The organism is Collinsella sp. UBA1693, from assembly GCF_002320115.1.
GTDB classification, from domain to species: domain Bacteria; phylum Actinomycetota; class Coriobacteriia; order Coriobacteriales; family Coriobacteriaceae; genus Collinsella; species Collinsella tanakaei.
Genome location: NZ_DCJT01000006.1, coordinates 1 through 57,671, shown reverse-complemented (window position 1 = coordinate 57,671; position 57,671 = coordinate 1). Strand labels below are relative to the sequence as shown.

Annotated in this window: 49 protein-coding genes, 1 tRNA gene and 1 pseudogene; 15 read left to right on the top strand and 36 right to left on the bottom strand. The window is 61.2% G+C overall.

Annotation, left to right across the window (positions count from 1 at the left end):
* Positions 1 to 119 precede the first annotated feature (119 nt).
* Positions 120 to 1,259, bottom strand: coding sequence for a pyridoxal phosphate-dependent aminotransferase (locus tag B3H65_RS03205; protein ID WP_286684106.1), 1,140 nt, complete (start codon positions 1,257 to 1,259; stop codon positions 120 to 122).
* A 152-nt stretch (positions 1,260 to 1,411) separates the two neighbouring features.
* Here B3H65_RS03205 and B3H65_RS03200 point away from each other — a divergent pair, with 152 nt between their 5' ends.
* The 3 genes from B3H65_RS03200 (at position 1,412) to B3H65_RS03190 (ending at position 4,092) form a co-directional block, all read left to right on the top strand.
* On the top strand, positions 1,412 to 2,641 hold the full coding sequence (locus tag B3H65_RS03200) for a hypothetical protein (protein ID WP_286684105.1): 1,230 nt from the start codon (positions 1,412 to 1,414) through the stop codon (positions 2,639 to 2,641).
* 54 nt (positions 2,642 to 2,695) lie between these two features.
* Positions 2,696 to 3,640, top strand: a complete 945-nt coding sequence (locus B3H65_RS03195) for an N-acetylglucosamine kinase (RefSeq protein ID WP_286684104.1) — start codon at positions 2,696 to 2,698, stop codon at positions 3,638 to 3,640.
* Positions 3,641 to 3,765: 125 nt separating this feature from the next.
* Positions 3,766 to 4,092 carry a heavy metal-binding domain-containing protein gene (locus tag B3H65_RS03190; RefSeq protein ID WP_009141944.1) on the top strand — a complete coding sequence of 109 codons (327 nt, stop codon included), beginning with the start codon at positions 3,766 to 3,768 and terminating at the stop codon, positions 4,090 to 4,092.
* A gap of 71 nt (positions 4,093 to 4,163) precedes the next feature.
* Here B3H65_RS03190 and B3H65_RS03185 read toward each other — a convergent pair whose 3' ends face one another.
* Positions 4,164 to 5,408 (bottom strand): MFS transporter, encoded by a 1,245-nt coding sequence (locus B3H65_RS03185; RefSeq protein ID WP_270480686.1) that lies wholly within the window; start codon positions 5,406 to 5,408, stop codon positions 4,164 to 4,166.
* A gap of 264 nt (positions 5,409 to 5,672) precedes the next feature.
* Here B3H65_RS03185 and B3H65_RS03180 point away from each other — a divergent pair, with 264 nt between their 5' ends.
* The 3 genes from B3H65_RS03180 (at position 5,673) to B3H65_RS03170 (ending at position 9,106) form a co-directional block, all read left to right on the top strand.
* Complete coding sequence (locus tag B3H65_RS03180) at positions 5,673 to 6,002, top strand: rhodanese-like domain-containing protein (RefSeq protein WP_009141946.1); 330 nt, start codon at positions 5,673 to 5,675, stop codon at positions 6,000 to 6,002.
* 2 nt (positions 6,003 to 6,004) lie between these two features.
* Entirely contained in the window at positions 6,005 to 7,696 is a 1,692-nt protein-coding gene (locus tag B3H65_RS03175; RefSeq protein WP_286684103.1) for an FAD-dependent oxidoreductase, read from the top strand.
* Between the two features lie 624 nt (positions 7,697 to 8,320).
* On the top strand, positions 8,321 to 9,106 hold the full coding sequence (locus B3H65_RS03170) for a Crp/Fnr family transcriptional regulator (RefSeq protein ID WP_286684102.1): 786 nt from the start codon (positions 8,321 to 8,323) through the stop codon (positions 9,104 to 9,106).
* Here the strand turns inward: B3H65_RS03170 and B3H65_RS03165 are convergent.
* Positions 9,096 to 10,364 (bottom strand): Mbeg1-like protein, encoded by a 1,269-nt coding sequence (locus B3H65_RS03165; protein WP_286684101.1) that lies wholly within the window; start codon positions 10,362 to 10,364, stop codon positions 9,096 to 9,098. The two genes, B3H65_RS03170 and B3H65_RS03165, sit on opposite strands and share 11 nt — an antisense overlap.
* Before the next feature lie 314 nt (positions 10,365 to 10,678).
* Between B3H65_RS03165 and B3H65_RS03160 the strand changes: the two genes are divergently transcribed.
* The 3 genes from B3H65_RS03160 (at position 10,679) to B3H65_RS03150 (ending at position 13,100) form a co-directional block, all read left to right on the top strand.
* Positions 10,679 to 11,515: an alpha/beta hydrolase gene (locus B3H65_RS03160; RefSeq protein ID WP_117678774.1), complete on the top strand. Its 837-nt coding sequence runs from the start codon at positions 10,679 to 10,681 to the stop codon at positions 11,513 to 11,515.
* Between the two features lie 57 nt (positions 11,516 to 11,572).
* A complete protein-coding gene (locus B3H65_RS03155) occupies positions 11,573 to 12,439 on the top strand; it encodes an alpha/beta hydrolase (protein WP_117678775.1) in 867 nt (288 codons plus the stop codon).
* 175 nt (positions 12,440 to 12,614) lie between these two features.
* Complete coding sequence (locus tag B3H65_RS03150; protein WP_286684100.1) at positions 12,615 to 13,100, top strand: SixA phosphatase family protein; 486 nt, start codon at positions 12,615 to 12,617, stop codon at positions 13,098 to 13,100.
* A gap of 84 nt (positions 13,101 to 13,184) precedes the next feature.
* Here the strand turns inward: B3H65_RS03150 and nox are convergent, their stop codons facing one another.
* A complete protein-coding gene (gene nox, locus B3H65_RS03145) occupies positions 13,185 to 14,516 on the bottom strand; it encodes a H2O-forming NADH oxidase (RefSeq protein WP_117678777.1) in 1,332 nt (443 codons plus the stop codon).
* Between the two features lie 355 nt (positions 14,517 to 14,871).
* Between nox and B3H65_RS03140 the strand changes: the two genes are divergently transcribed.
* The gene (locus B3H65_RS03140) at positions 14,872 to 15,390 is read left to right on the top strand and encodes a nitroreductase (RefSeq protein ID WP_286684099.1); all 519 of its coding nucleotides are present in this window, start codon (positions 14,872 to 14,874) and stop codon (positions 15,388 to 15,390) included.
* 120 nt (positions 15,391 to 15,510) lie between these two features.
* Here B3H65_RS03140 and B3H65_RS03135 read toward each other — a convergent pair whose 3' ends face one another.
* From B3H65_RS03135 to B3H65_RS03125, 3 genes are all read right to left on the bottom strand, one after another.
* Positions 15,511 to 16,011: a PH domain-containing protein gene (locus tag B3H65_RS03135; protein ID WP_286684098.1), complete on the bottom strand. Its 501-nt coding sequence runs from the start codon at positions 16,009 to 16,011 to the stop codon at positions 15,511 to 15,513.
* A 7-nt stretch (positions 16,012 to 16,018) separates the two neighbouring features.
* Positions 16,019 to 16,903 (bottom strand): methionyl aminopeptidase, encoded by an 885-nt coding sequence (locus tag B3H65_RS03130; protein WP_286684097.1) that lies wholly within the window; start codon positions 16,901 to 16,903, stop codon positions 16,019 to 16,021.
* Between the two features lie 176 nt (positions 16,904 to 17,079).
* Positions 17,080 to 18,108: a 3-deoxy-7-phosphoheptulonate synthase gene (locus tag B3H65_RS03125; protein ID WP_286684096.1), complete on the bottom strand. Its 1,029-nt coding sequence runs from the start codon at positions 18,106 to 18,108 to the stop codon at positions 17,080 to 17,082.
* Positions 18,109 to 18,400: 292 nt separating this feature from the next.
* Here B3H65_RS03125 and B3H65_RS03120 point away from each other — a divergent pair, with 292 nt between their 5' ends.
* Complete coding sequence (locus tag B3H65_RS03120) at positions 18,401 to 18,931, top strand: cysteine hydrolase family protein (protein WP_286684095.1); 531 nt, start codon at positions 18,401 to 18,403, stop codon at positions 18,929 to 18,931.
* A 262-nt stretch (positions 18,932 to 19,193) separates the two neighbouring features.
* On the opposite strand, the gene B3H65_RS03115 is transcribed toward B3H65_RS03120, so the two are convergent.
* Positions 19,194 to 20,099 (bottom strand): alpha/beta hydrolase, encoded by a 906-nt coding sequence (locus B3H65_RS03115; RefSeq protein ID WP_286684094.1) that lies wholly within the window; start codon positions 20,097 to 20,099, stop codon positions 19,194 to 19,196.
* A 406-nt stretch (positions 20,100 to 20,505) separates the two neighbouring features.
* Here B3H65_RS03115 and B3H65_RS03110 point away from each other — a divergent pair, with 406 nt between their 5' ends.
* Positions 20,506 to 21,288, top strand: a complete 783-nt coding sequence (locus tag B3H65_RS03110) for an acyl-[acyl-carrier-protein] thioesterase (protein WP_181973239.1) — start codon at positions 20,506 to 20,508, stop codon at positions 21,286 to 21,288.
* Positions 21,289 to 21,377: 89 nt separating this feature from the next.
* Here the strand turns inward: B3H65_RS03110 and B3H65_RS03105 are convergent, their stop codons facing one another.
* Complete coding sequence (locus B3H65_RS03105) at positions 21,378 to 22,196, bottom strand: tyrosine-protein phosphatase (protein WP_117678784.1); 819 nt, start codon at positions 22,194 to 22,196, stop codon at positions 21,378 to 21,380.
* A gap of 326 nt (positions 22,197 to 22,522) precedes the next feature.
* Entirely contained in the window at positions 22,523 to 23,926 is a 1,404-nt protein-coding gene (gene asnS / locus B3H65_RS03100; protein WP_117678785.1) for an asparagine--tRNA ligase, read from the bottom strand.
* A gap of 263 nt (positions 23,927 to 24,189) precedes the next feature.
* Between asnS and B3H65_RS03095 the strand changes: the two genes are divergently transcribed.
* Positions 24,190 to 24,468, top strand: coding sequence for an autorepressor SdpR family transcription factor (locus B3H65_RS03095; RefSeq protein ID WP_286684093.1), 279 nt, complete (start codon positions 24,190 to 24,192; stop codon positions 24,466 to 24,468).
* On the top strand, positions 24,458 to 25,183 hold the full coding sequence (locus tag B3H65_RS03090) for an SdpI family protein (RefSeq protein WP_286684092.1): 726 nt from the start codon (positions 24,458 to 24,460) through the stop codon (positions 25,181 to 25,183). The genes B3H65_RS03095 and B3H65_RS03090 overlap by 11 nt, the downstream gene beginning before the upstream one ends.
* Before the next feature lie 53 nt (positions 25,184 to 25,236).
* Here the strand turns inward: B3H65_RS03090 and B3H65_RS03085 are convergent, their stop codons facing one another.
* From B3H65_RS03085 to B3H65_RS03065, 5 genes are all read right to left on the bottom strand, one after another.
* On the bottom strand, positions 25,237 to 25,740 hold the full coding sequence (locus B3H65_RS03085; protein ID WP_286684091.1) for a hypothetical protein: 504 nt from the start codon (positions 25,738 to 25,740) through the stop codon (positions 25,237 to 25,239).
* 196 nt (positions 25,741 to 25,936) lie between these two features.
* A complete protein-coding gene (locus tag B3H65_RS03080) occupies positions 25,937 to 26,731 on the bottom strand; it encodes an ABC transporter ATP-binding protein (RefSeq protein WP_286684090.1) in 795 nt (264 codons plus the stop codon).
* Positions 26,724 to 27,644, bottom strand: coding sequence for an ABC transporter permease (locus B3H65_RS03075; protein WP_117678790.1), 921 nt, complete (start codon positions 27,642 to 27,644; stop codon positions 26,724 to 26,726). The genes B3H65_RS03080 and B3H65_RS03075 overlap by 8 nt, the downstream gene beginning before the upstream one ends.
* A gap of 136 nt (positions 27,645 to 27,780) precedes the next feature.
* Entirely contained in the window at positions 27,781 to 28,770 is a 990-nt protein-coding gene (locus tag B3H65_RS03070; protein ID WP_286684089.1) for an ABC transporter substrate-binding protein, read from the bottom strand.
* A gap of 181 nt (positions 28,771 to 28,951) precedes the next feature.
* On the bottom strand, positions 28,952 to 29,440 hold the full coding sequence (locus B3H65_RS03065; RefSeq protein WP_286684088.1) for a YbaN family protein: 489 nt from the start codon (positions 29,438 to 29,440) through the stop codon (positions 28,952 to 28,954).
* Positions 29,441 to 29,715: 275 nt separating this feature from the next.
* On the opposite strand from B3H65_RS03065, the gene B3H65_RS03060 reads away from it, so the two are divergent.
* Positions 29,716 to 30,501 (top strand): mechanosensitive ion channel family protein, encoded by a 786-nt coding sequence (locus B3H65_RS03060; protein ID WP_286684087.1) that lies wholly within the window; start codon positions 29,716 to 29,718, stop codon positions 30,499 to 30,501.
* Between the two features lie 74 nt (positions 30,502 to 30,575).
* On the opposite strand, the gene B3H65_RS03055 is transcribed toward B3H65_RS03060, so the two are convergent.
* From B3H65_RS03055 to tuf, 21 genes and pseudogenes are all read right to left on the bottom strand, one after another.
* Complete coding sequence (locus B3H65_RS03055; RefSeq protein ID WP_286684086.1) at positions 30,576 to 31,169, bottom strand: nitroreductase family protein; 594 nt, start codon at positions 31,167 to 31,169, stop codon at positions 30,576 to 30,578.
* 127 nt (positions 31,170 to 31,296) lie between these two features.
* Positions 31,297 to 32,406, bottom strand: coding sequence for a 3-isopropylmalate dehydrogenase (gene leuB / locus B3H65_RS03050; RefSeq protein WP_286684085.1), 1,110 nt, complete (start codon positions 32,404 to 32,406; stop codon positions 31,297 to 31,299).
* A 63-nt stretch (positions 32,407 to 32,469) separates the two neighbouring features.
* Entirely contained in the window at positions 32,470 to 32,988 is a 519-nt protein-coding gene (locus B3H65_RS03045) for a 3-isopropylmalate dehydratase small subunit (RefSeq protein WP_281694843.1), read from the bottom strand.
* 12 nt (positions 32,989 to 33,000) lie between these two features.
* Entirely contained in the window at positions 33,001 to 34,284 is a 1,284-nt protein-coding gene (leuC, locus tag B3H65_RS03040; protein WP_286684084.1) for a 3-isopropylmalate dehydratase large subunit, read from the bottom strand.
* Between the two features lie 22 nt (positions 34,285 to 34,306).
* Entirely contained in the window at positions 34,307 to 35,869 is a 1,563-nt protein-coding gene (locus B3H65_RS03035) for a 2-isopropylmalate synthase (protein ID WP_286684083.1), read from the bottom strand.
* A 478-nt stretch (positions 35,870 to 36,347) separates the two neighbouring features.
* Complete coding sequence (locus B3H65_RS03030; protein WP_286684082.1) at positions 36,348 to 38,468, bottom strand: HelD family protein; 2,121 nt, start codon at positions 38,466 to 38,468, stop codon at positions 36,348 to 36,350.
* A 151-nt stretch (positions 38,469 to 38,619) separates the two neighbouring features.
* Complete coding sequence (locus B3H65_RS03025; RefSeq protein WP_286684081.1) at positions 38,620 to 40,413, bottom strand: ABC-ATPase domain-containing protein; 1,794 nt, start codon at positions 40,411 to 40,413, stop codon at positions 38,620 to 38,622.
* A gap of 147 nt (positions 40,414 to 40,560) precedes the next feature.
* Positions 40,561 to 41,628 carry an LPXTG cell wall anchor domain-containing protein gene (locus B3H65_RS03020; protein WP_286684080.1) on the bottom strand — a complete coding sequence of 356 codons (1,068 nt, stop codon included), beginning with the start codon at positions 41,626 to 41,628 and terminating at the stop codon, positions 40,561 to 40,563.
* Positions 41,606 to 42,541, bottom strand: a complete 936-nt coding sequence (locus B3H65_RS03015; protein ID WP_286684079.1) for a class C sortase — start codon at positions 42,539 to 42,541, stop codon at positions 41,606 to 41,608. Before B3H65_RS03015 ends, B3H65_RS03020 begins: the two co-directional genes overlap by 23 nt.
* A 14-nt stretch (positions 42,542 to 42,555) precedes the next feature.
* Entirely contained in the window at positions 42,556 to 44,295 is a 1,740-nt protein-coding gene (locus tag B3H65_RS03010; RefSeq protein WP_286684078.1) for an isopeptide-forming domain-containing fimbrial protein, read from the bottom strand.
* Positions 44,296 to 44,353: 58 nt separating this feature from the next.
* Positions 44,354 to 52,042, bottom strand: a complete 7,689-nt coding sequence (locus B3H65_RS03005) for a Cna B-type domain-containing protein (protein WP_286684077.1) — start codon at positions 52,040 to 52,042, stop codon at positions 44,354 to 44,356.
* 122 nt (positions 52,043 to 52,164) lie between these two features.
* A complete protein-coding gene (locus B3H65_RS03000; RefSeq protein ID WP_009141984.1) occupies positions 52,165 to 52,503 on the bottom strand; it encodes a hypothetical protein in 339 nt (112 codons plus the stop codon).
* A 266-nt stretch (positions 52,504 to 52,769) separates the two neighbouring features.
* On the bottom strand, positions 52,770 to 53,993 hold the full coding sequence (locus B3H65_RS02995; RefSeq protein ID WP_286684076.1) for a permease prefix domain 1-containing protein: 1,224 nt from the start codon (positions 53,991 to 53,993) through the stop codon (positions 52,770 to 52,772).
* A complete protein-coding gene (locus tag B3H65_RS02990; protein WP_286684075.1) occupies positions 53,990 to 54,340 on the bottom strand; it encodes a PadR family transcriptional regulator in 351 nt (116 codons plus the stop codon). The genes B3H65_RS02995 and B3H65_RS02990 overlap by 4 nt, the downstream gene beginning before the upstream one ends.
* Positions 54,341 to 54,742: 402 nt before the next feature.
* Positions 54,743 to 55,453 (bottom strand): 50S ribosomal protein L1, encoded by a 711-nt coding sequence (gene rplA, locus B3H65_RS02985; protein WP_009141987.1) that lies wholly within the window; start codon positions 55,451 to 55,453, stop codon positions 54,743 to 54,745.
* A 92-nt stretch (positions 55,454 to 55,545) separates the two neighbouring features.
* Positions 55,546 to 55,974 (bottom strand): 50S ribosomal protein L11, encoded by a 429-nt coding sequence (rplK, locus tag B3H65_RS02980; RefSeq protein ID WP_009141988.1) that lies wholly within the window; start codon positions 55,972 to 55,974, stop codon positions 55,546 to 55,548.
* Between the two features lie 124 nt (positions 55,975 to 56,098).
* Entirely contained in the window at positions 56,099 to 56,635 is a 537-nt protein-coding gene (gene nusG / locus B3H65_RS02975; RefSeq protein ID WP_117678800.1) for a transcription termination/antitermination protein NusG, read from the bottom strand.
* Between the two features lie 3 nt (positions 56,636 to 56,638).
* Positions 56,639 to 56,989: a preprotein translocase subunit SecE gene (secE, locus tag B3H65_RS02970; protein ID WP_286684074.1), complete on the bottom strand. Its 351-nt coding sequence runs from the start codon at positions 56,987 to 56,989 to the stop codon at positions 56,639 to 56,641.
* Between the two features lie 78 nt (positions 56,990 to 57,067).
* Positions 57,068 to 57,143 (bottom strand) — tRNA-Trp (locus tag B3H65_RS02965).
* A gap of 12 nt (positions 57,144 to 57,155) precedes the next feature.
* A complete protein-coding gene (gene rpmG, locus B3H65_RS02960) occupies positions 57,156 to 57,305 on the bottom strand; it encodes a 50S ribosomal protein L33 (RefSeq protein ID WP_079989048.1) in 150 nt (49 codons plus the stop codon).
* Positions 57,306 to 57,518: 213 nt separating this feature from the next.
* Positions 57,519 to 57,671 (bottom strand): annotated as a pseudogene (gene tuf / locus B3H65_RS02955) (elongation factor Tu); the annotation flags it as partial.

The following is a 57,671-nucleotide window of genomic DNA, read 5'->3' as shown; positions in this document are numbered from 1 at the left end:
TTGGCACCTGCTGTCTCTGGCAGCGGAATCGTGCGTGAACTTCTGTAGTATGCCGAGCCGCCATGCCAGAGTCAAGTCTTGAGATGCAAGGAAGCGCGGCTCAACACGTCCTCCACATTTTATAGACCGGCGACAAACGACCCCAGGCGCCGCAGGCCCTCGTCCAGATCATCGTCCGCAATGCAATAGGAAAGCCTCACGTAGCCCGGAGCGTTAAAGCATGTTCCCGGCACCAGCGCCACGCCCGCTTCGCGAATGGCCCGCTCGCAGAATTCATTGGACGATAAGCCGGTTTGCTCGACGCGTGGAAATGCGTAGAACGCGCCGGCGGGCTCGACCACCGGCAGCCCCATGTACGCCAGCTGCGCCAGCACGCGATCGCGCCGGGCGCGGTACGTATCAAGCTGATGCGAGGGATCGAGCTCGAGGGCGCGGGCGGCCGCGGGCATGCAGAACGATACCGCGGAAGACACCGTGAACTGGTGGGCCTTGGCGATCTGGTCGATCACGGGATGGGCGGCGGCGACCCAGCCCATGCGCCATCCGGTCATCGCCCAGGGCTTGGAGAAACTCTCGACCACCACCACCTGCTCGCGAAGATCCTTGTCCACACGGGCGGCAAGGCGCTCGTAGCCGGGCTCATAGACCAAACGGTTGTATACGTCGTCGCACACCACGTAGATGCCGTGGGTGCGGGCAACGTTTGCGACCGCGTCGAGCGAAGCGGGCGCGAGCACGCAGCCGGTGGGGTTGTTGGGCGAAGTGATGACCAACGCCTTGGTGCGCGGTGTCACGCATGCGGAAAGCGCCTCCTCGTCCAGCTGAAACGCAAAGGGCGCGGTATCGAGATACACCGGCGTGGCATGATTCATGACCACCAGGGATTGGTAGAGGCCAAACGCCGGCGTGGGGATGACGACCTCATCACCCGGATTGAGAAGCGCGGCGAATGCGGCGGCAAGGGCCTCGGTCGCGCCCACGGTCGCTATCACCTCATCCGGCGCATAGGACACGCCCTGCCGGGCCATGTATACGCTCAGGGCGCGGCGCAGCTCGTCCGTTCCGTTGTTGGGAGGGTAATGGGTCTGCCCCAAATCCAGCGCAGACTTGGCGCCCTCGCGCACGGATGTGGGCGAATCGAACTCGGGCTCGCCCAGGGCAAGGGCGATACAGCCCGGCGTCTGGGCAGCCAGGGCGCTAAAGCGGCGAATCCCGCTGGGCTCAAGCGTTGCCAGGGCTTCGTTGGTCGATTTGCGCATAACGGCCCCCTTCCATCGCGACTTTTGCATAAGGATACTTCAGCCATGCCGCGATTTCTATATTATGGAGGTATTGAAACATTCTCAGCCGCCTACAAACCCGCAGCGCAGGGCCGCGGGAGCCCGGGCGCCAGAAGGGACGCATCCACCCCATGAGATTGCTGATCTGCGACCGGCCGCGCGCCGAGTTTGAGAGCCCGGGCGTTGCCGCCTTGTTTGACGCGGCGTTTTGTCTTGAGGATGTGGACGATGCCCCCTGCCCCGGCGTCGCAGGAGACCTCGGGGAGACCGCGGTCCGACTTGCCGCCTCCCTTGACGGCGCCGACGAGCTTTGGATTGCCTCGCGCTCTTTTTGCGGCCAGGTGTCCGCCCCCGTCATGCGCGCACTGGAGCTGGCGCGCGACGGTAGGCATGGCGGCGGCCGTGTCGACAAGAGGGCGCTGCCGGAGCGCAGCCTTCACACTTGGCTATACGGCGTGGACCAAAACGCTTACGAGGAACAGGGCCTGGCCCGAATGCTTGCGGCGCACCTTGCCCCGGAGCTTGGGGCCAACCTTGCCGAGTGCCGCGTTGTCGATACGTTTGACCTGCGATTATTCAAACGGCTTGGCTCGCTTCCGCACGGAGGCGCGACGAGCGCGGCGCACACCCCCCTACCCCCCGCGCCTTCTGCCCCCGCCGGGACCGCACGATCGATCGCGCTGCTTGACGCCGGCGCTCCCAACGACACCGTGCGCGCCCTTTTGGACGATTTCGAAGATGCGCTCTTGGCATACGACCGACTCTCAAGCAGGGCGTTGGACGCTGCAAATATAACCGAGCCCCCGCGCTTCGAGCGCCTTTGCTGCCACGGCGCGAAGGGTGCGGCAAACGAAGTGCCCGACGCCGGCCCCGTTCTCGATGCTCTCGCCACCTGCGACACGTTGGTAATTGGCTGCCCCGTCCAACTTGGCGCCCTACCGTCCCGCCTTGTTCGCACGCTCCAAGATTGGATGGCGGCCACGCGCCTTCGCGACGGAATGCGCATCTACGCCATCTGCACCACGAACGAATGCGACCCCGGCCAGGCCCACCTCTCACTTGAGGTGCTCCGCCTGTTTTGCCGTGAAAACAACCTTGTTTGGGGCGGCGGGCTCTGCGTCGCCGGCGCCGCTGCCGTGGCGGCATTCGCCCACACCGAGCGCATGGGCCGGAAGCGCCGCGGATGCTCCGAAGCCATCGACCGCCTCATAGGCGCCGTGCGCGCGGGACTCAGCATCGCGGACGCCGCCCGCCGTTTTGGCTCCACGGACCCCCTTGCGCCCTCCAACATCATCAACGCGCCCTGCGCGCTTCCCGCCTGGGCATACAAGCTGATGTGCGCCCGCTTTAACCGCGCCTAGGCAACGCGGCGCACGCAGTATCCGCATCGCCCCCAACAAGCAAAGGAGACGCTCATGACCTGGCTAGGCATCGACGGAGGCGGAACCAAAACCGCTTGCACCCTGTACGACGAATCGCTGCAGCCCCTTGCCCGCACGACGTTTTCCACCTGCCACTACGCCCAAGCGGGCACTGATGGCATGGCTTGCGTCTTCCGCGATTGCCTGGCATGGGCGCGGCGGCACGGCTTGAACCGGGACGGAGGCGTGGGCCTTGGCATCTGCGGCTACGGCGAGGGAGCCGAGTCCGACCGCGCCATCGAGGCCGCCGTGAAGGCCGCGGTGGGAACTCGTCCCTATGCCCTGGTCAACGACGTCGACGCCGCGTGGGCGGCGGGCCTGGACCTTGCGGACGGCATCGCCGTTATCGCGGGCACCGGCTCGATCGCGCTTGGCGTGCGAAACGGCGCCAGCATGCGTTGCGGCGGGTGGGACTATCTATTGGGGGACGAGGGCAGCGGCGGCTGGATTGGCAAGGAGGCCCTGCGCGCCTTCACCCGCCAAAGCGACGGGCGCGACCAGCGCGGGCCTCTCTACCGCGCCCTTAAACGGGAGCTCGGCTTGATGGATGACTTCGACATCATCCGCTTTGCCCAGGACCACCTACATGACCGTACGCGCATTGCGTCCCTTAGCGTCTTGGTGGCCCAAGCGGCACGCGAGGAAGACGCATCCGCGCGCCGCATCTACCAGCAAGCGGCAGAGGAAATCGCCCAGATGGTCGAGACGATTATGCGAGAGCTCTTTGATAAGGACGGCTTCGAGGAGCGCGGCAGCGTAAGCTTGGACGCCCTTGTTCCGGTTACCTATATTGGAGGCGTCTTCAACGCGGGCGACGTATTGCTCGACCCCCTTCTCCACGCCTTGCCAGCGCGTTGCCGGCTAGTCGCTCCCCTGCATGAGCCCAGCCTGGGGCCGGTGCTTATCCTGCGCGAACGCCTGGCGCGCCACGGTTGTTAAAGCCGCGCCGAAAACGCCGCGAGCCTTTAGCCTTTCTTTAGCATCGCGGATGCATGAAGCGGAACCCTTGCAGGGTATAAGCTGCGCAACGCGATACCGCGCGGCCCACAAGGATTGGAGCTTCCATGCTGATCACCACCACGCCCAGCGTCGACGGATACACCGCCGCTCGCTACCACGGCATCGTTTTTGGCGAAGTCATTTCCGGCGTCGACTTTATTCGCGACTTCACCGCGGGCATACGCAACATTGTGGGCGGCCGCAGCAAGGGTTATGAGGACGAATTGGTCGAGGCCCGCGAGGACGCCCTGCGCGAGATGGCCGAGCGCGCCGAAGCGCTGGGCGCCAACGCCGTAGTGAGCGTCGACGTGGATTACGAGGTACTGGGCCAGGGCAATATGCTTATGGTCACGGCTTCCGGCACCGCCGTGGAGCTTGTCGCCAAGGCGTAGCGCGAGACGCAACGCGAGTCCAAGCGGGGCTTGGGGAGCGCGCGGGCAACGGGCGATCGAAGCGCCGGCGCTTACGCGGCATCTTCAAGCTCCCGCTCCTCCTCCACCGAATCCGCGATACGGCGGCGCAAAAACACCATGCAGATAAGCGGGAACAACGCGACCAGCGAGCTCGCCAGCACCAACGTCTGCTGAACGCCCAGCACGCGCGCTAGCCAGGGAGCCATGAACAAAGGCACCACGCCTGCCACGCTGTAACCAAAGCCCATAACCGCGCTCACGCGGCCCAAGGCGGAAAGCGGAGCATGCATCTGCACCAACGTGCTCTGCAGAGGGCCGATCACGCCAAACGAGAATCCCAACAGCATCTGGCCCGCCATGGCAACAACCACAAACGGCGTTCCCACATATACCAGGCACCCCAAGCCCATGGAAAACAGCGCCAAAAGCAAGAACCTCATATTGGTGAAACGCGCCGGCAGGCGCATAAGGATGACCGATCCCGCAATGGCGCCTATGCCCGCCGCGCTTGACAACCAGCCCATCCACTCGACCCCCACGTGCAGCACGTCGCGATAGAACAGAGACTCCAAGGGGTCGAAGGCGCCGTAACCAAAGTATGTGAGGAACCCCACGGCAAGGAGCATGCGCAGCGTAGGCTTTGCCGCCACGGCCAAAAAGCCCGCGGAAAGCGAGTTGTCGCTATACTCCGCCCCCTCCTCTTCCGCAGGCTGGCGCAGGGGGTGGAAGCCGGCGGCGGGGACAAGGCCCGCAAGCGCCATGACCGCGCCAAACACAAAGACCATGCGGGTAGAGGATACCGAGGTGATCGCGCTTCCCACCAAGGGGCCGACCACCACCGTGAGGTTGGTGACGGCCGAGAGCATGGGGTTGATGCATGACAGCTCGTCCGCATCATCCGTGATGTAGGCAGCGTAGGAGCGTGCGACGATGTCTTCGATTCCCCACGCGAGGCCAAAGACCGCCGAGCAGATAAGAATGCCCTCGACCGTATCCGCTAGCACCTGGAATAGCGCCGCGGAAACGCAGGTAGCGACAACGCTGATGAGGAAGTGCCGACGCGGCCCCAGCGAGTCGAGCATGGCGCCGCCGACAAAGTTGCCAATCACGGTCGCCAGGTTGATGAGGCCCACGGAAAACGTAGTGGACAGCGCCGTGCCGCCAAGCGAATACGTAAGCGTTCCCAAGATTCCTATGAAGTAGCACGCGAGCATTCCCACGTGACCGCAAAACCTCATAATCACCAGGCGGCGGGCCATGGGTGACAGCGAGCGCAGCTTTTCGACAAGCGACATGCAGCGCACCCCCAAGACATATCGATTGTTTGCATAACAGCAGTATGCCCCACCCCGGCGAGAACAGCCACCTTACACGGTGAAATCATCGTCCTACATATGCGGCGCCGCGCGGGGTCGCTTGCAAGCAGTCGGAGCATCTCGAAGGCAAGATGCCGCGCGATGCGGCCGCATGCGTGACCTAGTCACTGAACGCCTCCGCGGGCACATGGTAGTGTTCACCCTGATAGAAGACAAACGGCATTCAAACCGAAGGGAACCGCCATGGGACTGTTCAGCTCGATGTTTGGCAAGGGAATCGACGCATACATGGAAGACGCTCGCGCCACCCCCGGCGCCGTGGTGCTTGACGTGCGCTCGCCCGAAGAATTTGTTGACGGGCACATCGATGGCGCCCGCAACGTGCCGGTCTCGCATATCCAAAACGCGCCGCGTCAGGTGCCCGCGCTCGACACGCCCCTATTTGTGTACTGCCTCTCCGGAGCGCGCAGCGCGCAGGCGTGCCGTTTCCTCACCCAGATGGGGTATACCACAGTCACCAACATGGGCGGCATCAACCGCTGGAGCGGCCCGGTCAAGCAGGGAAGGATCTAAGCATGAAGGTTGTCATCATTGGAGGCGTCGCCGGCGGCGCCACGGCTGCGGCGCGCCTGCGCCGTTTGGACGAGAACGCGCAGATCGTTATGCTTGAGCGCTCGGGCTACGTGAGCTACGCCAACTGCGGCCTGCCCTACTACGTGGGCGGCGTTATCACCGACCAACGCAAGCTCACCCTGCAAACCCCGGAAAGCTTTCACGACCGCTTTCGCATCGACGTCCGCGTGCGCCAGGAGGCCGTGGAGATCGACCGTGAATCAAAGGCGATCAAAGTCCGCAATCTTGAAACGGGCGAAGTGTATCGCGAGAGCTACGACAAGCTGATCTTGTCACCCGGCGCCCATGCCGTCATCCCCAACCTGCCCGGCATCGATAACGAACGCATCTTCACCCTGCGCACCGTCGAGGACACGTTTAAGGTTCACGGTTTTGTTGAAACCGCGCGCCCCGCATCCGCGGTGGTAGTAGGCGGCGGCTTCATTGGATTGGAGATGGCCGAGAACCTGCGAGACCGCGGCCTGGACGTCACGGTGGTCCAGCGCGGCGGGCACGTCATGCCCACGCTTGATGCCGACATGGCCGCGATCGCCCATAACCACCTGCGCTCACATAGCGTGAAACTGCTGCTAAGCTCCGACGTTACCGGCTTTGAAGAGCGTGCCGACGGCGCCGTGCAGACCAACCTCGCGCAAAGCGGCCCCCTTGCCGCCGATATGGTCGTGCTCGCCGTGGGCGTGGCGCCCGAAAGTGCCCTTGCCCGCGAGTCGGGACTTGATTTGGGCGTGCGCGGATCCATCAAGGTAGACGAGCATATGCGAACCAGCGATAGCGACATTTACGCCGTAGGCGACGCCGTGCAGGTGAAGAACTACGTCACCGGGCAAGACGCCCTGATCGCGCTCGCGGGCCCCGCCAACAAACAAGGCCGAATCGCGGCGGACAACATCTGCGGCATAGCCAGCACCTTTACGGGCAGTCAGGGATCTTCCGTCCTCAAGCTCTTCGACCTCACCATCGCCACCACCGGACTTACCGAAATCGCTGCGAAAGCGGCGGGACTTGATGCGGACTACGTCATCCTCTCCCCCGCAAGCCACGCCACCTACTACCCCGGCGCCGGCAGCATGACCATGAAAGTGCTGTTCGAGCGAAGCGACGGCAGGATTCTGGGCGCGCAGATCATAGGCACCGACGGCGCGGACAAGCGCATCGACGTTATCGCCACGGCGATACGCGCAAAGATGACGGCAGCCGACCTCACCGAGCTCGACCTGGCCTACGCTCCGCCCTACTCGTCCGCAAAGGATCCCGTCAACATGGCGGGCTACATGATCGAGAACATTTTGGAGGGCCGCGTCGAGCAGCTCACCTGGGAGCAGGCCCTTGACCCCGCAGAGAACGAGGTACTGTTGGACGCCCGCACCCCCGGAGAAGTCGCCCGCGGATCCATCGACGGCGCACTGCACATTCCGCTCGACGAGCTGCGCGAGCACCTGGACGAGCTACCGCGCGACAAGCGCCTGCGCGTCTTCTGCCAAAGCGGCCTTCGCAGCTACGTGGCGTGCCGCATCCTGATGCAGCACGGTTTCTCGTGTGCGAACGTCGCGGGCGGATACGGCTATTACCAGCAAACCGTCCTTGACCAGGAGATTCGCCGTCGCGGCATCGCAGACTGCGGCCTCGCCGTATAGCACGGCGCGCCGCAGCGTGCCCTCCCCACCCGAGCTTACGCTCGAAACGCGGCGCACTCACCCAGGCTTCGACTCACGAGGGGTCGCCATGTATGGCGACCCCGTTTTTGCATGCGAAAATCGACCTGGCGAAAGACCGGGACAAATAGCGCGTTAGTGCGGAGGTTTGGTCAAATAGTACGTTAGTGCGGATTGAAGGCATCCCGTCGGGCTTTCTTTATTCATCAGTTGATGTCGACCGTGCCTTCTAGCTCGGTCGATACAAATGCCCTATTCATAAGGTACCACACCTATCACCCTCTTTCACCGCACTAACGCATTATTTGACACTCTAGGGACCACACTAAGCGACTATTTGACCTAAGTCCCACACTAAGCCGTTATTTGCCACTCGCCCCGTTCCGCACTAACGCATTATTTGGCCCCGGGCTTTGGAGCCAGGAGGTTCGGCTGCGCGTCTCCGTCCCATCTGCCTGCCGGTCCATCCAACGCCCCATCTGTCGGCCTGCCTGCCAGCCCATCTGGCAGACCATCCACCCCAGTTGCTGCAAAAACCCTTGCGCAGCTCGCCCCAACCTGTCACGCTTGGCAAACAGACACAACCCCAACGCAATCGAGGCACCCATGTCATCCATCGACAACGCCGCCGAGAAGAACCTCAAAACCAGCCCCGCCCCCGCCAAAGGCAACGTCAACAGCACCGGAAACAGCAGGAGCAGCGCCTCCGCCGCGCCCCGCGACGCCGTCGCTCGCGCGCTCGCCGCCGCGCTTCCTTTCTGGGGCGACCTTACCGAAGGACAGAAAACGCAGCTCGCCGCCGCCACGCGCCCTCTTATGGCGCGCGCGGGCGAACGCGTGCAGGGCGGTGGTTCGGGATGTGCGGGCGTGGTCGTAGCGCTCGCCGGTAGCCTGCGCGCGTACATGCCTTCGGAAACCGGAAAAGAGATCACGCTCTTCCGCGTCGAGGCTGGAGAGACCTGCGTGCTCGCCGCTTCCTGCATCCTGCCCATGATCACGTTCGACATCGCCCTCGACGCCGCTGAGGATATCGAGGCCCTCATCATCGATCCGCGCTACTTCTCCCAGCTTTCGCAGGAGAACGTTGCAGTCGAAGCGTATCTCTATCGACAGACCGCGCAACGCTTCAGCGACTGCATGTGGGTGATGCAGCAAGTACTATTCGCCAGCTTCGATACTCGCCTCGCCACGTTTTTGCTGGACGAGGTCTCGCGAACGGGCTCTCCGCACCTCGTCGTCACGCACGATGAAATCGCTCGCCACCTGGGCAGCGCCCGCGAGGTGGTATCTCGCATGCTCAAGTACTTCGAGCGCGAGGACCTGGTCGCCCTCAGCCGTGGGGCCGTAGAAGTCCTCGACCGCAAACGCCTACTTGCGCGTGCTAGCGATTAAACAGGCCCGCGAACCCTTGCGCGATGCCCGCCACCGCGCCGCGGGCGATGCGCTCCGCCGCGATCTGGGCGAGCTTTGCCAACGCCGGCCCCAAGACCTCGCGCGTGTGCTCGTCCGATTTGCGAATCGCCTCGTGAATGCACTGCGCCGCCTGGGGTCCGCCGCCAAAGATCTGACCGGCGTTCTGAGCCCCGGAAACCGCCATGGCACTAAACAGCGCGTCCACCACCCCGGGCAGCTCCTCGTCCGAAAACGATGCCAGCCACGCCCCCAAGACCTCATGCGTCCCCTTGGCCCCAGCGCTCACGCCTTCCTCGTAGACAAAGTCACCGCCATCGATCTCCCAGCTAAACACGCTGTGTTGATCCATCCCATAGGCGCTGCTGCGCACCGCCCGCGCAGGCGCGACCTCATTCATAATCATACCCACAACGGAATCGACGGGCACCGTGCGGTGAATACGCCCCTCGAGCGCACGAAGCGCGGCGAGCGCCGGCTCGTCAGAGAGAAAGCCCGCTTTAAACCCGGGGCCGTCATGATCAAACACGCATGCGATGCGGGCGCGCACGGCGTCAGAGCAGCGCACCGCGGCATAGGTCGCCAGGTTGCCGCCCTTGGAATGACCACCTACATACAGGCGCTGGGGTAGATGGCGAGCAACCAGTTCAAGGTAGGCAGCCGCCATGCGCTGGGCGGGAACGGGCGGGGTCACCGCCATATCGAAGTTTTCGCGCCAACCCGTAAACGACGTGTCCGTTCCGCGAAAGGCCACGTACGCCCAAGCGCCCGGCATCACATAGCACGTTGCCGAGAACTGTACGCGCCTCTCTTGGTCCAGCAGCGCCACGTAATCGCGCATCTCCAACTCGCGAAAGCGCGGGCTCGCCGCAAACGACGCGATCTGCCGCTTGATATTGTCATGGTCCAACCCGGTAAACATGGAGTCGTAAAGCTCCGCCGCCAGTAGGTCGGACGCATGGGCACCGCGTACAGTCCGCGAATACAAGCGGTCCGCCACGGCATCTGCCGCACCGGAAAGCCTGCCCATAAAGGTGGTCTCCTCACCGGGCATGCACGCGCCCGCCGCATCGATCCCGCCCACGCGGCGCAGGCGGGCAACGTCCGCGCGGCGCAGGGCCGGCACCACCGCGGAAGCGTCGATCATGCTCATCTGCGAAATCGCCGCCGAGTCGACTGGGGTCAACCCCAACTGGTCAAATGTCCTCAATTCGCCTTCCAGATACTGGAACAGGTCCACGCGCGCGCCTCCCGCCAACGGATACAGATTCTGCGCTTATACCCTTCCGCATGCGCTCCGGCACCAGGCGCCGCCCATAAACAAGACGTTTACAAGCCCGTCTCCCCTCCTGGCGACGCCACGCGACGGCACCAGCGGCGCCGTGCACCAGCAGCTGTTATTGCCAGATGTCTATTTGTAGTCATACGTACGGTATCTTTCACCTGCTGGTTCTCTGTCTTTTAATCCACCTTACGCGAGTACAATGTCCCATAGCTTGACTTTGGAACACCGCTCTGTACTAAGGTTGCATAAAGCCGATCCAAGGGGGAACCATGGCTCAAATCAGCATCGACTACTTCTCGTCCTCATTGATGAGGACCACCACTATCGACATACTGCTGCCCTTCGACAGCATGGATGACGCCCTGGGCACGGACTGGGAGATGCGCTCGGACGAGAAAGGCTGGGACCGCCGCCCTTACCCGCCCGAGCGCCCTCCGTTCAAGACGCTCTACCTGCTGCACGGCATCACCGGCAACCACGCGGACTGGATCTCTGAAAGCCGTATCCGCAGCTGGGCCGCCGCGCGCAACCTGGCGGTAGTCATGCCATCCGGCTACAACGCGTTCTACCTTGACCAACCCGAGTCGCACAACTTCTACGGTCGCTTTGTGGGCCAGGAGCTAATCAACGTCACCCGTCGCATCCTTCCGCTTTCCACCCAACGCGAAGATACCTTTATCGGCGGCATCTCCATGGGTGCCTACGGAGCGCTGCGCGCGGGCTTTAAATACTGCGAAACGTTTGGGTCGGTCATCTCGCTGTCCTCCGCCATGATCGCGGACAACATCGAGGACGTCATCAACAACGACGTCTTCTTCCTCAGCCGCTCCTTTTTGGAGTCGACTTTTGGCGACTTATCCCAGCTTGTTGGCAGCGACAAAGACCCCGCGCGCCTAGCCGCGGACCTGGTTTATTGCGACCGCCCGCGCCCGCGCGTCTTCATGGCGTGCGGCAACGCCGACCCGCTCGCCCATCCCAACCGCGTGCTCGCCGATCGACTGCGCGGCGTGGGTCTTGAGGTCGAATACCGCGAGCTAGACGGAGGCCATGACTGGGACCTGTGGAACGCCGCCCTACCCCAAGCCCTGGACTGGCTGGGCCTATAGATTTAGGACGAGGAACTCTGGACGAGGAATTAGCACGCATTAGAGAGGAAGGCGCTCATGGCCCTGCTTCGCATCGACTTCTATTCCCGCTACCTCAAGCGCAACGTCATGCTTACCGCCGTCATTCCCGCAGACAAGATGGACGGCGAAAAACTGGCCAAACGCCGCCGCGGCCCATATCGCACGGTTTACCTGCTGCACGGCCTGTTTGGCCGCGACGTAGATTGGATTGATCGCACGCACGTAGTCGAGACGGCGGAAGCGCGCGACGTAGCGGTAATCATGCCCTCCGGCGAAGACGGACTGTATCTGGACAAACCCGAAATTGACGAGTGGCACGGCAAGTTCATTAGCGAGGAGCTGGTCGACTTTACCCGTCGCCTGCTACCGCTCTCCGCCAAGCGCGAGGACACCGCGCTTGCAGGCATCTCCATTGGCGCGTACACCGCGGTGATCAACGGCCTGCTGCGCCCAGACCGCTTTGGCAGCATCATCTCTCTTTCCGGCGCTTTCATGCGCGATCGCGTGCTAGAGGCGGTGGAATCGCACTCGCCCCGCAAGAAGCGCTACTACGAGCGATTCTTTGGCGACCTTGACACCGTGATCGGATCTGAAAAAGACTACGTGGCGCTTATCGACCGCTTCCGCGACAATCCGGACCTTCCTCGTCCACGTTTTTACGGAGCATGCGGCGAGCACGACAACCTGTGCCAGAACAACCGCGACGTGGCGCAGCTGCTGCGTGACGCCGGTTTTGACGTAACCTACCACGAGCCGGACATTGGAGCGCACGAGTGGCCCTTCTGGAACGCCTGGATCGACTGCGCCCTGGATTGGTACGCGCCCGGCGAGATGCGCCCTTCAACGGCGGAAATCGACTATTCAGCGCTTACCAGCTTGCGTCCACCCCAGGACCAACAGTAAACTTTACTAGCATAAAGCGGGGTCCGCGATGCCGTTTGGCCGCGGACCCCGCTTGTCATATGCATCGACACCGCGCGCCGGCAGCAAGGCCGCCCGGCACATAGGGCCCCTCCAAACCAAGTCGCCCGATTACCGCCGGCCCCTCGCCAACGCCCCCGCGCCCACAGGAGGAATCATGGTCAAAAATCTCATTTTGATCCGCCATGGCAAAGCGGAGCCCGGATCCCTCGATCAGCTGGACGAGGAGCGCAGGCTTACTCCCCAGGACCTCGACGCGCTTCGCGCGCCCACCGGCTTTGCCCACGGCGTTTCGCTTATGGATGATAGCGAGCGCGAGCATGCGCAGGTGTGGGTAAGCCCCGCCGTTCGCACGCACCAAACCGCGCAGGCGCTGCTCGACGTCATTGGAGAGCGCCCGCTTGTAGACAAGGGCTGCCTATGGGAGCAAGACTCCGTCGCGTTTCTAGACGAGCTTGAGCAAAGCGGTGCCCAAACGGTAATAGTCGTGGGACACATTCCTTTTATGAACGATATGGTCGAGCTATTAAGCGGCGCCTGCATAGGCTTTAAGCCCGGCGCTATGGCGAAACTGAGCCTACGCGGTCCCTTGCAGCCCAGATGCGCGGACCTTTCCTGGTTTGTCCAGGGACCCAAAGCATAAAGCCGCGGGCGCATCGACCGCGGCTTTTACGAATACGCATCAAAAAAGGGGCGGCCACGTAATAGCGGGCCGCCCAACTTACTGCTACTCTGCGCCCAACGCGCACATGGTGATGTAGTTGTACGGCTGGTTGAAGTGGGGCAAGAAGAAGATATCGAGCAGCTTGAGCTTGTCGATGGTCACGCCCTCCTCGATAGCCAGCGAGAACATATGGATACCCATGGAGATATCCTCCATCGAGGCCATCTGGGCGCCCACCACGCGACGGCTGCCGCGCTCGTAGACAATGCGGATCTTGACGCTGGCGTTCTCGCGCATAAAGCCGGGGCGCTGAAGGTCCTCGAAATCGGCATGGCACACATCCAGCCCCGCGCGGGTAGCGGCGGCAACGGACAGGCCGGTGGAGACCATGTTGTAGCCAAAGATCGAGATGCCGTTAGAACCCTGAACGCCAATGGAATCCAGGCGAGTGCCGCCAATATTGTGCCCCGCGACAATACCGGAGCGAACAGCGTTGGTGGCCAGAGCGATATAGGTCTCGGCAGCTAAGGCGTTGGACCACACGGTAGCGCAGTCGCCGATGGCGTAGACGTCCGGATCGCTGGTGCGCTGGCGACGGTCGACATGGTAGGCGCCGTTGGCAAAGAGTTCCAGATGGTCGCGGCCAAGCTCGTTGTTGGGAACGAAACCGATGGCGTTGATGACCAGGTCCGCCGGGTAGGTGCCCTTCTCCGCCTCGATCGCGCTCACGTGGCCGTTCTCGCCGTGATAGGCAACGACGCGCTCGCCAAAGTGGCACTCGATGCCGTGGCTCGCAAGGTTCTCGTCCATAACCGCCGTGAAGGAGGGGTCATAATAGCTGGCCAAGGAAGTGGGCGCGATATCGAACAGGCGTACCTCCTTACCGCGGCGCTTGGCAGCCTCGGCGATCTCCACGCCAATGTAGCCCGCGCCAATCACCGCGACGGAGCGCACGGATTCATCGCTCATCCAGCGATCGACTTCCTGACCCTGCTGGAAGAGCTTGAGGAAGCTGATGCCCTCAAGGTCGCAACCGGGCAGCTTGGGCGAGATGGGCAGCGAACCGGTGGCCAAGACGAGCTTGTCATAGCTCTCGTCAAAGCAGGTGCCGTCCGCCTTCTGGCAATGCACCACATGGTTGGCGAAATCGATGGAGGTAACGCTGGTCTCAAGGTAGATGCGAGCGCCCTTGGCCTCGAAGGCCTCCTTATTGGTGTAGAACAGGTTCTCGTACGAATCGATTTGACGGCCGACCCACAGGGCGGTGCCGCAACCCAGGTAGCTAAGGTTGGTATTGCGGTCGATCATGACCACCTGCTGGTCCTTGTAGTTGTCCAACAGCGTATTGGCGGCCGCGATACCAGCGTGGTTGGCGCCGACGATGACGGTCTTCATAGAAGCGCTCCTCCTCATAATGCAAACATCAAAGCAAGGCAACGGATGCGGCGGCGTTTGGCGCGCGCGAAGTTTACCTTGGGCAACGAACCAGCCTAGCGTATTTTGTCACCGTATTAATTGCATTTTTTAAAGTGGTTTTATTTTGCCAATAAACGGTCGATGAGACGCGCGCGTTATGGCGAATACGTGGATGACACCGCTTATCCCTACCCAAAGACCGCTTAAGTAAGGCGTTTGTTTCCGTTTGAAGTTGCGCCTCCACGCGATGGGCCAATAGGGAATACTGTGCCGTGCGCCGCTGCGCCCTTGACGCGAACCGCGGCCGATTCACGCATATGAACAGGAGAATCCAATGGAAGTCATGGAAGCAATCCTTACCCGCCACAGCACTCGCTCATTCACCGATAAGCCGGTACCCAAAGAGACCCTGGAGGAGATCGCCTCCGCCGGCACCTACGCCGCAAGCGGCCGCAACCGACAGCCCGTGCTGATTGTAGCGGTGACCAACCCCGAGCTTATCGCCGAGCTATCGCGCATTAACGCCGAGATCATGGGCACCGAGGGCGACCCCTTCTACGGTGCGCCGGCAGTGCTGGTGGTGCTGGCCGATAAGTCGGTACCCACGTATCTTTACGACGGCAGCCTGGTGATGGGCAATATGATGCTTGCCGCCACCGATTTGAATCTGGGAAACTGCTGGATCCACCGCGCGAAGGAGACCTTTGAGCGCGAGGATGGGCGCGCGATTCTGGACAAGCTGGGCATCAAAGGCGACTACGAGGGCATTGGCAACCTGGTAGTGGGCTATCCCGCCTCCCCCAACGACGAATGCAAGCCACGCAAGGACGGACGCGTGATTTTTGCGGAGTAGTAACCGCGCCAGGCATTCGTCCGCATGCAAGGCGCCCCTTAGGCCGATGACCCGAGGGGCGCCATTTGCTGGCTCTATGACAGGCAAAGCTTGCACGGGAATTTGAAAACGTTGGCGCAGCTATCCCTTGTGCTGACGCAGTTGCTTGTTGACGAGATCGATAAAGCCTTGGTTGTCCTTTAAAGCGACGACCATGACGCCACCGGTTCGCGTGAAGATGCGTACGCAATCCGACGAACTCGCAGCGACATGCGTCCCCATTGCAAGCAGGGAACGACAGCGCTCGATGTGGGCGATGTCTGCGAGCTCGATGCGTGTGCGCCAGACGCCGTACACCACGTCGACGTGCCCGTGCGGAACCGGATTCTCCGCCGCACTTGCGGCGACCGGGCCTGCGGCGAGCGCGTCGTCATCAAAGTGCACCTCGACGTGGTTGCGCTTGATGGGTACGCCCATGAGCAGCACGACGACCGCCATCGCGATGAACAGCAGGCTGGCGACCATCGATTGGTCGTCGCCCGCAGACGGGACCGTCCAGATGTACAACCCCAGCAAGCCTACCATTACAGCGGCGAACAGCGCGATGTACCACGGCGCCGTCTTGCCCTTGAACATCCTCATGGCGCACCTACCAGCTTAGAAGCTCGTACCCATCGTTGGTGATGACCAGCTGGACCTCCCACTGCGCGGAGTCGGAGCGGTCGGCGGTGCGCACGGTCCATTCATTGGGATCGCTCATGTCGATGTCCGGCTCGCCGGCGTTGACCATCGGCTCGATGGTGAAGCAGAAGCCCGGCGCCAACACCACGCCCTGGCCGGCCTCGCCCACAAAACCCACGAACGGGTCTTCATGGAACTCGATGCCTATACCGTGGCCGCCAAACTCGCGGACCACGTTGAAGCCCGCCTCCTCGGCATGCGCCTGCACCGCATGGGCTATGTCGCCCAAGTGGCCCCATGGCTTGATAGCGGCAAGGCCAGCTTCCACGCACTCGCGCGTCACATCGACCAAGCGCTGACGCTCCGGCGACACCTCGCCCACGCAGAACATACGCGAGGAATCCGAGTAATAGCCATCCAAAATGGTGGAGCAGTCCACGTTGACGATGTCGCCCTCTACCAGGACCTCATCATCAGACGGGATACCGTGGCACACCACGCAGTTGACCGACGTGCAGACGCTCTTGGGAAAGCCCTCGTAATTGAGGGGCGCGGGAATGGCGCCGTGCTCGACCGTGTACTCGTGCACCCAGCGGTCGATGTCGCCGGTGGTGCAGCCCGGGGCGATGCGCTCGGCGACGTAATCGAGCGCGCCCACGTTCACCGCGGCGCTTCGGCGAATACCCTCGAGATCAGCGGGGGTCTTCAGCAGGTCGCGGGAAAGAACCTCCTCGCCGCGCTCCCACAGCTCGTTGAGGCGCTCATCGATCGCCAGATGGCATTTCTTATACTTCTTACCGCTGCCGCACCAGCACTCGTCGTTGCGACCGAATACGGGACCGTTGTCATACATGGCTAACTCCTTTTCGACTGTAGCCATTATCCCGCTAATCGCGAGGCTCTGCATGGAGATTTAGGCAAAGCGCACGAGGAACGTAGCGCGCCGCCTGCGGAACCTGCAAAAGGGACGTTTTCTCGCAGCAGTCCCCGGACAGTCCTCAGGCAGTCCCCGAGTTGGCCGAAAACAGACTAGGAGCGCTCGGCGAGATCGAGAATCAGGCGCTCGGTCTTCTCCCAACCCAGGCATGCGTCCGTGATGGACTTGCCGTAGACGCCGCCATCCACGGGCTGGTTGCCATCTTCCAGGTAGCTCTCGACCATGAAGCCGCGGACCAACCGGTCGATGGATTCGTTGCGACGGCAGGAGTCCAGCACCTCTTTGCAGATGCGCAGCTGCTCAAGCGGGCGCTTGCCGGAGTTGTCATGGTTGCAGTCGATCACCACGGCGGGGTTCGCGTAGGTATCCGGCGTGTAGCGCTCGGCCAGGCGCTCCAGGTGCTCGTAGTGGTAATTGGGATAGGTGCGACCGTCCAGGCCGATATAACCGCGCAGCACGGCGTGGGCCAGCGGGTTGCCCTCGGTCTCGACTTCCCAGTTGCGGTAGATGAAGCCCTGCTTTGCCTGGGCGGCGTAGATGGAATTGAGCATGACGCTGGTGGAGCCGGCGGTGGGGTTCTTCATACCCACGGGCACGGGCACGCCGGAAGCGACCAGACGATGCTCCTGGTTCTCGACAGAGCGCGCGCCAACCGCAACGTAGGACAGTAGATCGACCAGGTACTGGTAGTTGGTGGGATACAGCATCTCGTCGGCCGTGAAGAACCCGGTCTCTTCAATCACGCGCAGGTGCATGCGGCGAATAGCCTTGACGCCCTCGAGCAGGTCGTCTCCGGCCTCCGGATCGGGGTTATGTAGCAAGCCCTTGTAGCCGGTGCCCTTGGTGCGGGGCTTGTTGGTGTAGACGCGCGGGATGATGAGCAGGCGGTCACGCACCTGCTCCTGAAGCTTAGCGAGACGGTCCATGTATTCCAAAACGGAGTCCTCGCGATCGGCCGAGCAGGGCCCGATGATCAGGGCGCGGCGGGAGTCCTCGCCGCGGAAGATCGCCGCCACCTGGGCGTCGAACTCGCGCTTGGCCTCGACCAGGTCGGCTCGAAGCGGCATCTCCTCGCGGATATCTTTAGGAATGGGAAGCAAGCGCTTGAAATGCATGGACATGGTGACTCCTTGGCAGCGTCGAGAGTCGCCCGCGGCAAGCGACGCGCGAAGCGCCGTCGATGTATTCGCCGCGAGCTGATGTGCAACATAGTGGTGGGTATTATCCTCCTTTCGCCTCGCACGACAGTGCGCATGTACCATCTGTCCGAAAGATTTAACGTTGCCCCCTATTCCGAACGTGTTGGAGCCGCTGGACCACCCCAACGCAACGGGACCGCAACCAGCTGCAGCGGGGCTGTACAATAATCTCGTCCATACGCCCCATGAGGGCGAATTCGACCAGGGAGATGCCATGGCAAACGATTTTCTCATCGTCGTCGATATGCAGAACGACTTTGTATCCGGCTCGCTGGGAACGCCCGAAGCCCAAGCGATTGTGGGGGCGGTCGCGCAGCGCGCTGAAGAATTCGAGGGAACCGTGGTCTTTACCAAGGACACGCACGACAAGGACTACCTTCAGACGCAGGAGGGCGCGAAGCTCCCCGTTACCCATTGCGTTCGCGACACACCCGGTTGGGAGCTAGTCGACGAGCTCGAGCGAATCCGGCTTACGCGCGATGCCTTGGTCTTTGACAAGCCGTCTTTTGGCTCGCTTGACCTGGCGGCATGGCTGGTCGAGCAAAACGATGTGGAGCCCATCGACTCAATCGAGCTGGTTGGCCTGTGCACGGATATCTGCGTAGTAAGCAACGCGCTACTTATCAAGGCAAACCTGCCCGAAGTGCCCATGCGCGTGGAAGCCGATCTTTGCGCAGGCGTGACGCCGCAGTCGCACCAAGCCGCCCTAGATACCATGAGCAGCTGCCAGGTTGAGGTAAGGTAGCGAGGTTTTAGCCAGGCACCTGAGCGGCGCCTCCGTCATATAGCGAAACGGCCCTTTCTAATACATGTATTAGAAAGGGCCGTTTTATTGAGCCAGAATGGTCCAAGGTAATACCGATTTAGAAATACGTAGTAGATTGAACCACTTGAAGCGATTCAAGGTGGCATCTTTTAATACACGACTAACCACCGGCTCAAACCAGCAAACTAAACGAGCAGTTTGGACCGGCAGCTGGACTCGACGAGTGACCGTAGCGACAAGCCTAGCAGATACCTTGACGCACCAGGAAATCGAATGCAAGGTCGACCCAACCGTGCACAGCCTGCTGGCGTTCGGCATTCTCGGACTCGGTGTTGCGGTTGGCGACGGAAAGGCCGTGCGCGCCCTCGCTGAATACGTGCAGCTCGTGGACCACGCCCTCTTCCGCCATCCGGCGGGCAAAGGGATAGACCTGCGCCGCGGGCGCCGTCTTATCGTCTGCGGCACACCACACAAAGGTGGGCGGAGTGTTACGACTCACGTTGGTGGCAGGGCAGATGCGCGCAAGGTGCTCATCGATCGCCTCGCCGCCGGTCACCATCGACAAGAAATCATTAAGCAGATCGCGACCAGTCTTACCGCCCGTCTTGGGCACGCGCAAATCGATGCGCGGGTCGCGCGTCTGCTGATCGCGCAGGTAGGCGAAATCGATCACGGGATAGCACAGAATGGCGGCATCTGGACGAATATCCTCCGGACGCGCCCCGGTGAGTCCGGCGAACGGGCCGCTCTTCCATTCCGTTGCCAAAGAGGCGCAGATAAAACCGCCGGCAGAAAACCCGATCGCAACGACCTTCTCCGGATCGACGTTCCACTCGCTCGCGTTCAGTCGCACGGTCGCGACCATCTTCGCCAAGTCCGCCTGGGGGTTGGGATATGAAACGTCACCGGTGGAGCTGGTAACGTAATCCAGCGTAAACGCCTGGAAACCGCGGTTGAGGAATTCGAACGCGACGGGCTCCTGCTCGTGCGCGGCGATGTGCGTGAAGCCGCCGCCTCCGCAGATGATTACGGCTGGGCGGGGACCGGTAGTGGTATTGGGCAGCTTGTCCGCAAGATAGGCGGTATACGTTGCCGGATAGACCGGGGTGGTCTCCTCGCCCCACAGGGCATGCTGCTCGATAATCATGTGCTCTCGCTTTCGACTCTTCCACCCCGCACGCCGCGACGCCTGCGGAGCCCTTCTTTTTGTTCGCGCCGCAGATGCGACGCAGCGCTTTTCGTTTCCTAGCATATGACGAAACGCCGGCGGCAACCGTGGCGCGCCGCGCGTTCCAACAGAAGAACCATGTCAACCCCCATCGAGCACCCCACCGAAGACCTCATGGAAGCGTGCCGGGCCAGCATCTGCACCGTCGCCCGCAACGGCACCAGCGCCGGCGGCTGCGACGAGAACTGAACCGCCGACCAAACCAAGTAGCTTTAATCGACCGCTGTGTTGGGTACCATTTCTTTTGCATGAGAAGCAGCACATGAACCGTGCCGTCGGTCGATCCGGCGGCACAGACGGACCAGCTACGGGTTAAGGGATCAATTTGTATACGTTTACCAGCAAGATTCGTTATAGCGAGATAGATGAGACGGGCCGTTTGAGCGTGCCCGCCGCAATCGACTACCTGCAAGATGCCTCCACCTTCCACGCGGAATCCGTGGGCCAGGGCCTTGCGCGCGCAACAGACACAGGCCGCGCTTGGATGCTCGCCGCTTGGAAAATCGAGATTCGCAAGCTCCCCGCCCTAGGCGATCCCATCTGCGTGAACACCTGGCCCACCGGCTACAAGGGGCTGTTCTCAAATCGCAACTTCACCATCCGCGCAGCGGACGCCGACGCTGACGAGGCGCCATGTCTACAGGCGGATTCGCTCTGGTTCCTCTATGACGCCGCAACTGGCAGGCCTTGCCGCATAAGCGATGAACACTTGGCAGCGTTTCTAGACCATGACGGCTTCGAGCCTGCCCTCAACATGGACGCGCCCCAGCGGCGCATCCACCTTCCAAAAGACGCCATCGCCATCGACGCCGCGCCCGTACGGGTAGCGACCACCCATATCGACACCAACCACCACGTCAACAATGCGCAGTACGTTGGCATGGCGATCGACGCGCTGCTTGAGTACCCGCCGGCGCAACGCGCCCAACAGGCGCTTGTCAACCGCAGCGAAGACTCGCCCGTCACCGTTGACGTGCAGTACAGCCGCGCCGCCACGCGCGGGCAAACCATCTACCCGCGCATCTATCAAGATGGCGCCGGGTTTATTGTAAGCTTGGACGATTGCGACGGCGGGCACTACGCCGTTGTTCGCATATCCCAGGGATAGCCCTGCCGTCCACCGCCCGCCGAGCGCACCCGGGCCGGATAGTTTGCACCCCTACCAATCAGCCCAGCGCCCCGCCACGCTGGACTTGATTACACAAGCATTCGGGCGCGTAGATCCTCTATTGCGCTAGGGGCAACACCCAGCGCCTCCTTTATATAAGCCAGATAATCGCCATACTCGCGCTCGACGGCGCGCGTAACGGCAGCCAGCGACCGCAGGCTTGCGGCTCCGTCTGCCGTAAGCTGGGCAGGAGCAAACAGGTTAGTTGCCAAGTAATCCGCCCGAATCTGCTCCGCAGGAACGCCAAGCGCGCTCTCCACCAGCACGGACGCCATTCCGCAGCGGTCGCGCCCCACATGGCAGTGCCACAGCGCGGCACCGTCCTCGCAAGCCAGAAGCGCCTCGAAGAACTCCTGGTAACCCTTCCGCCCCGCCTCGTCCAAAAGCATTGCGGGATACAACATGACCATGAAGTCGACGGGATCGCCACTCTCCTTCACGCGTTTTCGGGCGGCTTCCAGCTGAGCCTCGCGCTCCTGCGTGATGCCCGCATGACGATCCTCAAAAATACTCGCATGCACAAACGCCGCGTCCGGCAGCTGCTCCATGGGGTCTGGCAGCTCCGCCAGCTCCTCGTTGTTACGCAGGTCAACCACCAGGCGCACGCGATAATCATCTCGCAAGCGGGCGATATCGTCATCCGTGCCAAAAATGAGCGCGCCCGACCGGAGCAGGCTGCCGCGACGAACCGTCCTACCATCTGCGCCGGTCAGACCACCCAAATCGCGTGTGTTGGGCAGCCCGTCAAACGGAATGCGCCCGTAATCTCGGCGCCCCGCCGGCATTGCGGCGGCGTCCGGCGTCTCATACGCAACCGGCGCGCCAACCGGCTCGATTCGCTCAGCCATGCCCTCATCCCCCTTCTCGCTTGATCGCTCACATTGTGACGATAAATCAACATCTTCCAATGACCGCACTGTAAAGGAACGCCCCCGTCAACGCAATCTGCATCGACGGGGGCGTTCTATCGCACCCATTTTGGCTCCTCGCTTAACCGATCGCCTTGGCTAGTTAAGAATGTCCCTATGGAAGCGCGTCATCATAAGGGCGGCGGACACGGAGGAGCAGTCTAGCATTGCCTCTGCTTTGGACGAGGACGAGACGGGGTCCATGCGCGCAATCTTAACGGCGTAGTTGCGCACATGCCATTTTATATGCGCCGAAACGCTTGGAATTAGAACTCGCAGCTGCCCACGGTACGAGGATGCGGCAAGACGTCGCGGATGTTGCCTACGCCCGTGAGGTACATGACCAAGCGCTCGAAGCCCAGGCCAAAACCGGCGTGCTTACAAGTTCCATAACGACGAAGGTCAAGATAGTACTTGTACTGCTCGGCATCCATACCAAGCTCGGCGATGCGGCGCTCGAGCACATCGAGACGCTCCTCGCGCTGAGAGCCGCCGATGATCTCGCCGATACCGGGAACCAGGCAGTCGGCCGCGGCGACGGTCTTGCCGTCATCGTTCAGTCGCATGTAGAACGCCTTGATCTCGGCGGGGTAATCGGTAACGAAAGTAGGGCACTTGAAGTGCTCCTCGGTAAGGAAGCGCTCGTGCTCGGTCTGAAGGTCGATGCCCCAGCTCACGGGATAATCGAACTTATGACCAGCGGCAACTGCCTGCTCCAGGATCTCGACCGCCTCGGTATAGCTCACGCGAGCGAAGTCAGAGTTAGCCACGTGGGTAAGGCGCTCGATGAGGCCCTTGTCCACAAACTTGTTAAGCATGGCCAGCTCATCAGGGCAGCGATCCATAACGTCGCGGATAACGTACTTGAGCATGTCCTCGGCAAGATCCATGTCGTCGGCCAGGTCGGCGAAGGCGATCTCGGGCTCGATCATCCAGAACTCGGCGGCATGACGCGTGGTGTTGGAGTTCTCAGCGCGGAACGTGGGGCCAAAGGTGTAGACGTCGCCAAAAGCCATGGCGAAGTTTTCGGCGTTCAACTGACCGGATACGGTAAGAGAGGCGGCCGTACCGAAAAAGTCCTGGCTAAAGTCAATGTTGCCGTGCTCGTCCAAAGGCGGGTTAGCCGGATCCATGGTGGTAACGCGGAACATCTCGCCCGCGCCCTCGCAGTCGCTTGCGGTGATGATGGGGGTATTCACGTAGACGAAGCCGCGATCCTGGAAGAAACGATGAATCGCTGCTGCCGCAACCGAGCGCACGCGAAAAACGGCGCGGAACAGGTTGGTGCGCGGACGAAGATGCTGCTGCGTACGCAGGAATTCGACCGTCGCGCGCTTCTTTTGCAGCGGGTAATCCGGAGCGGAAACGCCCTCGACCACGATGTCGGTCGCCGCGAGCTCAAAGGGCTGCGGCGCATCGGGAGTAAGCTTCAGTTCACCGGTGCAAACCAGCGCAGCGGAAACGTTCTGATGAGCGATCTCGTCATAATTCTCAAGGGCTTCGCGATTCATAACGACCTGCAGGTCCTTGAAGCAGCTTCCGTCATTAAGCGTGACGAAGCCGAAGTTCTTCATGTCGCGCACGGACTTGACCCATCCGGCAACGGTAACCGTCTTGCCACCCAGGTCCTGAGCATCGGCATACAGTTGGGCGATCTTGATGCGATCCATACCAAACCCTTTCATGCGGTAAGGATAATAGTTTCCAGCATTCTATTCTAGCAGCTGCCGCAAGCCCCGCATCCTTGCATGTTTTCCCGTTCCCGGCTACAGCAGCGCGATATTTGCCCGAGCCTGGTCGATAGGGCGCGAGCTCGTATTGACTTGATATTTAGATTGTTGTCTAATTATATAAATTTCTACGGATCCGCGCATGAATCGCCTGTCTTGGCAACGCATCATGAGCAAAATTCGTCAACCAGATTGGAGTCCCCATGGGAGGAGAAGCGTTCAAAGCGCTCGCAGACCCCACGCGAAGGCGCATCCTCGAACTGCTAAGAAGCGCCGATCTCACCGCCGGCGAGCTTGCAGACCACTTCGACATGACCAAACCGTCCATCAGCCATCACCTCAACACGCTCAAGGCCGCCGGCCTGGTTGATGCGGAACGCGAGGGGCAATCGATTGTCTACAGTCTCAACACTTCGGTCTTGCAAGACCTTATGAGCTGGTTTTACACCTTTACCAACAGGAGTGATTCAGATGATGAATAAGCAAAACGACGCGCAGCGCAGCGCAAGCGTCAAATCCCCCGTCAACCGTCGCGTCTGGATAGCCCTAGGCGCGCTGTGCATCGCAAGCTTCCTTGGACACCTCGCCCTCTTTCCGCAGCTACCTGATATAGTCCCTACGCACTGGGACGCCGCCGGCAAAGTTAACGGATGGAGCAGCAGGATGGCGACGCTGGGTCTCGACCTGCTTCCGCTGGGCCTGCTGGCGCTTTTCTACGCGCTCCCCAAAATAGACCCCCGTGGAAAAGCGTACGAACGCATGGGCAGCTTCTATACCGGCTTCGTCACGCTTTTCACCGTGTTCTTGATCTGCATGACCTGGACCACGGAGCTGACCGTTTTTGGCATCATCCCTCAAAATGAAAGCCCTATCGGCATCTTCACGGGAGTCACCGTCGGCATCGGGCTCATGCTGCTGGGTAACTACCTGCCAAAGGTCAAGCGCAATTACTCCTTTGGCTGCAAAACCCCTTGGGCGCTGGACAACGACCAGAACTGGCGTCTCACCCACCGCTTCGGAGGCGTCGCCATGGTCCTCGCGGGTATGGCGACCGTCGTCTCCGGCTTGTTCTCTCGCCAGATGGGAGGGGCGGCGGTCGCCCTCCTCCTCGCCGCGGTCATAGGATCGTCCTTGGCGACTTATGCGTACAGCTACCTTGTATTCCGCAACGGAAACAAGCCCCTTCGCGCAAAATAAGTGCAAAACCCTGCCCACCCGCGATCACGGGCAGGCAGCGAGTCCACCGCCACTTACACCGGCGAGGGGGAATCCTCCCGGATGACAGTGCGGGCGATAAGCGATAGCAGGACTGTCCGCACCTCGCGCGAACTGTCGAGCACATCGACATCGTAGACGTCGCCGCGCAGCGCGGGCACCTGCTTGGCTCGCGCGACAACGCGGTCGGAAGCATCGCGAATCTCGAAGCGGCACGTCCACGCTCGACGGGTGACAACGGACCAAGCAACGGGCTGCACACGGATGACCGCCTCGTTGGTCTTGGCCGACACCCTGAACTTGCGCTTGAGGTCCAACTCGGACCCGTCGGCCATCAAGATCCTGTACGCACGGTCCTTGGTGTCCGTACGCGTGGTGGTATAGCGCGCGATCTCCACACCGGCACCGTCCACAACGCGCGTCAGCCTTGGGGCGGACAACGGATCGGTCTGGGCGGTATACAGAATCTCACCCTTTTCGTTCGCAACTTCGGTCTCGCTGTGCACGCTCGCGAGCTTTGACGAAATGTGCAGCATCATAACCCCTCCCCGGGTCAACCACCATTCGACATATCGGCCTTTCTACCCACCTTGCGCCCGCGCAAAACCAAGCACGTACAAAACAGGGGCCGAGAAGCGAATAGCTCCCCGGCCCCGTGCGTTCCCTTTGCGAATTATGCAGTCCGCCCCATGCTCGGTGCGCAGCGCGCGGCATCTGCGGACGATGATCGATGTCCTAGCTCAGCAACATGCGATCGTTTGCCAATGCGCCGCCGGAAACCTCCTCAAACTTCTTGAGCAGATCCGAAACGGTAAGGTTCTTCTTCTCCTCGCCTGCGACGTCATAAATCACGTGACCGTCGCCCATCATGATCAAACGGTTTCCCATACGGATCGCGTCATTCATGTTGTGCGTGACCATCAACGTGGTGAGCTTGCGCTCGGCGACGATCTGCTCGGTCAGGGCCAGCACCTTGGCGGCCGTCTTGGGATCCAGCGCCGCGGTATGCTCGTCCAAAAGCAGAACGCGCGGGTTGGTGAGCGTGGCCATCAGCAGGGTGAGCGCCTGGCGCTGGCCACCGGAAAGCAGGCCCACCTTGGCGCTCATACGATCCTCAAGGCCCAGATCAAGCATCTTGAGAAGCTCGCGATACTCGGAGCGCTCGTCCTTAGTGATTCCCCAGCGAAGGGTGCGGCGCTGGCCGCGGCGACGGGCAAGGGCGAGGTTCTCATCGATCTGCATATCGGCGGCGGTGCCGCGCATGGGATCTTGGAACACGCGACCCAGGTACTGAGCGCGAGCGGGCTCGGACAGGCGCGAAATGTCCTTACCATCAAGCTCGACGGTGCCAGAGTCGATGGGGTACACGCCGGCGATCATGTTGAGCAGGGTGGACTTACCGGCACCGTTACCACCGATGATGGTGACAAAGTCGCCGTCCGCAAGGTCCAAGTCCACGCCGGTAAGGGCGCGCTTCTCGGTCACGGTTCCGCGGTTGAACGTCTTCTTGACGTGAGAGAGCTTAAGCATCGGAGCCATCCCCCTTCGAATACGAACTGCGAAGCTTGAGCTTCTCCCACACCACGGGCACGCACAGCGCCAGCGCGACGATGACGGCGGAAAGCAGCTTCATGTCGTTGGCGTTCATGCCCATCTGCAGCACCACGGCACGGATGAGGAAATACACCACGGAACCCACCACCGCGGAAGTAAGACGGCTGGAGAAGCTGACGAGCTTGCCCGGAGTGAGACGGCCCAGGACCTCGCCGATGACGATGGCGGCGAGGCCGATAACGATAGCGCCCGTGCCCATGCCGATATCAGCGTAGCCCTGGCTCTGGCAAATCAGGGCGCCGGACAGGCCCACCAGCGCGTTGGACAGCGTGAGGGCAATCATCTTGGTGGTGTTGGTGTTGACGCCCAGGGCGCGCACCATGGCCTCGTTGTTGCCGGTAGCGCGCAGCGCGCTGCCGATCTCGGTACCAAAGAACCAATACAGCAGAGCGATGATGAGCACGGCGACCAGGATGCCCACAACGGTCTCAAGCGTGCTTTCCGGCAGGCCGGTCATCTCGCTGATGCGAGAGAAAACGGTGGGCTGCGTCAGCAGCGGCGTATTGGACTTGCCCATGATGCGCAAATTGATGGACCATAGGGAGATCTGGGTGAGGATGCCGGCGAGAATAGCCGGGATCTCCAGCACCGTGTGCAAAAAGCCGGTCACGGCACCCGCGACGCCACCGGCGACCATACCGGCGAGGATCGCCAGCAGCGGATCGACTCCGGCAACCAGCAGCACGGCGCACACGCTGCCGCCGGTCGCGAAGCTGCCGTCGACCGTAAGGTCTGCGATGTCCAACAGCTTGTAGGTGATGAATACGCCAAGCACCATGATGCCCCAGAGCACGCCCTGGGAGACGGCGCCCATAAGTGCGATACCCATATCATCTACCTCCTTTTATTCGTGCGCCCCGCCAACGTTCGACGGGAGCCTTGAAACCCAACGCGGCACCTTGGGCGGCGGTGCCGTATCCAAGGTGCCGTAAGGCGTACTACCTATAGCGTGCGGCCAAGCGCAGTTACTCGTCCAAAACAGAGAGGTCGATACCAAGCGCGTCGGCCATCTCCTGGTTCTTAACCACTACCAGGTCCTCGGCGGAAAGGTGCTCGATGGCCATATCGGCGGGCTTCGCCTCGCCCTTAAGAATCTTGACGGCCATCTCGCCGGCGCGGTAACCCAGGTCCTCGTAGTTGATGGAGAGGGTGAACGGGCCGCCGGCCATGCACATGCCCTCCTCGCCCGCGATGAAGGGGAGCTTGTTCTCCTTGCAGATCTGGCCAACCTGCGCAGCGCCCTGGGCGATGGTGTTATCGGTGGGCGAGTAAAGGGCGTCGACCTTGCCCACGGCGGACTCGACCACGGACTGGATCTCATTAGTGGACGAGACGGTATAGCGCTCGTGCGCGATGCCCAGCTCGTCCAGGGCCTCCTCGGCCATCTCAATCTGGATCAGCGAGTTGGACTCGTTAGAAGCGTAGAGCAGGCCAACCTTCTTGGCGTCGGGCAGCACCTTGTGCAGCATCTCGATCTGCTCGGCGACCGGGGTGAGGTCGGAGCTGCCGGTGACGTTGCCGCCGGGGGCGTCGTTATCGGCGACCAGGTCGGACGCCGCGAAATCGGTGATGGCGGTGCCCACGATGGGGATGTCCTTGGTAGCGTTAGCGGCCGCCTGCGCGGCGGGGGTCGCGATGGCGAAGATCAAATCGTCGCCGTCGCCCACCAGCTTGCTGGCGATGGTCTGGCACGCAGACTGGTCGTTCTGGGCGTTCTGCTGGTCGATGGTGTAGTTGATACCGGAATCATCCAGAGCCTTCACAAAGCCCTTGTTGGCGGCATCCAGCGCGGTGTGCTCGGTAAGCTGCAACACGCCGATCTTATAGGCGGCGTCGGAGGAACCGGTGGAGCCGGCGTCCTGGGTCGACGCGTTGCCGCATGCGGTGAGCGCAAGCGCGGTGAGTGCCGTGGCAGCGATTGCGGCACCCTTCTTAATGAGGCTGATTCGCTTCATGGCGACCATCCCTTCCGGTAGAACTATGACGCCGCGGCCTTCCCTGCAGTCGCGCGTCCAATGGCACCAGATGTTACCGAGGTCGCCGCTCTTTTGTGTCGATAATATGGTGTTGATACAGGCTGTTAACCTTCGCAGGCACCTTCGCGCTCGTCTTTCGCGCCCATCCTCAAGGCATGCCCTATGCGCCCGCGCGATCCGTTTTGACCCATAAGCCAAAGTAGACAATATGAGCAGCCCACACCACAGCGATGATCGCGCGCAGCAAAGGGATACCGCTCGTGAAGTACATGCCCAGCGCCATCAAAACGCTCACCGGGACAAGCAGCGAGAGCTTGGCGCGTACGCTCATCATCCCGCGCTCCATATAACCGGAGAACACCACCCGATATAGCGCCGTGCCATGAAACCATACGTCGAGACGCTGCGATGAACGCGCGAAGCAAAACGCGGCAAGCAAGATGAACGGCGTGGTGGGAAGCACCGGCAGCACGGCCCCAACGGCGCCCAGGCCAAACGTGGCAAGCCCCAGCGCTCCCCACACTTTCCGCCCCACGCCGCCGGCGCGGCGAGCGGGCGCGGCGGCAGATGGACCCAAGCCGTCGGCATTATCCGGGCACGCTATCGATTTGGGGGCAATGCGGACGAGTTCGCCGTTCTTCTCCGTCATATATCTCCTAAGGACATGGACGCGCACCGGCTAGCGAGCAGGACGCGTATCGGCATCTTCCATAGTTAGCTACGTATTACTTTAACGGAAAAGAAAGGACCTCCCTACAAAAAGTTTTACTCTTCTTACTTTTTGGACGAGGAGGAGGGGTGCAACGGCGGCACGCCCGCCACGACGCGGCCGGCCAGCGCCCCCTAGCCACATCGCGCGCGGGTTTGCGGTGGACAGAGCGAGGGTATCATGTGCTGCATGCCATCCAATCGCAAGGGGATCCCATGCAAGATTTCTTTTCCCAGCTTATCCATATCGCCCAAATCCAATGGGTTCAACAGGCGTTTTGGACCGTAGTCCTAGCTCTGGCGACGCTCGCCACCTCGCGCATAGTCGCTCGCGCCATGAGGCATATCCTCGACCGGGACAGCAATCCCCTGCCGTCCTCGTCCATCATTATCAACATTGTCCGTGCGACCATACTGATCCTGGGCGCAAGCATCATCCTCGACGTCATATACAACATCAACGCCAACGCGATCATCACCACCCTGGGTGTTGGAGGTATCGCGATCTCGCTGGGTTTTCAAGACACGCTTTCCAACCTTATCGGCGGCCTGCAGGTAACGTTTATGGGAATCGTCAGGCCGGGGGACAACATTGAGGTGGGCTCGGAGACCGGTGTGGTGCAAGACGTGAGCTGGCGCCACACCACCATCAAAGACGCTCTAGGCCAGACCGTCATAGTCCCCAACTCCATCATCTCCAAAACGGCGCTGGTGCATCTGCTGCCGGCAAGCCGCGTGGTAGTTCCCTTTGCGGTGCCGCGACAGCGCGAGGAGCAGGATGCCGAGCCATTCGATATCGATGCGTTGGCAGAAGAGCTGGCTGCGATGGCAAAGACGGCAGCAGGCGATGTTTCCCATGTGGTCGAGGGACCCAAGGTGGTGTTCTCGGAGATCACGGAATTCGGCATCAAGGGCAAGGTCATCTTTGTGGTCGAAGATCCCGCAAAGACCTCAACCGCGGCGGACGCCGTGGTGCGCGCCATCGCTCGCAGCCTCGCATAGAAAACCCGCCGAGCACGACGCGCGGCGGGGATCCATCGCATTGCCCCGGACAACGCGCCCTGGGGCCCAAATCATCAGAGCAGCACTTGGTCCAGGGTGCGCTTGGGCACGTGGTGCACGCTCTTCTCATCGCGCCAATAATCGGTCGAGGCGGCGCCTGTCGCCATATCCTCCAGCACCACCGTCTCTCCGGGCTTGCCCAGCGCGATCACCATCAACGGGACGACGTCCTGCGCAAGACCAAGCGCGCAGGCAACCTCCGCCTTGTTGAACGCATGCAGCATGCAGGCCCCGTAGCCGGCAGACGCAGCCGCCAGCACAATGGTCTGCGCCGCGATGCCCTCATCCACCGCCGTGGTGGCACCGCCGCCCGCGTCGCAGATCACAATGTAGCCGGCAGGACGCTCGCCCGGCGCCGGTCCGTCCCAATCTTTAAGTGCACCCGCCCATTTGAGGTGGACGAATACCGCCGCGCGCTCCTGCTCGGCGCAGACCACGCGATAGCGCAAGGGCATGCGGTTGGCACCACTCGCCGTCTGACGCGCAATGTCCACCAAGTCGATCAAAACCTCGCGCGGCATGCCCGCCGCCTCATCAAAGCGTCGGTAGCTGCGACACGCCTGCACCAGCTTGGAAAACTCGGCCATCTTCTCATCCAACATCGCCATACTCCCCCATCCTTTGATGCCGCAGGCCCGCCCGGGCCGCGCGGTCGCTTTTCAAGCAAAACGCGGGACCGGCACGCAACCGACCCCGCGTCGATTATACGGCGCGCCGTGCTGGCGCGGCCCGGTACTAGATGCGCTGTGCCACCGCAGTGCCCATGGCGTCGGTGCCCAGGACCTTGTCCCGCGGGGTCTCATCATCGGCGATGTCACCCGTGCGCAGGCCCTCGTCCAAAACGGCGACCACGGCGGCGCGAACCGCATCGGCTGCGTCGCCCATGTTGAAGCTGTAGCGCAGCATCATCTCGACGGAGAGGATCTGCGCCAGGGGATTGGCGATGCCGCGACCCGCGATATCCGGCGCGCTGCCGTGGCTGGGCTCGTAGAGCGCCACGCCGTCGCCCAGGCTGGCGCTGGCGAGCATGCCCAGCGACCCGGTGAGCTGCGCGGCCTCATCGGACAGGATGTCGCCGAACATGTTCTCAGTCACCACCACGTCGAACTCCGCGGGGCGGCTGATGAGCTGCATGGCGGCATTATCTACCAGCACGTTCTCAAGCTCGATGTCGGCGTAATCGGCGTCATGCACGCGATGGACCACCTCGCGCCACATGCGGCTGGTCTCGAGTACGTTGGCCTTGTCGACGCTCGCCACGCGGCCACGGCGCTTGCGCGCGGCCTCGAAGGCCTGACGGGCGATGCGCTCGACCTCGAACTCGCGATACTCCAAGGTATCGTAGGCGCGCTGGCCGGAAGCACCGTTCGCGCCCGCGCCCTCCTCATCGTAGAAGCGCTCGCGGCGGCCAAAGTACAGACCGCCCGTGAGCTCGCGCACGATCATCATATCGACGCCGTCGATAACCTCCGGACGCAGCGTGGAGGCGCCGGCAAGCGGGGCGAAAACCTGCACCGGACGCAGGTTGGTATACAGGCCCAGCTCTTTACGGATGCCAAGCAGACCCTGCTCCGGTCGGGGCGCGCCGGGCTCGGTGGTATCCCACTTGGGACCGCCCACGGCAGCCAGCAGCACGGCATCCGAGGCGCGGGCTTCCTCAAGGGTGGCCGCCGGCAGCGGATCTCCACACGCGTCGATAGCGGCGCCGCCAATAAGGGCGTCCTTGCAGACGAAATCCACGCCGAAGCGCGCGCCCACCGCGGCGAGGACCTTTTTGCCCTCGGCCATGATCTCCGGGCCAATGCCGTCTCCGGGCAGGCAGCAGATGGTATAGGTCTTCTTCACGTTGCAACTCCAAGAACTCGAACTGGGACCAGATGCAAAGGGGTTGGGAATCGAGGCCACGGGCTACTCCCCCGCGGCAGCAGGGGCGGCAGCCGCGAGCTTGGCGCGTGTACGCTCGACCAGGCCGCCGGCCTCGATAATCTCTGCGATAAACGGCGGGAAGGGCTCTGCCGTAAAGCGCTCGCCGGTGCGCCGGTTTACGATCGAGCCGTCCTCGGTGTCAACGTCGACGGCATCGCCGGCAGCGATCGCATCGACCGCGGCGGGGCACTCCAGAATGGGCAGCCCCACGTTGATGGCATTGCGGTAGAAGATGCGCGCGAAGCTCTTGGCGATCACGCAGGACACGCCCGCGGCCTTGATTGCGACCGGTGCGTGCTCTCGCGACGAGCCGCAGCCGAAGTTCTCGTCCGCCACGATGATGTCGCCGGGCTTGACGGTGGTCGCGAACGCAGGGTCGATATCTTCCATGGCGTGCGCCGCCAGATGCGCGTGGTCCGAGCTATTGAGGTAGCGCGCGGGGATGATGACGTCCGTGTCGACGTCTCGTCCGTAGCGAAAAACGGTTCCGCTGAATTTCATGGCTGCTCTCCTTTAGTTGTTCTCGATCGCGGGCAAATCTGCGGGCAGGGCGATGTGTCCGGCAACGGCAGAGGCCGCGGCGACGGCGGGGCTTGCCAGGTAGACCTCGCTGGTTGTGTCTCCCATACGGCCCACGAAATTGCGGTTGGTGGTGGACACGCAGCGCTCGCCCGCGGCGAGAATGCCCATGTATCCGCCCAGACACGGACCGCAGGTGGGGGTGGAGAACACGCAACCGGCATCGATGAAGGTATCTGCCAGGCCCTCTGCCATGCACTGCTTGAACACTGCCTGGGTCGCGGGGATCACGATGCAGCGCACGCCCGGCGCCACGCTGCGCCCGCGCATGATCTGGGCCGCGGCGCGCATGTCCTCGATGCGGCCGTTAGTGCAGCTGCCGATGACCGCTTGGTCGATGGTGATGTGGCGGCTCTCCTCAACCGGATGGGTGTTGCTGGGCAGGTGCGGCCAGGAAACGCAGGGTTTGATATCCGCGGCGTCGATGTGGATGACGCGGGCGTACTCGGCATCCGCGTCCGCGTGGTATTCGACGTACTCGCGCTGGCAGCGGCCGTCCAGCCAGGCACGCGCGACATCGTCCACCTCGATGATGCCGGCTTTGCCGCCCGCCTCGATCGCCATGTTGGAGATGGTCATGCGGCCCTCCATGGAGAGCGCCTCGATAGTGGAGCCGGCAAACTCCATGGCCTGGTACAGCGCGCCGTCGACCCCGATGAGACCGATGATGTGCAGGATGATGTCCTTGGCGCTGGCGCCGGCGGGCAGCTCTCCATCGATCTCGAAGCGAATGGTGGGCGGCACCTTGAACCACGCGCGACCAGTCGCCAGGCCCACGCCCGCGTCCGTGGAGCCCACGCCCGTGGAAAAAGCACCCAGTGCACCGTAGGTGCAGGTGTGGGAGTCCGCGCCAATGATGAGGTCGCCGGGCACCACGGTACCGGTCTCAGGCAGCAGCGCGTGCTCGATGCCGGCGCAGCCCTGCTCCCAGTAGTGGGTGATCTTCTGCTCATGGGCAAAATCGCGCATCTTCTTGGTCTGCTCGGCGCTCTTGATGTCCTTGTTGGGCGCGTAGTGGTCGGGCACCAGGCAGACGCGATCGCGATCGAATACGCGCTGGGCGCCCAGCTCGCGGAACACATCGATGGCGATGGGTGCGGTGATGTCGTTGGCAAGGACTATGTCGAGGTCGCACTCGACCAGCTGTCCGGGTCGCACCTCGTCCAAGCCGGCATGTGCTGCCAAGATCTTCTCGGCTACGGTCATGGGTCTGGTCATGGGAATTCCTTTCTGCGGCGCACTACTGTGCGTCAGCGGTGTCGGCGGCGCTTGATACAGCGCGCTCGCGCTGGTGGGAGATCAGGCGGTTCAAGGCATTGAGGTATGCCTTGGTGGAGCTCACCACGATGTCGCCATCAGAGCCACGGCCCGTGTAGACCTCGCCGTCCGCCGCGGTCACGCGCACCGTCACCTCGCCCAGGGCGTCGATGCCGCGGGTAACGGCCTGGATGGCGAACTCGGACAGGTCGTTGTCAACGGAGACCACCTGGTTGACGGCCTTGTAGACGGCGTCGATGGGGCCGGTGCCAAACGCGCAGACCTTGTGCTCGGCGCCCGTCTCGTCCAGAAGCGTCAGCGTGGCCGTGGGCGTGAGCGGGAAGCCGCAGGAGACCTGAACCGCTCCCAGCGTCCAGATGGCCGCGCTCACGCGCTCGCGCTCGTGGACTATGGATTCCAGATCCTCGTCGTAAACTTCCTTCTTCTTGTCCGCGACCTCCAAGAAGGACTGGTAGATGGTCTCGAACTCCTCGTCATTGAAGGTATAGCCCAACTCGCCCATGCGATGGCGAAGCGCCGCGTGGCCGGAGCGGGCGGACAGGATGATCTGCGAGCCGCCGGCACCCACGTCTGCGGGATCGATGATCTCGTAGGTGTCGCGCGCCTTGAGGACGCCGTCCTGATGGATACCGGAGCTGTGGGCGAACGCGTTTGCACCCACGATCGCCTTGTTGGGCTGGACGTTGATGCCGGTAATGGAGCTCACCAACTTGCTGGCATGGGTGAGCTCGGTGGTGACGATATCGGTATGGGCGTCGAGCGCCTCCTCGTGCATGCGGATCGCCATGACGACCTCTTCAAGCGAGGTATTGCCCGCGCGCTCGCCCAGCCCGTTGATAGTGCACTCGATCTGCGTGGCGCCGTTGCGGACGCTCTCGAGGGCGAGAGCCGTCGCCATGCCAAGGTCGTTATGGGTATGGACGGAAATGGTGACGTCCTCGATGCCGTCGACGCGCTCGCGCAGGTCGCGGATGCGCGCGCCGAAATCCCACGGCATGTTGTAGCCGGTGGTGTCTGGAATGTTGACCACGGTGGCGCCCGCCTTAACGGCGGCTTGGATGATGCGGACCAGGAACTCCTGGTCAGAGCGGCCGGCGTCCTCTGCGTAGAACTCGACATCGTCCACAAAATTGCGAGCGTACTTCACCGCATGGATCGCGCGCTCGATGGCCTGTTCCTCGGTCATGCGGAGCTTGTCGCGCAGATGGCTGGGGGACACGCCCAGACCCGTGTGGATACGCGGGCGCTTTGCCGTGCGCAGCGCCTCTGCCGCGACCTCGATATCGCGATCGACCGCACGGGTGAGACCGCAGACGGTGCAGGCGTCGCCGGCGATGCGGCCGATCTCCTGGACGCTCTTGAAGTCGCCCGGGCTGGAAATGGGAAAGCCCGCCTCGATGACGTCGACCTTCATACGCACCAGCTGGCGGGCGATGATGAGTTTTTCCTCGGTGTTCATGCTGGCGCCGGGCGACTGCTCGCCGTCGCGCAGGGTGGTATCGAAGATGGCGATCTTGCGGCTCATGGTTCCTCCTGGTACTTGCCGACGGGCTGATGTGCGTCATAGCAGGGGGACTGGCGGCCGACTTTGCCGGAAACCTCGCCCAAGCGAGATGAAAAAGCACCCATACGCGCCAACGACCTGCTAGACAGATACGGATACGCGTGTGGGTGCCAAACGATTCAACGTGCGGAAAGGACCCTAGCGCGTATCCTTGCTAAGTAGCGCTAGGCCTAGTAGATGCAATGCTGTGTGCATGGTGCGATCCATGGGCGTCCTTTCTGTAACCAACGTGCTTTAGTTTATCAGAGTGTTTGCTGCAGCTGGCACTTGGTCTGACGGTTCGCAACCAACTGGTTACATTATTCAGGATCCACTTCAATCTTCACGTTTTTATTCATGCATAACGATCCTCCCTGCAGCCCCCTTGTCCGCAATAAGAAAGGTCCGGCAAACGCAGCAGCGCTCACCGGACCTTGCATACAGCGGTATAAGCCAAAAGCTAGGAAAGAAGGCTCGACATCTCGCCGCAGGAGAGCAGCGTCACCTGGTGCATCGCGCGGGAGACGGCGGTATAGAGTTGACGGCGGGCCAGAGGCGTATCCGGATACGTCGTCGCATCCGCATCGGGAATGACCACATGGTCGAACTCCAGGCCCTTCGCCATGACCAGCGTCACAATCACCACGCCGCTCGCCGGGAGCGACTGGTTCTTCTTCAGCACCGGCACGTCGTTATCCAGCAGCTTGGCGATGCGATAGGCAGCCTTGGTGTCGTTGGCGACTATGGCGGTAAGCCCCGCCTGGTCACCCTCCGCCTCGGCGCGCGCCGCGGCGACGACCTCGCGCAGCGCGGCAGCGATCTCCCCATCGCTTGCGAACGCCTCGCGGCGCGGCTCCAGGCCCGCACGGCGCACGCTGGCGAGCTTGATGTCGTCGCCCATGTGGACCAAGCGGCTAAAGACCGCCGTGACCTCGGGGCTCGAACGGTAGCTGGTCAGCAGACGGCACACGTCAACCTGGCCGTGGGTCGCCTCGAAGATCGAACGGGTCTCGTCAAAGCTCGCCGTGCCCTCGCGAATCGCCTGGTTCTGGTCGCCCAGCAACAAGAAATGCGCGCTGCCGAAGAATTTGGAGAGGACCATCAGCTGTGCCGCGGAATAATCCTGCACCTCGTCGATCATAACGTAGCGGGCATCCGACGTACCGCGGCCGCAGATCAGCAGGCGCAGATACAAAAGCTCGGTGGCAGACAGCGTCTTCTGGTCGAGCATGCGCATGCCTATGCGGTCAAGGCGCAGCCAGGTAAGACGGTCGATGTCGGCCTCCGCGCCGGCAAAGAGATAATCCAGGTAGCGACGCGTGGCGCGGGCGATCTCGTCCTCATCGGACGTGTCGATCACAGAGCCCAGAATCTGGATCTGCGCCTCCACGTCCAGGCCCATGGCGCGCTCCTGCCAATCGTCGGAGCGGGCCATGCCGGCAAGGCGGCGATCCAAGCGGTCGCGCAACTCGTCGCAGGTAAGGGCCACAAAACGCGGACCAATGCCCCACTTGGCGTGCTTGTCCACCACGCTGCCAATCTGGCCGGCAGACAGCAGCGTGACATCGTCCATGGTGATGGCGCGCAGGTCGTCCGTGGTAATGACCAGGCTGCCGATCTCGTCCTCCAGACGTTTGAGCGAGGACGCGGGCGTCTTGGAGCCATCGTCGCGGTTGCCCGCCCCCTGCTCCTCGACAAAATCTCGCCAGGTGTACAGGCGCGGGTTGGCCTCGCCCATAGAGGGCAAGACACCGTCGATATAGCGCTCGAATACCTCGTTGGGGCTAAAGAGATACACCTGGTTTGCGTTGAGCGTCTCATGGTTGTGGTACAGCAAATAGGCGATGCGCTGCAGCATGACCGAGGTCTTACCGGAACCCGCGATGCCGTTGACCAGCATGACGGGGACGTCCGCATGGCGAACCACCTCGTTCTGCTCGCGCTGGATGGTCGCGGTGATAGCCTGCAGCTTCTCGGAATGGTGCTTGCGCAGGGCGTTCAGCAGCAGCGAATCCTCGATGGCGACCGTGGTGTCGAAGTAGGCGTGCAGCTGGTCGCGCTCAATATCGAACTGGCGGCGCAGCTCCAGCTCCACCGTCTTCAAACGGCCGTTGACGGTATAGCTGGTCTGGCCGTTCTCCTGGTTGTAATACGTCTCCGCGATGGGGTTGCGCCAGTCGACCACCAGCGGCGTGTGACGGTCGTCCGTGATGCCCGCAGCGCCGATGTAGACGTCGCGCGCCGGGCGATCGGGGCGCATCTTAAGGCGGACCTTGGCGAAATAGGGCTGGCGGAGAAGCAGCAGCACCTTGCGCAGACGGTCCACGCTAAAGTCATGGTACTGGTTGTAGGCGTCGATAACCGCGTTCAGGGTCTCGATGGCGGCTAGGGTCTCCATGGTCTCGTCCGCTCCGCCAAAGTCGGGGCGAATCTCCTCGCTCATGGTGACCAGGTCGGCAGCGGCCTGCTTGTGGTCGTGCTCGAGCTGGTGCGTCAGGTCGTCGCGAAAGCCAAGCAGCTGCTTATAGAGCTCGTCCAGGTGCGCTTGCTCCTCGACAAGTACGGGATCGTCTTCATTCATAAGTCCCTCGCAATCAAATAGGGTGCAACGGGCGCAGTCCAGTGTACCCAAAGCCCCGCTGCCCACGTTCAAGAATCACAACAAGCGCATCGCCCAAGCATGCCCCAGGCACACCGGCGCCGGCCCGCGTGTCCCTCGATCCCCACGCTCATCAAGCACGCCAGCGATTAAGCACAGCAGCGAGTTCCTGCGGACGAGGAAGGGCCAGGCCGCATGCGACGTAATCGTGCTCCGCGAGCGCGCGCCAACCCTCGCGACCAAGCAGCGCCATCAACTCGTCGACGGCTTTAGCGACCGGCTTTCCTTGGACGAGGATTCCCGCCTGCGCGCCCATGCGGACCAGCTGCGCCAACGCGCGGGCCTGGCAGGGGTCAACAAGCTGCTCCACCAGACGTACGTCGGCGCTCCCCCGCCCCACCTGCAGCTCCTCGCAACCACTGGTCCGCACCTTGATGCGATCGGGCCGGGGTCCGCGCCCCGCTCCTCGTCCACCATAACCACCACGGGCACCGCGTCCGCCACGATCGTCGTGCCCGCCGCGGTCGCCCCTTGCGCTATCCGTCCCCGGAGCAACGGGCGCCACCGCGATCTCCCTGTTGCCCGCAGGCAAGGCGAACCCCGCGACACGCGGCGTTGCGGGCACCTCCAACTCCATGCAGACCGCACGCGCGTGCGCCGTAATGTCGTGCACGCGATAGCGATCCATCTGCAGCACCGCGTCTGCCACCGAGAAGTACGCTCCCGAGCTTCCAGCGACGATGATGCTGCTCATGCCCGCACGCTCCCACAGGTCGCGCACGCGCTCCACAAACGGCGTGATGGGCTCGAACTCGCGCGCCACCACGGCCTCCATCAGCGCATCGCGGACCATAAAGTTGGTAGCGGAGGTATCCTCGTCGATCAGCAGCGCACGCGCGCCCGCCTCGTACGCCTCAACGGTCGCCGCCGCCTGCGAAGTCGAACCGCTAGCGTCCACGGTCGAAAACCGGGAGGTATCGCGCCCGTCCGGCAGATCGCGGATAAACAGCGAGATATCCACGCCGCTCACCGCGCGCCCGTCTTCCGCGCGCAGCTTCACCGCGGATGAATCCGTCAGCACAAGCTCGCGCCCGTCGCCCGCAACGTGGTTGTACACGCCATCTTGCAGCGCGCGCAAAAGCGTCGACTTACCGTGGTAGCCGCCGCCCACAATCAAGGTCACGCCGCGCTTGATGCCCATGCCGGCGACCTTGCCGCGGTGCGGCAGATCCAACACAACGCGCTGCTCCGCAGGGGCCTCGAAGGCAAGCGCGCTTTTTAGCGGCCTCTGGGACACACCGCTCTCGCGCGGCAAGATCGATCCATTAGCAACAAAGGCAACCAGGTCGGACGCCTCCATCTGCTCGCGCGCGGCGCGCTGGTCGTCCGCAAGCTCAACCGCCGCCCATGCCTGATCAAGCAGGCCATCGTCCACAAACAGCGTGCGCTCCACGCATTCCGGCACAAAATCAAGAAGCATCTTCGCGGCGGCGCGGCCGTCAACCGTGCGACCGTGCGCCGGCAGCCCCGCTTCGAAGCGAAGCGTCACGGCGCCCCCGCGCACCTCGCAGGCGGAGCGCGCCAGCACCTCTTGCCCCGGTCGCGTGGTCGCGAGCACGCCGCTTTTACCCGAGCCGCCCGCGCGCATGCTGCACGCTGCCAGCGCGCGCGAGAAGCGGCGCAGCAGCACGTCCTCAAGCGCCGTGCGCCTATGCACCTCATCCCACAGCCCTGCGGGAATATGCAAAACCTCGTTGGGCACGCGCACGCTCATGCTGGACGGCGATGCGAACGGATCGCCTTGCACGTGATCAATAGACAGGACAAAGTCGCCAAAGTCATACTGGCCGCGCAGGTCCTTGTACGCCGGGTAGCCCCTACGGTCGATGCGCTCCAGCTCGCGCTGCAAATCCCTATCGTTTCTCATAACGCGCCTCCCCATACGTATGTGGACGAGAACTCTCTTTGCATGCATTGTGAACCATCCGGGTCTGCGCTCATACGCCAAGCATGCAGACGGGCACAAAATAAGCGGCCCGCATGCACTCGCACACGGACCGCCCTTCAATCGCTATTATCGGTCGGCCTCCGGGATATCCTCGCTTTCCAGCGCACCGGAGTCACCAAGTTCCACGGAGTCTTCCGGCTCATCAGGACAGTCGGAATCATCCCCCTTCGCTTCGACCCCTGCGTCATCGGAATCGTCCGAATCATCGGCACCTTGGGTTCCGCGGCGCTTCAGCAGCCCCGACGTAACCAGCATCGTCACGCCCGCCACCAAGAGAACCGCCGCGACCTGGAACTGAACGTCGCCGGTCTGGGGCAGGCCGTTCTCCTCAAGCCAATCGTCCAGGGGATTATCCGGCTTGCCGGGATCGTCGGGTCCTGCCGGCTCATCGGGACCATCCGGGTTGTCCGGACCATCGGGGTCCTCGGGGTCAACCGGCTTGTCGGGATCCTCTGGGTCTACGGGCTCATCCGGGCCGTCGGGATCCTCCGGATCTATCGGCTTGCTGGGATCCTCGCTCTTGGGGGTCACCTCAACACCAAAATTCAGCTCACCATCGACGCCGTACGGGACCAGCACCAGCACCGGGTCGATCAGAACCCGCTCGTTTCCAGGGGCGCTCGCCGTGCGAGACAGCAGGTACACGCCGCAGCGCACGCTGCCAAACGATGCCGTACCGTCTGCGTCCGTAACGGCGTCGCCAGCGGAGAACAAACCGCTCTCGCGCGCGAAGGCGTCCATCTTCTTGGCCTTCGACCGCAACCCCGCGGCATCCAGCGAAGACCAGTCGCAGGCGTACGCCTCGAACTCCTTCACGGTGGAGAATTTGGCAGTCGAGCCCTTCACGCTACCCGTTGCGACCAGGGCGAGCGAATAGGTATCGCCCGCGAGCGCCACCTCTTTGCCGCCCACCTGATGATGTGCCTTCACCACTATGGAGCCCGAGCATGTGGAAGCGGCCTCGGCGGCAGCGGCCTCAAGGGGCGCGATAGGACCCGCGGACCACGCGGAAAAGAAACCGGGGGCGCCCAACGCGACGCCGCATGACAAAGCTACGCCGGCAACCGCGCGAACCCGATTGCGAATACGTGCAACACGGACAACGCGCCCGCTATCTAAAGTGCGATCCGCCACTACGGCAATCCCCCTTATCTTTCCCCTCAATCCTAGAATGCGCGCCAGGGTGCGCCCGCTCGGCGTCGGCACGTGCGTCCCTGCGCAGCACCAACACGCCCAGCGCGATGGCGACCACGATCAGCGCGAGGATGAGCATCACGTGGGGCAGTGACAGGTTGATGGGGTTGCCCTCAACCTTGGCCTCCTGCTCCATCTCCTCCGTATACGGAATGCCATGGGCATGCACCAGCAACCTATGCGAGTTGATGCCGTACGGTGTGCAGGTCACCAACGTGCACAGATCCTCGCCCGCGCGAATCGCCAGGCTCTCGGTCTCATTCGGCAGCACGGTCTCGATCGAGTCGACCTGGTAGGCGAACGTCTCGCCAAGGACGCGGATGAAGAAATGGTCGCCCACCTCCATCTTGTCCAGCTCGGTAAACAGCTTCGCCGAAGGCAGGCCGCGGTGTCCGGACAGCACGGAATGCACCGACGGCGCGCTCACCGGCAAAGACGTCTCCGGCATGTGCCCGGCGCCAACCTGCAGCACCGGCTCCTCGACCGTGTGGTAGATGGGCATGTTCACATCCAGACGGGGGATGCTGAGATATCCCATCATGCCGTCGCCGTTGAGGTTGAGCAGACCGTCGTACGCCGCCTGGAGCGACTCGGCGTCGGCAGGGGCGCTTTCGGACGAATCATCCGTCTGCACCCCCGACAACGCGGCAAGGCCCTGGTTATATGCGCGGGCATCGGCGAGCATCTGGGCGTACTCTTCCTCGCTCAGGTCTTCCACCGCTTGGTCGTAACTAGCGATCGCGCGACTCGAGTTGCGCTCGACCAAAAAGTTGCTCACCGTGGGATACAGCAGGATGGCCAGTCCCGCGAGGACCATGAGAAGCGGCAGGATGTCACCGAGCTTTTTACGCATGCGGCAAGGCCCTCCTAGTGCTGCGCGTTCTTACGGCGCACGGCCCACGCAACGCCGCCGACGACCACGGCAGCGCCGATGACGGTGAAGGCGATGGTGCCCATGCCGCCGGTCTCGGGGAGCACGGAGCCCGTCTTGTTGACGATGGTGATGACGTGTTCGCCATTACCACCACAGGTCGTGGTAGTACCCTGGCCGTCATCCTTTCCATTAGCCGTATCGCCGTAGTCGATAACGTGACGAGTCAGAGATCCGTCTTCTGCAATATCCGCATAAATGACCACCTTGATGGGGTCCTTGAGCGGGTTGTAACCATTCGGAGCCGTTATCTCCTTGACAAAGTAAGTACCCGTAGCAAGTCCAGCGAGGTTAAGCTTGCCGTTTTCAGGAGTGGTCACGGTCTCCGAGCCGCTCTCGGACACAATCCACTTACCAGCGTTGTCGTCCGTCCCCGCTGCGAATTTGACAACGGTGTCGGCATCGGCGTCATAAGACCCGTTTCTATTTGTATCGGCGTAGACGCTGAACACAGCACCAGCAAGCGGCTTGCCGTCGGCGGTGCCGGCGCGCTTGTCAAGGACAAACCCGAACGTATAGGTTTTGGTCTGATCGTGTACGCCTTCCTCGGTCGAGCCGGGCTCGGTCGTGTACTCAACGTAAGCGTCGTTGCTGTTGGGGTTCTCGATTACGGCCTGATTGTTCACCTTAGCCTGGTAGTACACCTCGATCTTCTTGCCGGCAAGGGAACCACCGTTAGTCTTAATGTCATTGGTGAGATAGGCACTCAAGTCAATCGTCAGCTTCGTGGTGCCATCGGGCTGAATAGCGCCGTTGCGAGTGTAATCGCCGCCGTCCAAGCTCTGCCCATTAATCTTCACGACAACCTTGGGGTCGGTCGCGGAGTTCAGCAGCGTCAAACCTTTTGACAGGATATCGTGAAGCTTGAAAGTGTATGCGGTATAGCCAGTCATGTCAGGAACGGTAGATTCAAGCTTGAAGGTGAGGACATCGCCTACATTAGCAGACTGACCGTTCGCTTTGGCTTCATCAGCGAGGGGCATCAGTGAGTCGAGCTCCATGTCATGGTTTCCCTCCCAGCTGCCATCGACGATAACGCCAAGGTCACCAAGGCCACCTGCCGGGTTCTCTACGATGCTCTTGTCGACTGTAGGATACTCGGACTTAATATTCCATACCTTGTTTGCAGGAATGTTGACAAGCATGGCATCGGTATGACGGTCGACGGAAGTAGAACCCTGCGCGGGGTACACCAGATAGTAGCCATGAGCGAGGTCCGTGAACGTTGCAGACGCGCCAGCATCCGTCTTCGTGGCCTCCGATGAAGTCTGTACAAGCGAGGCGACAGCATCCTTGCCACTGCCGCGCACGTAATCAACGGCCTCCTTGGCGAACTCGACCAAACCGGCGCCCTCTTTGAGGTTCAATACGTAATCATATGCCGCCGCTGAGAGATCATCGCCAGTAAGGGAATCCATGGCGCCCTCTTTCAGACCCGTGAAAAAAGCCTTCCAGGCGGTATTCAGCTTATATGTGGCCCCCGTGTCCTGGGTTCCCTCAGAGCTGAACATCTGAACCGCGTAAACGTATTTACCGGCCATGCCGGCGGGACCGTTTACCGTCAGGTCGGCCGTCTCGGCCGCATACGCCCTTGCGGGCAGCGCGCCGACGAGCATCGCCAGCGCCATCATGACCGTCAGCGCTATGCCGGCGATCCTCTTCGTCATCGTTCTCATCGAATCATTCCTTCCCTCAAACGCATGACATGTACAACTGCTTATCTGCTACGGCACGCTATCGGCGCCGTGGGAGATACCTATCTCGATTCGCGCTTCGCGCACGCCGGCGCCGGGGACGAGCGGGCTCGAGCCGGCGCAAGGCTGATACGAAATGAGCTGGCGCACAACCGGCGCGCGCCACCGATCTGCGCCTGCGCTCGTATACAGCGCACGCGAGCAGCATGCCGCCCGCAAGTACGAGAAGCGCAATGCCCGATCCGCCCGTCTCGGGCAGCATGGGCAGATGCGTGTTGGTGATTTCAATCACGCGGTCCGTGCCGTCAACGCCGTAGGTGACGGTGTAGCCCGCCTCCTCCAGGCTCTTCCATGTACCGTCGACCAACACCTGGACCTCGGTTGCCTCGTAGGTGTAGTAGTGGATGGCGCCGTTCTCGTCCGCAAAGGCCACGGGCAGACCCGCCACCACACGGCGCCAGGTCTCCGTCCAGCCGGATGCGTTGTCTGCCTTTGTCAGATCGACCTGCTGCGGGTTGGCAATCTTCTCGGTCGTGGTGCCGTTACCGTCTTGCACGATAAGCTCGTTCGGTACGATCTTCTTGCCCGCATCGTCGGTATAGGAACCAACCAGCTGCACGCGAATGGCGTCGGGGCGCAAGTCTTCCTTATCGCCGGCGTCGTTCCAAATCTTCTGGATGGTCACGTCCACGCGCGCCTCGCAGGGATCCTGGCCTTCGTCGGGCTCGGGAGTAAGCGCGCCGCCATTGCCGGTCTGCGCAGTATCGAGCATGAGCACGGCTTTGGATGCGCTCTCGTACACGCCGAGCGCCTCCTTGAAGCCGCCATCGCCTGTGCGCTGCGCATCCTTCATGCCAATCCACTTCATACCTTCGTCACCAGAGGCTCCGCTATTGGCGATGTCTTGGTCGAAGCAATTCACAATGTGGAAGAACTCAACGTCATAACGGTCGAGACCGGTGTTGGCCGTGCCCTCGCCCGTATCAAGCGTGCCGCCCGTGATGAGCGCATTGCCCTTGGTAACAGCCGCCGTGGAACCGTCCACGTGAGAACGGTACACGCGGTACACGTTGTAGTTGTTCGCATCGTCCGGACCAACGATGTCTTCCATGCTGTTGAAGTCCCACACGCTCTTGAGCTGGGTGTTTGCAAACGGATCGACCTTTTCAGCCGTACCGCGCACCACGTCGGCGTAGTACATGTCGTTGTTATACAGCACGCCCTCGTCGTTGAGGCCCGAGAAGCCTCCCGCGTAACCGGTGGCAAGGTCGGCCGCGCCATCAGCATTTTGCGATGCGCCGCCGCCGAAGACGTCGTAGCCGCTGACAACACCCGTGACCGAGCAGCCCACAACGCGAGCGCGGTTGCCCTTGATGAGTTCGACCGTCAGGTTGGATTTGGCGTTTTCGGTATCGGTGATGCCGGCCTCGGTGCACGGAAGCTTAATGGTGGAGTCGCCGATAGTGATGATGGCCACGTCGGTTTCCTGCTGATTTTCTGAGCTCGCTTTGGAAAGCGACACGCCGATCTTCAGGCCGAAGAGATTCACGTAGAATGCATCGCCCTCAGAGAGCACCTTAAGATCGAAAAGCTTGTTATCGCCAAACCATTTACCGATATTGATTACATCCAGCTTTTCTAGCCCAGGAACGTAAAGCACTTTGAGCAGCGCATTCACAATGAAGAGCACCAGATCGAGCAGCGGAGAGCTTACCTCGGCTTCCACCAAATGGGCACGCAGTGCCTCACCGGCAAAACCACCTGCGATCTCGCCGCTGTTGACCAGCTTGAGGTTTCCTGCATCGCAATCGTACACGCGCGCAAGGTCGGTATAGCCCACGAAGCCGCCCGCAACCTCGCGGCCCGATGCCGCATCGGTGCCCAAGCCGTAATCGGCTCCGTTATGGGTGGAGGTTACGGTGTAGCCGTCGGCCACACCCATGACCGTGGAGCGCTCGACATGCGCGCCCCACACGTCGAGCACGCCCGCCGTGGCACCGAGGAGCTTGTTAGCTTCAACGTTGTCTACATCGACCGTGCCGGCCTTGCCCAGATGGCCCACGAAACCGCCCGTGTAGTTCACGCCGGACACGCTCATAAGGTCCGTCACGGCGCAGTCCTTCACCGAGCCGTTCACCACCGAGCCTGCAAAGCCGCCCGCCGTACCGGTGAACTGCTTAGAGCTCAGAATGCCCTGCGTGGAGCTGTCGTTCGCGCGCACCTGGAAGCCATCGGTCACGCCGTCCACGTTTGCATGGTAGAAATAGGGACGGAACGCATCCACCGCAGCGATATTGCCCGCCTTGATAAGGCCGAGCAGCAGGTTGGTGCTCTGGTCGCCCTCGGTGCCGCCTGCCACGCTCGCAACGCCCGTCACGTCGGCCTGGCCCACGAAGCCGCCGGCGTACTGGCCGCCCTCGACGCCGCGCAGTCCGTTGACGGAAACGGTGTCGAGCCCGGAGGTGCCACCCTCTTGCGTACCGACCACAACCGCCTTGGCGGAACCGGCAAAGCCGCCTGCCGCGCGAGCATACTTGCGCGCATCCGCATTGCCGTACGCGCCCTCGATGGTGAAGCCCCACGCGCCCGCCGCTGCATCGGTCGCTTCGTCAACAGCAGACACCGAAGCGCCGCGCACGGTGGAGACCGTGGCGTTCAAAACCGAGGCGATGCTGCTCGGGGTTTCGATAAGCGTATCGAGCAACTTCTGCAAAAGACCGCTCGATGCGCCGTTGGTGTTCACGTCGGCCACACCCGCGGCAGTGATGATGCCCGCATAGCCGCCGATGCAGTTAGCGCCAGACACCTTGCGAAGGTTCTCGACGTTGCAGCCCGTAGCCTGCGCACCTTCATGCGTGGCGCCCGTCGTCCAACGATCGCCGTCCTTGTCCGCATCCGCGAAGGTGGCGTCACCCCAAATCTGAGCGCCCGAAGCGTAGCCCACGTAGCCGCCGGCAAAACCCTGCTCGAGCGCAGTATCCGTACCCGTGGCGGTTACCGTCATGCCCTTGCGATAACCCGTAACGCTGGAGCTCTTCACCACCGGCACCAGCACGTCAAGCGCAGAAACCAAGCTGTCCAGGTTCAAGCTGATGAGGTTGAGCAGATCCACGCTGCCCAGGCTTGCCGCATCGGCTGTTTCCATGGAGCCGGCAAAGCCGCCCGCCGCGCGCAAAGCGGAAACCGTCTTGGTATCCGTCGCCTGGCCGTGCGTGACCGCGCCACCATGCATAAGGCCCACGTAGCCGCCGGCAATGCCGCCACGCGATGCATTTGCCTCGGTGGAATGGGCCGTACGGCCGGCAACCACGTTCGTACCATATATATAGGATGCAACGAAGCTGTCGAACTCGTCCTGAGTGGTGAAGCTCTCGTCCGCGGCAGCATCGATCTGCGGGCCATAACCGCCTTGCGAGCCCACGTGTTCGGCCCATGCGTTCCAGCTTTCAAAAGACATACCGCGCAAGGGACCCGTAACCTCGGTGTTCTCCTGCGTGGGATAGGTAACCTCGAGGGCTCCAAGCAGGTTGTTCACCTCGACCAGACCGAAAAGCAGACTGAGGTTACCCGTGCTTGCCGTATCAGCGGGCTCCAGCAGGCCGGTGAAGCCGCCTGCAAATTCCGCGCCATAGACACTGCGGATACGCTCGGCAGCCGCCACGCGCTGCGTGCCCGTGTAGTGGTTCGATCCGTCGTTTTCCTTCTTCCACGAGGCATTGTTGTTGCCCCAAATGTGACCGCCCTCGTTATGGCCCACATAGCCGCCGGCCATGCCGCGCAGCGCTAGCTTGTCGGATGCCGCCTGAGCGCGCACCGCACCGCCGCACGGAACGCAGGTGGTTTCGCTATTGCGGATGGTGGGAACGAAATCCTGCACCAAAGACGCCAGCGTGCCATTGGTGCCTATTAAGCCCTTGAGGATGGAGGTGTTATCGGCAAGCACGCTCGCCACGTCGCCCGGGGCAATGCCACCGGCGTAACCGCCCGCCTCAACCTGGCCAACGATATACGAGAAGTTGTACGAGTTCGAATCCTGAATGTGGCCGCCCCTGACTTCGCCCACGAAGCCGCCGGCGCTGCCTACCGGGTTGGCCGCGCTGCCGGGATCGGCCGAGCCATCGCCCAAATCGCCCTCGGGAAGGCTTGTCTCGGTTGCCAGCACGGCAAAGCCGCCCGTGCCGCCGTTGACGTCGGAATGCTCGATGGTTGAAACCACCACGGAAAGCGCCCCGGCGATGTCGGTGAGTTTGATGGTTTGGCCGAGCACATTGAGGCCCTTACCCACCGAAGCGGCGGAGCCCACTTCCATTTTACCGATGTAGCCGCCAGCATAGCGCGGAGCCTTGACAGCGTAGGCACTCTGCTGCCCATCGAAATACGAGCTGCCATCCGTTCCCTCGAGATCCTTGGGCTCGGTAACGTTAGTGTGGCGCAGCTGCGTCACGTCGCAATTGGAAACCTGCACGCCCGATCCGTAGCCAATGTAGCCACCTGCAGAACCGGACTGGGAATCAAGCATGTCCATGCGCGTCGAGGATACGACGAGGCCGGGATTCTTCTCATCGGGAGTCGCCGCGCCGGAAGTTGTCTCGACCGTAGAGGCATCGGATTTCACGCCGGCATTTGTAATAGAGGGAACATAGGCACCCACCACACCCAGCAGCTCTTCAACGCCGATGCTCAAATCGGCAATGCCGCCCAGGATGCTCACGCCTCCATCGGCTGCCGCAAGCGCACCGGAGGTCACCTTGCCGCCGAAGCCGCCAGCATAGCTGCCGCCTGTGACCTGAGCGATGTTATAGACCGCCCAAGGGTTGCCTTCGGGGTTTTCGACCGTGCCGCTCTGGAAATCGCCCGTAAAGCCGCCGGCCATATCGGCCGAAACCGCACCGCCGTTGATATACGAAACGTCAACATTCGTGTACGAAGGAATCATATATCCCACAGCATTGAGCAGGTTGTTTACGGACAGCAATCCCTTAATGGCCGCTTCGTCCGCAACATCGGCCAAGCCACCCGTGCGCGAAATGCCCACAAAACCGCCCGCCACGCCGTCTTCCATATCAGCGGAAACGCTTGCAAGCTCGAGCACGTGACCGTCGGTAACCTCGGCGCTGTTGGCGGAGGCGATAAAGCCCGCCGCCGCAAAGCGCGTGGTGCCGCCGTCGGCATCGTTGTTGCCCATGGCCTTCACAGTCATGCCCGTGGGTATGCCGGCAACCGTGACGCCGTCCATCTTCACCTCGAGGCCATCCGCCACCGAGAGCAAGCCGTTAAGCTTGAGCGCGCCGAGGCCGAGAAGGTCGAGCCCGCCCGTGGATGCCAGGTCGCCCGGGCCAACCAAGCCCGCGAAACCGCCAGCATTGTTCTTTGCCGTAACTGACTTGATATTGGAGATGTTTACCACGCTGGTCGTCGGAGCCGCAGCTGCCGACTCGTAGGCATCATCCGCACGGCCGATCTTGCCACCCGTCGCCTTGCCGATGCCCGCGGCGGCGCACGAATCGCCCGCGGTCACGGTAAAGCCATCCGTCACACCGCTTACCGTGGTCGAACTCACGTTGAAAGGCAGATACCCACCCAAGCCGATAGTGGTATTCAACACGCCGCCAACCGAGGCCGTTCCAAGGCCGCCGGCGATGCCGCCGGCATACGAGCCGTCGGCGGTAACTGAGCGAAGCCCCTCGATATTCGAGCCCCGACCAGTCGCCTTATACTCAACGGTGCCCTGACTCCAAAGCTTGATATCGCTCAAATGAGCGTCATCAGACGCCGCGATCACCGTACCGTCGCCACGGCCTACCATGCCGCCCGCGAAGTCGTTGGCGGAATGCACGGTGAAGTCACCCTTCATCTGCACTCCAAGAAGCTTTGACTCCTCAACGCCTACAAGGGAAAGCAGATTCTGCGCCGCTTCGGGATCGCTCGTCAGGAGACCCGTAAGCAAGCCATTGACGCCGGTCAAAAGATCGGAGTTCTTGTTTTCACCCTGGCCGAGGTCGGTCGCCCAACCAACCGTGGCCGCGCCCGTAAAGCCGCCCGCCAACGCCTTGATAGAATGCTGGCCATCATGTTCTTCTTCATGACCGGTGGCGGAAACGTCAACCGCGCCCTCCACGACAGCATCCACCGCGTAGCTGTTCGCCATGGCACCCGCGAAGCCGCCCGCGTAGCTGGCGGCAGTCACCGTCACGCCCGAACGAACCACGCATCCCGCAGCAGCGCTTTGCGGTTGAGCAACACGAACCAGCTCAACGCCGACCTCGGACAAAGCACCCTTCATAACATCGTTACGCATGAGACCTGCGAAACCGCCCGCATACAAACGGCCCGTCACTGTATAAGGATTGACACTCTCTACCGAGCAGTCCTGAGCGATGGCGCCCACCATGACGCCTGCAAAACCACCTGCGTAATCGTTGTTTGCAGAGCCGATGGTCTCGCCCGCTGCGAAGTTATGGACCGCACAATGAGAAATCACGGGATTAAGGTACCCGTTAGGCACCAGAGCCCCTGCGTCGATAATATTACTGTCAAGCAGCAGCGTAATGAGGTCGCCCAGGCCAAGACCAGGGATAACATTGAGAAGATGGGCTAACAGCTCGACAACTTTACCGAGAGATTCGGATGCATACTGCGTGTCGCCTTGCACGTAACCGGCAAACCCGCCATTCATCTGCGCGACGGAGGAAACCTTCGCCTCATGCACCTCGCAGCCCGACACTTCGACATCGCCCACGATGCGGCCCGCAAACGAGCCTGTCGCCAGCGCCGATGGGTCGGCGGCGCGCACGTTCAGGAGGTTTTCGATCAAGCCGCTTAGGTCTATCTTGCCAAGCGTAAGGATTTCCAACAGAGTGCTGACCAGTCCACCAACAACGGTACCCAAGCCTTTGAGCAGTCCACTTATTAGCGACTGGTCCACGAGCACCTCTGTGGCATGGTTTTCAACCGTGACCTTTTCGAGCGTGATGTTGCTTACGGTTGCCTTCGTCGGCGCTGCGAAGGGGTTTTTGCCATCAAGCTTATTGGATATGGTGCCAAAGAAGCCGATACCCGTGTTTTTACTCACGTCGAGCTTGGCACCAGACTGGACCACCTTCACGTTGGAGATGACGGGGTTGGCGACGGTGGTAACGTCGGTGATGCTTTTACCGTCTGCTCCGATGCAGGACCAAAGGCTGCCCGGCGTATCAGGGGTATCGCTCTTCGCTCCGAGCATGGTGCTCGAGAACATGAGCGGATCCCACCCCGTGTTACCGGGGTCTGCAGCGTTCGTGCTCAAATCGATATCGCGGAAGATGAGGTAGTTGGCGTCGATAGAATAGGTGAGACCGGTATTCACCCTGCCCTCGAGAGCATCATCGCGCTCACCGTTTTCCCCCTCGGTGAAATACAGGGTCCGCTTTCCGCCAAGAAGAGGGTGCTCAATGATTGAATTATGAAACTCCTTGTCACGCAACGTACCGTCAGTAACATCCGCATCGCCGGCATAGGCAACCTGCACCTCAGAAATGTCCTCCCATTTTCCTATGCCAAGAGCGCCTTTGAATTCTTGCTCAACCTGGTAAACGGTGCCCGAGATAACGTGCTTGCCCGACCCGATCGCGCGCAGCTGCTGCTCGTTGCCAATGAGAATATAGGTAACACCATTGATAGCTGCCGTGGACTGGCCAACGAAATCGCGACCGCCCAGCGCATCCACCGCGTCACGGTCCGCAACCAGCACGTTGCCGGCGGTGTCGCCATCGCCCTGCTGCAGGACCTCGGCGCCCTCGATCTGCGCGGCATCCTGCTCTGCGCTCGATGCACCGTTATCGGAATCCTGGCTGCTATTGTCTTTTTTAGCCTCTACATCATTGCCGAAAGAGTTGCTATTGGAAGACCCCCCCCCGCACGTAAATCGTGCTGAAGGCTCTCGTCTTCCTTGCTGCCTATCTGATCATATGCGACAGTGGAAGCCGCATCGCTATCGTTGTCGTCGACAGCAGCCGCATCGGTATCAAAGACCGAAACGTTTACATCATCATTTTCCGAGGCATAAGAAACAGAATTACCGCTATAACCCATTTGGATCCGTTCGATGGCACGCGACAGCTGCCACGCGCCAACGGATGCTGGAACCGATCCCAGGCTGAAAGAACATGTAAGAACGGCGACGATAAGCGCCCTTGAATATTTGTGCTTCATATCTGCTCTCGAGCTCGAAAATGGTTATGCGCTATTTATTGCTTTTAAATGTTAGCGCATAAATTGTCCATATAAATTCGTTCTTCACTCAACAGATTGAAGCTAGCAATTACTTGGTGAACGTATGTAATCTATATATACTCATATGCTATTTGGTTGATACAAGTTTGGCATCACATGTTTCCTAATCGTACGAAAAGAGGGCGCCGTAGCGTCCCTCCTTTCACACTTTGTTCATATTCAATTGCGCCGATTCTCTTTACGCGCTATTTCCATTCGCGCTCCGCCGCATCGACCATGTTCTCTGCGAACTTGCGGCTGTAAAGGTTGTCCTCCTTCAGCTGGTGCCAACCGGCCTCGTTCATCATATCGGCAGAGAGCATCACGCCAAAGCAGCTCTGCGCATTGTAACGCGTGAAGACGTAATAGTCCTCGTCCATGGGATCGTCCGCCTCCGTCACCGTCACTCGAACCTCGTTGAGCAACGGCATCGAGCAGAACAGCGCCATCGTGTTATACGAAAGAGCAAGATCGATGGAGTCGCCGTCATATCCATCCGGTACTTCGCGATACGCTAGACCCAGCACGTCGACGCCTAGCGTCACATCGATATCGGTCGCCCACTCGCTCATGGGGAGCAGACGAATCAGACTCTCGACGTTCGCAGCATCCGACGGGTCGATCTCGGCATATAGGCTGATGTCACCCGGCTGCGCGTTGACCACGGCCACCGCAATATCATCGCCCAACTCGCCGTCAACCCACACGGTGCCGTCTGCGTCAACCACAACCTCTTTGTTGCGGGCGCTCGCACCGTTTCCCTGGCCGCTGTTGGACTGGCCATTTGCTTGACCGCTTTGCTGACCCGCAGCCGCATCGCCATCAGATGCGGACTGCCCGCCATTTTGAACCTCGGTAGCCGCGCTATCAACGTGATCCTCTACACGGTCGATTACCCCCAGCGCATAGATAAGGCCCACGCCAACCACAACAAACAACGCAAAGCCCGCAGCCGCTGCAATGATGATGTTGCGAGTACGCTTGCCCTTGGGAGCCGCCGTGTTTGCGGACGAGGAAACACTCGCGACGTCTTCGTCAACGTCGCCCTCAAATCCCGCCGGAGGCGCCGGAGCACCGGCAACGGGCATCGCAGCCGTCTCGCCCACCGTACCCGGTTGCGCAGGCGACGCGCCCTTTGCTACGGCAGCGTTTGGGAACACCGTGGTCTCCACCGTATCCGCCTTAGCCGTATCCCCATTGTCTGCACGGCCCGTCTCACGCGCGTCATCCATGCCTTCGATCACGCCATCGATACTGGACATGCTAGCCTTGGTCTTCTCCAGTGCCTCAGCGGGATCCATGCCGCCGGCGACATAATCCTCGTAACGAGCGACCAAGTTGCCGTAAATCTCTTCCTTGAGCTCAATGTTCTCCGCCGTCAGCATGCGGCCCTCGAACAGGTGCTCGACATACATGCGAATCTCGTTCATTGTGCGCCTCCATCCTGTTTAAGCAGGCGATCGATAATCACTTTGACGTTGTTCCACCGCTGCGTCGCTTCATCTAACTCATCTTTACCTGCAGAGGTAATGCGATAGTATTTGCGCCTCGCGCCCTGCGTCTCGTTTCCCCAATAGCTCTCGACGTAGTTTTGCGTCTCCAAGCGCTTGAGACTCGTATACAGCGAGGGCTCCTTCATCTCGTATTCGCCCCTGCTGGTCTGAGCGATATCCTTGAGAATCTCGTATCCGTAAGAATCGCCGCCAGATAGCGTGCAGAGAATGATCGCATCGATGTTTCCGCGAATCAGGTCGCTAACGGCATCGCGCGCTGCCATGCAAGTCACCTCCAGAACTAATTACGAATGATTCGGTCAATCACTCTTATCTGATAGGTTTAATTTATCACACAGTACTATGTGTGTCGATGTACTTTATCAACAAGGGTTAAGCGGACGAAGATTAGCGCCAAACGGTAGTCATTCTGCGATGCTTTCCATATATCCCTTAGTCCTCGTAATGGCGCTGATTGGATAGCCACCTGGTACCCCCTAATGGCACTGGTTCCCTTACACCTTCTACGCTTTTGCAACCTTTTAAGAGACATCACGCGCATGCTCATGTAGGCCGCACGCGAACCAGCGATATATCAACCGCACTCATCAAAAGTAAAAAACCCGGCCCACATAACGTGAACCGGGTTTTATCTCATCTATACGATGACAGTCGATTGACTAAACCTACTCAGCGAGGAAGTTGCGCTGAACGGAGGAGTCAACCTTGATGCCAGGGCCCATGGTGGAAGACATGGAGATGGACTTCACATAGCGACCCTTAGCGGAAGAGGGCTTGACGCGTAGAATCTCGGTGTAGAGAGCGGCGTAGTTCTCAACGAGCTTCTCGGTCTCGAAGGAAGCCTTGCCCAGGGGCACGTGGCAGATGCCGTAGCGGTCGGCGCGATACTCAACGCGGCCGGCCTTGAGCTCGGAGACCATCTTGGCGACATCCATGGTGACGGTACCCAGCTTGGGGTTGGGCATGAGGCCACGGGGACCAAGGATCTTACCGATGCGGCCAACCTTGGCCATCATGTTGGGGGTAGCGATAGCAGCGTCGAAGTTGATCTCGCCGCCCTGGATGGCAGCGACGAGCTCATCGGAACCGATGACGTCGGCGCCGGCCTCTTCAGCCTCGCGAGCTTTCTCGCCCTCGGCGAAGACGGCGACGCGGACGGTCTTGCCGGTGCCGTGGGGCAGGGAGATGGAACCGCGGATGTTCTGGTCGGCCTTACGGGTATCGATACCAAGGCGGAAGTGGACCTCGACGGTCTCGTCGAACTTAGCGGTAGCGAGCTCCTTCACGAGATTCGCAGCCTGAAGCGGGGTGTAGAGCTGATCGCGGCTGACCTTCTCGGCAGCGGCGCGGTAGTTCTTACCATGATGCTGAGCCATTGTATTACCTCCTGTGGTTCTAACGGGCACTTTGCCCTTCCACATCGTGCGTGCTTGCTGCACGCGTTAATAAAACCTAAATAAGCTAGATGCTACTCGGCGATGGTGACGCCCATGGAGCGAGCGGTACCGGCGACGATCTTCTTAGCGGCCTCGATGTCGTTAGCATTGAGGTCGGGCATCTTGATCTCGGCGATCTTGGTGAGCTGCTCCTGAGTGAGCTGGCCAACCTTATCGCGCTGGGGAACGGCGGAACCGCCCTTGAGCTTGAGCTCCTTCTTGATCAGGTGAGCCGCAGGCGGGGTCTTGGTGATGAAGGAGAACGTGCGATCCTCGTAGACGGAGATCTCAACGGGGATGATGTCGCCCATCTTGTCCTGCGTAGCAGCGTTGAACGCCTGGCAGAACTGCATGATGTTGACCTGAGCAGCACCCAGGGCGGGGCCGACCGGAGGAGCCGGATTGGCCTGACCAGCGGGGATCTGAAGCTTGATGACGGTGGTGATTTTCTTCTCAGCCATGTCAAAACCTTCCTAACACGGATGGAAACCTAACTATCGTCAGCGCCTACCCGCTAGAAGCACTCTGGATGATGAGCGGTCGTCCAAAGAAGCGAAGCATTCGCGAACGCACAAATAAGAAAAGCTACGCGATGACCTCAATCTGGTCAAAGGTGAGCTCAACGGGAGTCTCGCGACCAAAGATGAGCAGCGCAACCTTAACCTTGCCCTGCTCGGCATTGACCTCGGTTACCTGACCATCAAAGTCGGTAAGAGGACCGGAGGTAACGCGGACGGAAGTACCAACCTCAAGATTGACGGCAGTCCTCTTGGCACCATTGCCCTTATCGGACTTGCGCATCATCTTGTTGTACTCTTCACGAGACAACGGAGAGGGCTTACCGTTACCACCAAGGAAGCCGGTAACACCGGGAGTGTTGCGAACGCACGTCCAGGAATCATCGTCCATCTCCATACGAACCAGAACATAGCCGGGGAAGATCTTGGAATCCTTGGTCTCGCGCTTGCCACCTTCCTTGATTTCGGTGACGCGCTCCATGGGGATCTGGATATCAAAGATGCGATCCTGCATTCCCATGGTCTCAATACGATGCTCGAGATCGGTCTTTACGCGATTCTCATAACCGGAATACGTGTGAACGACATACCAACGCTTAGACACTGATTACCCCCTCAGGCTGGAGAAGAGGACCAGGCCCTCACCAATAAGCATGTCGAGCAAAGCGATAACAACGCCGACAACGATCAGCGAAACGCAAACCGTGACGGAGTAGTTGATAAGCTCTTTCTTAGAAGGCCAAACAACGCGCTTCATCTCAGACTTGACGGAGCGGAAGTAGTTCTTGATGCGAGCGAAGAAGCCGGGCTTCTCGTTCTTCTTCTTAGCCTTCTTAGCCGGCGCGGCATCCTTCTTGGAGACCGCCTTAGAGGCCTCAACCTTGGAGGAAGAAGCAGCAGCGGTCTTTGCGGACTCAGAATTATGCTGAACCTTCTTCTTATTCTTCTTGTTGGCCATGGACCTAAAACCTCCGGCACAAACCCTATATAACAGTAGAAACCGTAAGCCCCCAGAGGAGGCTTACGGATTAAAGACTGGCACGCCAGGAAGGACTCGAACCCTCAACACTCGGTTTTGGAGACCGATGCTCTACCAATTGAACTACTGGCGTATATTAAAGAGATTAACGGGTCTCTTTATGAACCGTATGACGACGGCACCAAGGGCAATACTTCTTGATCTCCATACGATCAGGCATGTTCGCCTTGTTCTTGGTGGTCGTATAATTGCGACGCTTGCACTCGGTGCAGGCAAGTGTAACGAGAGTACGCATGTGTCTGAAACCTCCAAATACCGCCCCACGCGGGCACGGTTGCCTATATTAGCATCTGACATTTTGCTCTGTCAATGCTCGGCGGTATTTATTGGCCGTCCTGCAAAATTCGTACACATTCATTTGCAGTTCATTGAACAGACAATAAAAGAACCCGGTACCCCGAAAGGTACCGGGTTGAAAGATCAGTCAGACTGAATAGATAAGTTAAATCTACTCAATGATGGTGCTGACGATACCAGAGCCGACGGTGTGGCCACCCTCGCGGATAGCGAAGCGCAGGCCCTCCTCCATCGCGATCGGGTGAATGAGGTCGCCCTCGATGGTGATGTGGTCGCCAGGCATAGCCATCTCGGTGCCCTCGGG

What these genes read in the sequence shown, in the direction of transcription:
- B3H65_RS03105 (WP_117678784.1), bottom strand. Translation starts at nt 22,196, where the DNA reads ATGGCTGAGCGAATCGAGCCGGTTGGCGCGCCGGTTGCGTATGAGACG.
- B3H65_RS02990 (WP_286684075.1), bottom strand. Translation starts at nt 54,340, where the DNA reads ATGGCAGCGCGCGATGCCGTTAGCGACCTGATTCGCGGAAACATCGAT.
- B3H65_RS03140 (WP_286684099.1), top strand. Translation starts at nt 14,872, where the DNA reads ATGGAAGTCATGGAAGCAATCCTTACCCGCCACAGCACTCGCTCATTC.
- rpmG (WP_079989048.1), bottom strand. Translation starts at nt 57,305, where the DNA reads ATGCGTACTCTCGTTACACTTGCCTGCACCGAGTGCAAGCGTCGCAAT.
- B3H65_RS03195 (WP_286684104.1), top strand. Translation starts at nt 2,696, where the DNA reads ATGACCTGGCTAGGCATCGACGGAGGCGGAACCAAAACCGCTTGCACC.
- B3H65_RS03015 (WP_286684079.1), bottom strand. Translation starts at nt 42,541, where the DNA reads ATGCGTAAAAAGCTCGGTGACATCCTGCCGCTTCTCATGGTCCTCGCG.
- B3H65_RS03080 (WP_286684090.1), bottom strand. Translation starts at nt 26,731, where the DNA reads ATGCTTAAGCTCTCTCACGTCAAGAAGACGTTCAACCGCGGAACCGTG.
- B3H65_RS03175 (WP_286684103.1), top strand. Translation starts at nt 6,005, where the DNA reads ATGAAGGTTGTCATCATTGGAGGCGTCGCCGGCGGCGCCACGGCTGCG.
- B3H65_RS03160 (WP_117678774.1), top strand. Translation starts at nt 10,679, where the DNA reads ATGGCTCAAATCAGCATCGACTACTTCTCGTCCTCATTGATGAGGACC.
- leuC (WP_286684084.1), bottom strand. Translation starts at nt 34,284, where the DNA reads ATGACCAGACCCATGACCGTAGCCGAGAAGATCTTGGCAGCACATGCC.
- B3H65_RS03190 (WP_009141944.1), top strand. Translation starts at nt 3,766, where the DNA reads ATGCTGATCACCACCACGCCCAGCGTCGACGGATACACCGCCGCTCGC.
- B3H65_RS03115 (WP_286684094.1), bottom strand. Translation starts at nt 20,099, where the DNA reads ATGATTATCGAGCAGCATGCCCTGTGGGGCGAGGAGACCACCCCGGTC.
- B3H65_RS03095 (WP_286684093.1), top strand. Translation starts at nt 24,190, where the DNA reads ATGGGAGGAGAAGCGTTCAAAGCGCTCGCAGACCCCACGCGAAGGCGC.
- B3H65_RS03075 (WP_117678790.1), bottom strand. Translation starts at nt 27,644, where the DNA reads ATGGGTATCGCACTTATGGGCGCCGTCTCCCAGGGCGTGCTCTGGGGC.
- B3H65_RS03010 (WP_286684078.1), bottom strand. Translation starts at nt 44,295, where the DNA reads ATGAGAACGATGACGAAGAGGATCGCCGGCATAGCGCTGACGGTCATG.
- B3H65_RS03130 (WP_286684097.1), bottom strand. Translation starts at nt 16,903, where the DNA reads ATGTATGACAACGGTCCCGTATTCGGTCGCAACGACGAGTGCTGGTGC.
- B3H65_RS03120 (WP_286684095.1), top strand. Translation starts at nt 18,401, where the DNA reads ATGGCAAACGATTTTCTCATCGTCGTCGATATGCAGAACGACTTTGTA.
- B3H65_RS03150 (WP_286684100.1), top strand. Translation starts at nt 12,615, where the DNA reads ATGGTCAAAAATCTCATTTTGATCCGCCATGGCAAAGCGGAGCCCGGA.
- rplK (WP_009141988.1), bottom strand. Translation starts at nt 55,974, where the DNA reads ATGGCTGAGAAGAAAATCACCACCGTCATCAAGCTTCAGATCCCCGCT.
- B3H65_RS03060 (WP_286684087.1), top strand. Translation starts at nt 29,716, where the DNA reads ATGCAAGATTTCTTTTCCCAGCTTATCCATATCGCCCAAATCCAATGG.
- B3H65_RS03135 (WP_286684098.1), bottom strand. Translation starts at nt 16,011, where the DNA reads ATGAGGATGTTCAAGGGCAAGACGGCGCCGTGGTACATCGCGCTGTTC.
- B3H65_RS03035 (WP_286684083.1), bottom strand. Translation starts at nt 35,869, where the DNA reads ATGAGCCGCAAGATCGCCATCTTCGATACCACCCTGCGCGACGGCGAG.
- nox (WP_117678777.1), bottom strand. Translation starts at nt 14,516, where the DNA reads ATGAAGACCGTCATCGTCGGCGCCAACCACGCTGGTATCGCGGCCGCC.
- B3H65_RS03055 (WP_286684086.1), bottom strand. Translation starts at nt 31,169, where the DNA reads ATGGCGATGTTGGATGAGAAGATGGCCGAGTTTTCCAAGCTGGTGCAG.
- B3H65_RS03090 (WP_286684092.1), top strand. Translation starts at nt 24,458, where the DNA reads ATGATGAATAAGCAAAACGACGCGCAGCGCAGCGCAAGCGTCAAATCC.
- asnS (WP_117678785.1), bottom strand. Translation starts at nt 23,926, where the DNA reads ATGGATCGCATCAAGATCGCCCAACTGTATGCCGATGCTCAGGACCTG.
- B3H65_RS03185 (WP_270480686.1), bottom strand. Translation starts at nt 5,408, where the DNA reads ATGTCGCTTGTCGAAAAGCTGCGCTCGCTGTCACCCATGGCCCGCCGC.
- B3H65_RS03125 (WP_286684096.1), bottom strand. Translation starts at nt 18,108, where the DNA reads ATGTCCATGCATTTCAAGCGCTTGCTTCCCATTCCTAAAGATATCCGC.
- B3H65_RS03205 (WP_286684106.1), bottom strand. Translation starts at nt 1,259, where the DNA reads ATGCGCAAATCGACCAACGAAGCCCTGGCAACGCTTGAGCCCAGCGGG.
- B3H65_RS03065 (WP_286684088.1), bottom strand. Translation starts at nt 29,440, where the DNA reads ATGACGGAGAAGAACGGCGAACTCGTCCGCATTGCCCCCAAATCGATA.
- B3H65_RS03030 (WP_286684082.1), bottom strand. Translation starts at nt 38,468, where the DNA reads ATGAATGAAGACGATCCCGTACTTGTCGAGGAGCAAGCGCACCTGGAC.
- B3H65_RS03180 (WP_009141946.1), top strand. Translation starts at nt 5,673, where the DNA reads ATGGGACTGTTCAGCTCGATGTTTGGCAAGGGAATCGACGCATACATG.
- B3H65_RS03045 (WP_281694843.1), bottom strand. Translation starts at nt 32,988, where the DNA reads ATGAAATTCAGCGGAACCGTTTTTCGCTACGGACGAGACGTCGACACG.
- B3H65_RS02995 (WP_286684076.1), bottom strand. Translation starts at nt 53,993, where the DNA reads ATGAACGAGATTCGCATGTATGTCGAGCACCTGTTCGAGGGCCGCATG.
- B3H65_RS03025 (WP_286684081.1), bottom strand. Translation starts at nt 40,413, where the DNA reads ATGAGAAACGATAGGGATTTGCAGCGCGAGCTGGAGCGCATCGACCGT.
- B3H65_RS03155 (WP_117678775.1), top strand. Translation starts at nt 11,573, where the DNA reads ATGGCCCTGCTTCGCATCGACTTCTATTCCCGCTACCTCAAGCGCAAC.
- B3H65_RS03070 (WP_286684089.1), bottom strand. Translation starts at nt 28,770, where the DNA reads ATGAAGCGAATCAGCCTCATTAAGAAGGGTGCCGCAATCGCTGCCACG.
- B3H65_RS03200 (WP_286684105.1), top strand. Translation starts at nt 1,412, where the DNA reads ATGAGATTGCTGATCTGCGACCGGCCGCGCGCCGAGTTTGAGAGCCCG.
- B3H65_RS03170 (WP_286684102.1), top strand. Translation starts at nt 8,321, where the DNA reads ATGTCATCCATCGACAACGCCGCCGAGAAGAACCTCAAAACCAGCCCC.
- B3H65_RS03000 (WP_009141984.1), bottom strand. Translation starts at nt 52,503, where the DNA reads ATGAAGCACAAATATTCAAGGGCGCTTATCGTCGCCGTTCTTACATGT.
- secE (WP_286684074.1), bottom strand. Translation starts at nt 56,989, where the DNA reads ATGGCCAACAAGAAGAATAAGAAGAAGGTTCAGCATAATTCTGAGTCC.
- B3H65_RS03085 (WP_286684091.1), bottom strand. Translation starts at nt 25,740, where the DNA reads ATGATGCTGCACATTTCGTCAAAGCTCGCGAGCGTGCACAGCGAGACC.
- rplA (WP_009141987.1), bottom strand. Translation starts at nt 55,453, where the DNA reads ATGGCTCAGCATCATGGTAAGAACTACCGCGCCGCTGCCGAGAAGGTC.